Source organism: Streptomyces sp. NPDC088745, from assembly GCF_044751045.1.
Classification (GTDB): Bacteria; Actinomycetota; Actinomycetes; order Streptomycetales; family Streptomycetaceae; genus Streptomyces; species Streptomyces cremeus.
Window position 1 is genome coordinate 221385 of record NZ_JBIVLB010000003.1, and the last position, 54106, is coordinate 275490.

Sequence of the window (54106 nt, forward strand, 5' to 3'; positions counted from 1 at the left end):
TCCAGCGCCGATGTCCCGCTCAAGGGGCTCGTGCACCTCGTCGAAGCGCTCGCCAAGCTGCGCTCCGAGCGGCCCGACGCCCATCTCGTCGTCGTCGGCAGACGCGCCGAGGACGGACCCGTCGCCCAGGCCATCGAGCGGCACGGACTCGGCCGCGCCATCGAGTTCGTCAAGGGGATCAGCGACGCGGAGCTGGTCGATCTCGTGCGGGGCGCACAGGTGGCCTGCGTGCCCTCGCTGTACGAAGGGTTCTCGCTGCCGGCGGCCGAGGCGATGGCCACCGGCACCCCGCTCGTCGCGACGACGGGCGGCGCGATCCCGGAGGTCGCCGGGCCCGACGGGGCGACCTGCCTCGCCGTGCCGCCCGGGGACCCGGACGCCCTCGCCGGGCAGCTCTCGCGGCTGCTGGGCGACGACGGCCTCCGCGCCAGGATCGGGGCCGCCGGCCGCGCCCGCGTGCTGGAGAAGTTCACCTGGCGCCGGGCCGCCATCGGCACCGCCGAACGCTACCGGGCGGCCATCGCCGCCCAGGCCCGCGCACCCAGGCCGTAGGCCCCGACGCGGCTGCCCCGACACGTGGGCGCCGCAAGCCGCTCGACGTACGCAAGACCGTTTCACCCGCCGCCGGACGAAAGCTGAGCACCCGTGCTGACCGTGGACTTCTCCCGCTTCCCGCTCGCCCCGGGCGACCGCGTCCTCGACCTGGGCTGCGGCGCCGGGCGGCACGCCTTCGAGTGCTACCGGCGCGGCGCCCGGGTGGTGGCCCTCGACCGGAACGCCGAGGAGATCCGCGAGGTCGCGAAGTGGTTCGCCGCCATGAAGGAGGCGGGGGAGGCGCCGGAGGGCGCGACGGCCACCGCCATGGAGGGCGACGCGCTCAACCTGCCCTTCCCCGACGCCTCCTTCGACGTCGTGATCATCAGCGAGGTCATGGAGCACATCCCCGACGACAAGGGCGTGCTGGCGGAGATGGTGCGGGTGCTCAAGCCGGGCGGCCGCATCGCCGTCACCGTGCCGCGCTACGGGCCCGAGAAGGTCTGCTGGGCGCTCTCCGACGCGTACCACGAGGTCGAGGGCGGGCACATCCGCATCTACAAGGCGGACGAGCTGCTCGGCAGGATGCGGGAGGCGGGGCTCCGGCCGTACGGGCAGCACCACGCGCACGCCCTGCACTCGCCGTACTGGTGGCTCAAGTGCGCCTTCGGCGTCGACAACGACAAGGCGCTGCCGGTGAAGGCGTACCACAAGCTGCTGGTCTGGGACATCATGAAGAAGCCGCTGCTCACCAAGGTCGCCGAGCAGGCCCTCAACCCCGTCATCGGCAAGAGCTTCGTCGCGTACGCCACCAAGCCGCACCTCCCCGCCGCCGCGACCGGTACGGACGCCAAGTGACGAGCCCCGGATACACCGAACACCTCGTCCTGGACGGTGTCCTGACGGCCTCTCAGGTCGCCGAGACGGTCGCCGGGATACTCGCCGTGCAGCGCCCGGACGGCGCTATTCCGTGGTTCAGGGGCCACCACCTCGACCCGTGGGACCACACCGAGGCCGCCATGGCGCTGGACGCGGCCGGCGAGCACGAGGCGGCGGCCCGGGCGTACGCGTGGCTGGCCAGGCACCAGAACGCGGACGGCTCCTGGTACGCCGCCTACCACGACGGCGACCACGCCCGCCCCACCGACCGCGCCCGCGAGACCAACTTCTGCGCGTACCTCGCGGTGGGCGTCTGGCACCACTACCTCGCCACCGGCGACGACGCCTTCGCCGACCGGATGTGGCCCGCGGTGTACGCGGCGGTGGAGTTCGTGCTCGCCCTCCAGCAGCCCGGCGGCGAGATCGGCTGGAAGCGCGAGGAGGACGGCACCCCCGTCAACGACGCGCTGCTGACCGGGAGTTCGTCCATCCACCAGGCCCTGCGGTGCGCGCTGGCACTCGCCGAGCAGCGCGAGGAGCCGCAGCCCGACTGGGAGCTGGCCCTCGGCGCGCTCCGGCACGCGATCGAGAAGCACCCCGAGCGCTTCCTCGACAAGAACCGCTACTCGATGGACTGGTACTACCCGGTGCTGGCCGGCGCGCTCACCGGGCCCGCCGCCAAGGAGCGCATCGAGGCCCAGTGGGACGACTTCGTCGTGCCGGGCCTCGGCGTGCGCTGCGTGCTGCCCAACCCCTGGGTCACCGGCGGCGAGAGCTGCGAACTGGCCCTGGCGCTGTGGGCGACGGGGGAGTCGGACCGGGCGCTGGAGATCCTCCAGGACGTCCAGCACCTGCGCGCCGACGACGGCAGCGGGCTGTACTGGACGGGGTACGTCTTCGACGACCAGGCGATCTGGCCCCGCGAGCTCACCACCTGGACGGCGGGCTCCCTGCTGCTCGCCGTGGCCGCGCTCGGCGGCCACGAGCCCACCTGCGCGGTGTTCGGCGGCGAACGGCTGCCGCGGGGTCTGGACCCGGACTGCTGCTGAGGCCGCGCGAGGGGGGCGGGGCGGGTCAGCGGCGGCGTACCGCGCCCGCGACGGCGTGGCCGACGAACAGGTAGACCACGGCGGGCAGACCGTAACCGGCCACCACGCGCGCCCACTCCTCGTCGAAGGTGAACAGGTCGTAGGACCAGCCCGCCAGCCAGTGCGCGGCGTCCTTGACGAAGCCGACCAGCGCGTTCCCCTGGTTGGCGTCCAGTAGGTAGAACAGAATCCACAGGCCCAGGATCAGGGCGGCGATGTCCGCGACGACGGCGATCAGCGTCGCGGCGGGATTTCCGGTGCGCGTGCGTGTCGGCATGCCGAACATGTTGCCGATAAAGAACGCGTCAAACCCGGATGGCCCTGCCCTGGTGGTGGGCGGGCGGGGTGCGGGCGACGCTGCGGGAAAGAGCTGTCCTCGCAACCGGCCCCGGGAGGCCCCGCCGTGCCCCGTAACGCCCTCACCGCCACCCCCGCCCGCCGCGCGCTCGTCGCGGTGCCGCTGACCTGCGCGCTGGTGATGCCGCTGGCGGCCTGCGACGACAAGGACAAGAACGCGAGCCCGGCGAACGCGACGGCGTCGGGCAACCCGAGTGCGTCGCCCTCCGGCGAGTTCGAGAAGCAGAAGCTCTCCAAGACCCGGTTCGTGGCGAACGCGTCGCTGGCCGCCGGGGCGGCCTACCAGTGGATCGTGAAGCCCTACCGGGCGGGCACGTTCAAGAGCGGCGCGGACGGCCGGAAGTTCGCCCTGGTCAAGGCGGGCCTCGCGGGAGCCTTCACGTACAACAGGCTGAAGGCGGCGGTGAACAACGCGAAGGGCGACCCGCTGCTGTCGAAGGCCGTGGCCCCCCTCTCCGAGGGCATCGAGTCCCTCAAGGGCCTCAGCTCCAAGCTGGCGGCGGGCACTGCCGGAGCGGGCGAGGTCGGGCTCTTCGAGAAGGTCATCGGCAATGTGAAGGACGCGGGCAAGGGGGCCGGCGCGGAGGTCACCGACAAGGTGCCGTCGGCCGGCGAGCTGGCCAAGGGCGGCGCGCCGGCGCAGCTTCCCGGCCGGCCGGGCCCCCAGCTCGACGGGCGGACCGCGGTCGCCCGGTAGCGCTCAGGCGTTCAGCTCCGCCAGCACCCTCAGCGTGTGCAGGTCCGGCGAGGTGACCAGCAGGTCCGTCACCGGGCCCGCGCGCCACAGCTCCAGGCGCTCCGCGATCCGGGCGCGCGGGCCGACCAGGGAGATCTCGTCGGCGAAGGCGTCCGGGACGGCCAGCACCGCCTCCTGCCTGCGCCCGGCGAGGAAGAGGTCCTGGATGCGGCGGGCCTCCTCCGCGTAGCCCATGCGCGCCATCAGGTCGGCGTGGAAGTTCCTCGCGGCGTGGCCCATGCCGCCGATGTAGAAGCCGAGCATCGCCTTCACCGGGAGCAGGCCCTCGGCGACGTCGTCGCAGACCTGGGCGCGGGCCAGCGGCGCGACCACGAAGCCGCGCGGCAGGGCGGGCAGCCGGTAGACGTCGGGGCGCGCCGGCGACCAGTACAGCGGCAGCCAGCCGTCCGCGATGCGGGTCGTCTGCTCGATGTTCCGGGGGCCCTCCGCCCCGAGCAGGACCGGCAGGCCGGCCCGCAGGGGGTGCACGATCGGCTTCAGCGGCTTGCCGGTCCCGGTGGCGTCCTCGCCCCGGTAGGGGAGCGTGTGGAAACGCCCGGCCAGCTCCACCGGGGCCTCGCGGCGCAGCACCTGGCGGACCACGTCGACGTACTCCCGCGTGGCGGTCAGCGGGCTGCGCGGGAAGGGGCGGCCGTACCAGCCCTCCACCACCTGCGGTCCGGAGAGTCCGAGGCCGAGCATCATCCGGCCGCTGGACAGGTGGTCCAGGGTGAGGGCGTGCATGGCCGTCGCGGTCGGGGAGCGGGCCGCCATCTGCGCGATCGCGGTGCCCAGCCTGATGCGGGAGGTGTGGGCCGCGTACCAGGTCAGCGGGGTGAAGGCGTCCGAGCCCCAGGCCTCGGAGGTCCACACCGAGTCGTAACCCAGCCGTTCCGCCTCCTGCACCAGGGCGAGGTGGCCGGGGTCGGGGCCGCGCCCCCAGTAGCCGAGCGCAAGCCCGAGTCGCATGCCGGGACCTCCCGTCGCCACAACTGACGAAGCGTCAGATGTGGGTGACTGTACGGTTCCCGGCCGGGCCCGGACAAGACGGCGGCCCCCGCCCGGTGTCCGGGACGGGGGCCGCCGGAGGCGGGCGCGTGCGTCAGCCGCGCTGGATGCCCGTGGTGTCCTGGAGCAGGCCGCGGCGGCCGTCCTGGGTCTGCGCGACCAGGCCCGAACCGCGCTGGTCCACCGCCAAGTACCAGGTGCCGGGGGCCAGTTCGGCGATCGGCGTCGGCGCGCCGTCCTCCGGGTACAGCGGACGCGCCACCGGCACCGCGAACCAGAACGGCGCGAAGCCCGACGCGTCGGTGGCGGCCGGAGCCTGCCCGCCCTGCGCGGCCTGCGGCTGCGCGGCCGTGGCCTGCGGGTCCTGGGCGCCGGCCGGGTAGCCGTAACCGCCGGTGGCGGGCTGGCCGCCGTACGACTGCTGCTGGCCGCCCGGGTAGCCGTAGCCGGCGCCCGGCTGCGCGCCGTAGGGCTGGCCGGGGACGGCCGGCTTCGGGGCGTTCATCAGCGGCGCCTTGAGCGCGGGGACCAGCGGGGCGGCGACCGCGCCCGCCGCCAGCACCAGGGCGCCGATCAGACCGATGATCATGCCCGCGCCGTTGCGGCCGCCGTCGACGATCGTCCAGAACGCCGTCCACGCCGCGAAGATCGCCAGTGCGACCCCGAACTGGCCGAGCTCGATCCCGGCGACCTTGCGCTGCCCCGGCAGGGCGCGGGCGACGACGATCAGCGCCGCGGCGATGATGCCCGCGACGTAGATGCTCATCAGCGTGGCGAGGAGTTCCCAGGCGTTGACGCTGACGCCCGGCGAGCAGTAGTTGCCGACGCAGCGCGCGTCGACGGAGTACTGGTTGAGGAACGAGGCGACGAACAGCACCACCGCTGCTGCGATCACCACCCCATCGCCTCGTGTGAGAGAGCGGATGTTCACGTGAAGTCCTTTGTCAGTCGTCTTCTTCGGGGCTTATCGGGGCGGTTGTCGCGGCGCCGGCGCAACGCGGTTCACGCGTGGGCCCGGTGCGAAGCTCGGGGGCGGCTGCCCATCGTACGGATGAATGTATCGTCCGGCCGATGGCACCGTCCTCTTCGTTGCCGGTCGGTAACCTGCGCCGGCCGGCGTGCGAAGCCCGTGTGCGAACCGCGTGTTCCCGTGTGGTTCGAGCGCGCTGCCGAGCCCTACCCCTTCAGGAAGGCGGCGATGCCCTCGGCCATGCCCCGGGCGGCCTTCTGCCGCCAGGCGGGGTCGGTCAGCAGGGCGATGTCCTCGCGGTCGCGCATGTTCCCGCACTCGATGAAGACCTTCGGGACGGTCGACAGATTGAGCCCGCCGAGGTCCCGGCGGACCACCAGTCCGTTCGGTGCGCCCAGGTAGTTGGCGGGTGCGTCGCCGGTCTCCCGGACGAAGTTGCCGACGACGGCCTCGCCCAGCACGCGCGAGGGGCCCACGATCGCGGAGGTGTCCGCGGCCCCGGACTTCACCCGCGCGGGCAGGATCACGTGGAAGCCGCGGTGGCCGGCCGCGGAGCCGTCCGCGTGGATGGACAGGACGGCGTCGGCCTTCGCCTCGTTGCCGATACGGGCGCGCTCGTCGATGCAGGGACCGAAAGGACGGTCGCCGTTCTGGGTGAATTTGACGGTTGCGCCCTGCTTTTCGAGAAGCGTTTTCAGTCGGCGCGAAACATCGAGGGTGAATTCCGCCTCGGTGTAACCGGCATTGCTCGCCGTACCGGTGGTGTCGCATTCCTTGCTGTTCGTTCCGATGTTCACCTGGCGATTGATTTCGCGGATGTGCCGGAAATTCCCGGGGTTGTGGCCGGGGTCCACGACGACGGTGCGGCCGGTGAGGGGGCCGCCGCCGGGCTTGGGGTCGGGGTCCGGCGCCGCGGAGCTCCGCGCCGGGCCGGCGGGGGTCGAGGGGGCCGTGGCGGAGGGCGGCGCGGGGCTGCCCTGCGCCGAGGCCGCCGCGCTGTGGCTCGGCAGCGGGAGCACCTGTGCGGGCGTTCCGTCCTCCGGGCTGCTCATGGCCTGCCAGACGAGCCATCCCGCCAGGGCGGTGGGCACGAGGGCGGCGGCCACGACGAGCGCGGTGCCGCGCCCTCGGCGCGGGGGCTCCCGGAACTCGGGCTCGGGCGGGTCTGCGTGGGGGAACTGACCGTCGTACGACACAGGGCGATGCTATGCCGGACGTTCACAGACCCGGGCCGGTACGCCGCAGGACGCGCAGCGAGTCGGTCACCGAGACCTCGGTGAAGGCGCCGGACGCCAGGGCCCGCTGATGCACGCGGTACGGGGCCTGGCCGCCGTCGGCCGGGTCGGGGAAGACGTCGTGGATGACCAGGAGCCCCTCGGGCGCGACGTGCGGGGCCCACCCCTCGTAGTCGCCGGTCGCGTGCTCGTCGGTGTGGCCGCCGTCGATGAAGACGAGGGCGAGCGGGGTGCCCCAGAGGCGGGCGGCCCGGGGGGACCTCCCGACGATCGCGACGACGTGCTCCTCAAGGCCCGCCCTGCGCAGCGTGCGGCGGAAGGTGGGCAGGGTGTCCATGACGCCGACCTCCGGGTCGACGACCGTCGGGTCGTGGTACTCCCAGCCCGGCTGCTGCTCCTCGCTGCCGCGGTGGTGGTCAACGGTGACGGCCGTGACACCGGCCGCGCGGGCGGCGTCGGCGAGGAGGAGGGTGGAGCGCCCGCAGTACGTCCCCACCTCCAGGACCGGGAGCCGCAGCCGCTGCGCCGCCTCGGCCGCCGCCGCGTACAGGGCGAGCCCTTCGCCGACCGGCATGAACCCCTTGGCGGCCTCGAAGGCGGCGAGGGTGTCGGGCGTGGGGGCGGCGGCGGTCATGGCTCTCCTGCGGGGCGGCGGCTGGGCGGGTCGGACTGGGGTCATGGTGCCGTACGCGACCGGAGGCGCGGGGCGCGGCCCCCGGCTACGGCGCGTACGGCCAGTGGGGGTCCTCCCATCGGGCGGGGAAACCGCGCCCGGAGTTTTCGGGTGCGGGATTCAACGGGGGAGCCGGGGGCACCGGGAAGGTCACGGCGGCCGGGAGGGGGAACTCGTGCGGGTGGCGATGGGGTGGGTCTTCGCGGTGCTGGGGGCGGGGTTCGTGCTGTTCGCGCCGCGCCTCGTACGAGCGGAGGTCAGGATGGCCCGCTCCTGGCGCAACGAGGAGACCAGCCGCTTCACACAGCGCTTCTACCTGGCGCTTCTCATCGGCAGCGGAGCGCTCCTGTGCGCAGCCGGAATCTGGATCGCGCTCACGTCGGCGGGACAGAGGTGAGCGGGGTGAGTGCGATGACGGTCATGGCCGCCGGCGGGGGCGGCATGGACAGTTTGGCGGCAGAGATCACGGTGGGAGTGGTCTTCTTCCTGGGGATGGCCGCGATCTGGTGGTTCAAGGTCGGGAAACGGCGCTGACGGTGCGCCGCGGAAGGGGCGTGGGCGGGATGCGCGTAACGGAATGGGCGGCTCCGGGAGGTGGGCCGGACGGGCCGCCGTGGCTCGGGACGGTCTTCGCGGTGGTGGTGGCGGCCGGGCTCGTGTTCTTCGCGATCAGCTACGTGCGGGGCCGGGGCGAGTGAGAAGCGGAGCGCCTGACGGCGGGGAGCTGCTCGGCGACGCGGACCGGTCGGCGGAGGTCTGGGTCCAGGTGGGCCTCTGGGGCGGTCTGCTGTCCGGTGCGGCCCTCGTTCTCATCGGCGTCCTCACGATGATCGCGGGCTTCGTCGGGCCCGGGGTGTGGATTTCGGCCGTCGGAGCCCTGACGGTTCTCGGGTTCGTGCTGATGCGGCGCTTTCGGGCGCGTTGAGAGGGAGGGCCGGAGATGATGATCCATCTGCTCGCGGTGGAGGGCGGCAGGGGGAGTTGGTGGCCCGAGGGGACGGCCGGGAAGGTTGCCGCCGTGATCCTCTTCGTCGCTCTCGTCGTCCTGTTCGGATGGGGGGCGTGGCGCCAGAGGCGGCGGAGGAAGTGAGCCGGTGACGGCCCGGCGGACCGCGTCCGGTCCTCGGCCGCCTGCTTCGGACGGCCCCGCGTTTCCCCGTACGGCAGGGGGCGCGGGGCCTCGTCACCTCCCGGCTGGGGGCCTCGCCGCCTCCCGGCCCGTGTCCGGCCCCGGCTCCCGAACGGCCCCGACGCGCGTCCGGCCCGGCTCACATCCGACCTCCACCTGACCTTCCGTCAGAATGGAACGTGTTCTACTCTGCACCGCCATGGGCATCGGAATCACGCGCGAGCACCGCGAGTTGGCCGAAGCGGTACGCGGCTGGGTCGGACGGGCGGCGCCTCCGCAGGGCATACGGAAGATCCTCGACGGGGAGGAAGGGGACGGCGGGCGGCCGGCGTACTGGGACGGTGCCGCCGCCATGGGGCTCCTCGACGTGCATCTGCCGCAGGGCGGCGGGAGCCTCCTCGACCTCGCCGTCGTGCTGGAGGAAACCGGGCGGGCCGCCCTCCCCGGCCCCTTCCTGCCGAGCGTGCTCGCGGCGGACCTGCTGGTCAGGGGCGGGAGGGGCGAGCTCGCCGCCGGGCATCCCGTGGCCGCCGCGGCGACCGGCCCCGGCACCCTGACGGCCGTCTCCGCGGACGGCGGCTTCGTCCTCGACGGCACCGCCCCGCCCGTCCTCGGGGCCGGACCCGGAACCGAACTCGTCCTGCTCGCCGCCGAGTCCGCCCACGGCGTGGTGTGGCTCGCCGTCGACGCGGACGGGCTGGAGATGCGTACCCACACCAGCGCCGACCCGACCCGGCCCACCGGTGAAGTCGTCGTCCGCGGCGCCTTCGTGCCCGCGGAGCGGCAACTCGACCTGACGGCCGCCCTGGTGGGCGACCTCACCGCCGTGCTGTACGCGGCCGACGCCTGCGGCACCGCCGGATGGGCCCTGGACACCGCCACCGCGTACGCGAAGGTGCGCGAGCAGTTCGGGCGGCCCATCGGGCAGTTCCAGGCGGTCAAGCACCTGTGCGCCGACATGCTGGTACGGGTCGAACAGGCGCGGGCGCTGGTGTGGGACGCGGCGAACGCCGTCAACGAGGCGGCGGACGTGCGGGGGCTCACCGCCGCCCTCGCCGCCGCGACCGCGCTCGACGCCGCCTTCTCCTGCGCCAAGGACTGCGTCCAGATCCTGGGCGGGATCGGGTTCACCTGGGAGCACGACGCACATCTGTACCTGCGCCGGGCCCTGGTGGCCCGGCAGTTGGCCGGGACGGGCGACGGCCACCGGCTGCGGGCCGTGCGGCTGGCCGCCGCCGGGGCCCGGCGCGAGCTGCGCATGGACCTGCCGGACGAGGCCGACACGTACCGGGAACGGGCGAGGGAAGTGATCGAGGGGGTGCGCGGGCTCGATCCGGGCGCGGTCCGCCGGGCGCTCGCGCCGACCGGGTACGCGGCCCCGCACCTGCCCGCCCCGTACGGGCTCGGCGCGGGACCGCTCCAACAGCTCGCCGTGCAGCGCGAGTTGGCGGACGCCGGGGTCACCCTCAGCGGGCTCGGGATCTCGACCTGGGTGGTGCCCTCACTCATCGCGTACGGAACCCAGGAGCAGAAGGAGCGTTACGTCCCGCCCACCCTGCGCGGCGAGCTGCTGTGGTGCCAGCTCTTCTCCGAGCCGGAGGCCGGGTCCGACCTCGCCTCGCTGCGCACCCGTGCCGAGCGCACCGAGGACGGCACGGGCTGGCGGATCAACGGGCAGAAGGTGTGGACGTCCGCCGCCCAGTGGGCGGACCACGGAATCCTGCTCGCCCGGACCGCCCCGGACGCCCCGAGCAAGCACCAGGGGCTCGGCTACTTCCTGGTCGACATGAAGAACACCCCCGGCATCGACGTCCGCCCGCTGAAGGAGATCACCGGGGACTCCCTCTTCAACGAGGTGTACTTCGACGACGTGGTCCTGCCCGTGGACGCGCTGGTGGGGGAGGAGACCGGCGGCTGGCAGGTCGCCCGCAACACCCTCGGCAACGAGCGCGTCCACATGGCCGACCAGGTCGCCTTCGACACCGGGCTCGAAGCGCTCATCACCCGCGCCGCCGACCTCGACGGCGCGACGCGGGCCCGCGTCGGGGCCCTCGCCGCCGAGGCGCACGCCCTCGCCTGCATCGGGCTGCGGACCACCCTCCAGCAGGTCGACGGGCTGGAGGCGGGCGCGGGGGCGAGCGTGCGCAAGCTCGTGCAGACCCCGCACCAGCAGAAGATCGCCGAACTCGCGCTCGAACTCCTCGGCCCGCGAGGGGCGCTGCGGGAGGGGCCGGGGGAGCGGGCCGTGCACGGGTTCCTGATGTCGCGGTGCCTGACTATCGCGGGCGGCACCACCCAGGTCCAGCTCAACGTCGTCGCCGAGCGCATCCTCGGCCTGCCGCGCGACCACCAGGGGGAGTCAGCATGAAGGCGTACGTCGTCGGCGTCGGAATGACGAAGTTCGAGAAGCCCGAGTCACGGGACTGGCAGTACTGGGACATGGCCAGGGAGGCGGGCCAGGCGGCGCTCGACGACGCCGGGATCGCGTACGAGCAGGTCCAGCAGGTGCCCGTCGGACACTGCTTCCAGGCGTCCACGGCCGGTCAACGGGCCGCGTACGAACTGGGGTTGACCGGTGTCCCCGTCTACAACGTCAACAACAACTGCGCCACCGGCTCGACCGCCCTGATGATGGCGCGGCAGTTCGTCCGGGGCGGCCTCGCGGACTGCGTGCTCGCGCTCGGCTTCGAGAAGATGAAGCGCGGCGCGCTCGGCGGCGGAAGCGACGGCGGGGACTTCACGACCTCGCCCGTGGCCCGCCACTACGGCGTCATGGCCGCCCGGCACGGCTTCGAGAGGACGCCGCCCACCGCCCAGATCTTCGGCAACGCCGCCCGCGAGCACATGGAGCGGTACGGCACGACCGAGGCCCAGCTCGCGGCGGTCGGCGCGAAGAACCACCGGCACTCGGTGAACAACCCGTACGCCCAGTTCCGGGACCCGTACACGGTGGACGAGGTCCTCGCGGCGAGGACCGTCCACCGGCCGCTGACCAAGCTCCAGTGCTCGCCGACCTCGGACGGCGCGGCGGCGGCCGTCGTCGTCTCCGAACGCTTCGTCGTGCGGCACGGCCTGCTGGAGAAGGCCGTGGAGATCGCCGGGCAGGCCATGGCCACCGACACCGAGGAGTCCTTCGCCGCCGGCTTCTGCATCGACGTCGTCGGCAGGCCCATGTCGCGGGCCGCCGCCCACCGGGCGTACGAGAGCGCCGGGCTCGGCATCGAGGACGTCGACGTGATCGAACTGCACGACTGCTTCTCCGTGAACGAGCTGCTGACCTACGAGGCGCTGGGCATGTGCCCCGACGGAGCCTCCGGCAAGCTCGTCGAGTCCGGCGCGACGACGTACGGGGGGCGCTGGGTGGTCAATCCGTCCGGCGGGCTGATCTCCAAGGGCCACCCGCTGGGCGCCACCGGCCTCGCCCAGGCCGCCGAGCTGACCTGGCAGCTTCGCGGACAGGCGGGGGCGCGGCAGGTGGCGGGCGCACGGGTGGGGCTCGCGCACAACATCGGGCTCGGCGGAGCGGCGGTGGTGACCCTCCTCCGCAAGCCCTAGGCCCGGCGGCCGGGCGGTGTGCTCCGTATCACGGATGTACGGGGCACGCACTACCTGCGACCATGACAGGCATGGTCCACCGTTCCCCCGGCGCGTCCGCCGACCCCGCAGCTCCCCGCACAGCCACGACCCCGCCGCGACCCGTCCGCACGTGGGCGGTGGTGCTGGCGGCCTGCGCCGGACAGTTCCTCGTCGTCCTCGACGTGTCCGTCGTGAACGTGGCGCTGCCCTCCATGCGGGCCGACCTCGGCATGACCGCCCAGGGACTCCAGTGGGTGGTCAACGCCTACTCGATCGCCTTCGCGGGGTTCATGCTGCTCGGCGGGCGGGCGGCGGACATCTTCGGGCGGAAGCTGACGTTCCTCATCGGGCTCGGGGTGTTCACGGCCGCCTCGCTGGCGGGCGGGCTCGCCCAGGAGGGCTGGCAACTGCTGGCCGCGCGGGCGGTGCAGGGACTGGGCGCCGCGGTGCTGGCCCCGGCCACGCTGACCATCCTCACCTCCGCGGTGCCGGAGGGCGCGGCCCGCACCCGGGCGATCGGCACCTGGTCGGCGGTGGGCGCGGGCGGCGGCGCGGCGGGCGGCTTCGTCGGCGGACTGCTGACCGACTCCCTCTCCTGGCGCTGGGTGCTCCTGATCAACGTGCCGATCGGCGCGCTGGTCCTGGTGGGGGCCTTCTGCTGGCTCACCGAGAGCCACTCGCGGGCGGGCCGCCGGCTCGACCTGCCGGGAGCGGTGCTGGCCACGGCGGGGCTGGCCACCCTCGCGTACGGCATCGTGCAGACGGAGGCGGAGGGCTGGACGGCCGCCGCCACCCTGGTCCCGCTCACCGGCGGGCTGCTGCTGATCGGCCTCTTCCTCCTGGTGGAGGCCCGGGCGAAGGCGCCCCTGATGCCGCTGAAGCTGTTCCGGGTGCGGTCGGTGTCGGCGGCGAACGCGGCGATGTTCGTCAACGGCTCCGCGATGTTCTGCATGTGGTTCTTCATGACGCTCTACGCCCAGAACGTGCTGGGGTACACACCGCTCGGAGCGGGGCTCGCCCTGGTCCCCAGCTCCCTGGCCATCGTCACCGGCTCCAAGCTGGCCCCGCGCCTGATGCCGCGCGTGGGCGCGCGGAACCTGGCGGCGCTCGGCACGCTGGTCGCCGCCGCCGGATTCGGCTGGCAGTCGACGATGGGGGCGCACGGCTCGTACGCGACGGCCATCCTGGGCCCGGGCATCCTGATGATGCTGGGCGCGGGCCTGGCCTCCACGCCGCTGGCCTCGCTGGCCACCTCCGGCGCCGCGCCCGGCGACGCGGGCCTGGTCTCCGGCCTGATCAACACCTCCCGCACGATGGGCGGGGCGCTGGGCCTCGCGGTCCTGTCCACGGTCGCGGCCTCGCGTACCGGCGGCGCGACGAGCCCGGAGGCGCTGACCGCCGGGTACGCGCTGGCGTTCCGGACGGGGACGGGGGTGCTGCTGCTGGGGGTGGTGCTGATCCTGGTGTGGCTGCCGAGGGGGCCGAAGAGGGCGGCCGGGGAGCGGGTGGTGTCCCCGGCGCCCGAGGAGGCGGCGGCCGGCGCGGCGAAGTCGGGCTGAGGAGGGGCCCGGGGCCCGGGAGGTTCGAGCGGGCCCGGGGCGGCTCGGACGCCCGCGCGGGCCCGCTTCCCGGAAACGGCAAGAAAGGTTGCCGGAACGGGGACGGCGCGGTGCAATGGCCCGCATGGAGCACTCGCCCGCCATCAGCCAGGCCCTCGCCGACGTGGGCCCCCGCCTCCAGCGGCTGCGCACCGCCCGCGGCATGACCCTCGCCGCGCTCTCCGAGGCGACGGGCATCTCCACCAGCACCCTCTCCCGGCTGGAGTCCGGCGGGCGCCGCCCCAGCCTGGAACTCCTGCTGCCCATCTCGCAGGCCCACCAGGTCCCGCTGGACGACCTCGTCGGCGCCCCCGAGGTGGGCGACCCCCGGGTCCGCATCAAGCCCCGCCAGGTCCACGGCTCGACCGTGCTCCCGCTCACCCACGGCGCCGGACCCATCCAGGCGTACAAGATGATCCTGCCGGTCACCCGCAGCACCCCCGAGACCCGCACCCACGAGGGCTACGAATGGCTGTACGTCCTCACCGGGCGGCTCCGGCTCGTGCTGGGCGACCGAGACCTGGTGCTCGGACCCGGCGAGGCCGCCGAGTTCGACACCCGGCTGCCGCACTGGTTCGGCAGCACCGGAAAGGCCCCCGTCGAGGTGCTCAGCCTCTTCGGCCGCCAGGGCGAGCGCATGCACGTACGCGCGAAGCCCCGCACCGCCTGAACTGACGGGTCGTCACCTGACGGGTTCACAAGTGGCGTGCCCTGCGCTATACATGGGGGCCATCGGCCTAGAACGCGTTCTAGAAGTGGAGCGCGTCACCGGCCGACCCCGTACGGCCCCGGCGTGTCCGACGGTGCGGACGGCCACGTCGGGGCCTCTCTCCGGAGAGCCAGGAACCCCGAGAGCGTTAGGAGCTCTGCCTCCCATGCCGATCGACGTTGCGAAGGCCCTCGCCGCCGGCCCCCGGACCGGAAGGGCCGTCTGGGGCCACAAGGACGTCCAGCTCTACCACCTGGGCCTCGGCGCGGGCGTCCCCGCCACCGATCCCGCCGAACTGCGCTACACCCTGGAGAGCAGGCTGCACGTCCTGCCGAGCTTCGCCACCGTCGCGGGTGCGGGCATGGCGATGATGGGCGGCCTCGCGGCCCCGGGCATCGAGGTGGACCTCGCCGCCGTCCTGCACGGCGGGCAGACCGTCACGCTGCACCGCCCGATCCCCGTCGAGGGCGACGCGACCCTGACCTCCACCGTCGAGGCCGTGTACGACAAGGGCAAGGCGGCGGTGATCGTGCTGCGCTCCGAGGCCGCCGACGCCGAGGGGCCGCTCTGGACGAACGACTCCGCCGTCTTCGTCCGCGGCGAGGGCGGCTTCGGCGGCGACCGCGGGCCCTCCGTCCGCCTCGACGTACCGGACCGGCGGCCCGAGTTCACCGTGGAACGCCCCGTCCGTGAGGACCAGGCCCTCCTCTACCGCCTGTCCGGCGACTGGAACCCCCTGCACGCCGACCCCGACTTCGCGAAGCTGGCGGGCTTCGAGCGGCCGATCCTGCACGGCCTGTGCACGTACGGCATGACCCTCAAGGCCGTCGTGGACACGGTGCTCGGCGGCGACGTGACCCGGGTGACCTCGTACACCACCCGCTTCGCCGGGGTGGTGCTCCCCGGCGAGACCCTGCGCGTCCGGATGTGGACCGGCGACGGCCGCACCCAGGTGACGGTGACGGCGGTGGAGCGCGACGACGCGCCCGTGCTGGCCGACACGCTCGTCGAACACGCGTGAACCCGTGACGCCCCGAAGCCTCGAAGCCCCGGAGCCGTGAACCGGCGCATCCGGAACCGACCGCCCACAGAGGGGAGTTCGTGCCATGCGCGCAGCCGTACTGCACGAGACAGGCCAGGACAAGCTCGAAGTGCTCGACGACGTCGAGGCGGTGGGCTTCGGCCCCGGCAGGGTCAGGATCCGGGTGCGGGCCACCGGCCTGTGCCACTCCGATGTCTCCGCCATGAACGGCGTCCTGCCGCAGCCCGCGCCCTTCGTCCCCGGCCACGAGGGCGCGGGCGAGATCGTGGACGTGGGCGACGGCGTCGAGGGCCTGGCCGCGGGCGACCGGGTCCTGGTCTGCTGGCTCCCGGCCTGCGGCGCCTGCCCGTCCTGCAAACGCGGGCAGACCCACCTGTGCCTCGCGGGGTTCATGAACGCGGGCACCCCCAACTTCAGGCGCCCCGGCGGCGACGTCTTCGGCTTCGCCGGAACCGGCACCTTCACCGAGGAGGTCGTGGTCGCCGCCGGCTGCGCGGTCCCGATCCCCGACGACGTGCCCTTCGAGATCGCCGCGCTGATCGGCTGCGGCGTCACGACGGGCCTCGGCGCGGCCATCAACACCGCCCAGGTGCAGGCGGGTTCGTCGGTCGCGGTGATCGGCTGCGGCGGTGTGGGCATCTCCGCGATCCAGGGCGCCCGGGTGCAGGGCGCGGCGCAGATCGTCGCCGTCGACCCGGTCGCCTCCCGCCGCGAGGCCGCCCTCCGGTTCGGCGCGACCGAGGCCGTGTCCCCGGACGGACTCGACGACGCGAAGCAGCGCGTCACCTCCGGCGAGGGCTTCGACTACGTCTTCGAGGTCGTCGGCAAGTCCGCCACCGCCCGCACCGCCTACGGGGCGACCCGGCGCGGCGGCACGCTCTGCGTCGTCGGCGCGGGCGCGCTGGACGACCACTTCCAGGTCAACATGTTCGAGCTGTTCTTCGACGAGAAGCGGATCCTGCCGTCGATGTACGGAGGCGGGGACGTGCTGCGCTCGTACGAGCGGGCCGTCGCGCTGTGGCGGGCCGGCCGCATCGACCTGGAGAACATGATCACGCACCGGGTGCGGCTCACCGAGATCAACGAGGCGCTGGAACAGATGCGGACGGGCGTGGCCCTCCGTACCTCCATCTCACTGTGAAACCGAGCGTCGAGCCAAGGGAGCTGGGGATGTCACTGCCCCTCGAAGGGCTGTCCGCGATCGTCACCGGTGCGGGCCGGGGCCTCGGCCGGGCCGAGGCCGTCGAGCTCGCCCGGCTGGGCGCGGGCGTCGTCGTCAACGACTTCGGGCAGCCGGGCAGGGACGGCTCGGGCGCCGCCTCCGCCGGTCCGGCGCAGGAGGTCGCGGCGGAGATCCGGGCGGCGGGCGGCCGGGCCGTCGCGCACCTCGGGGACGTCGCGGACCACGAACAGGCGCGCGAGCTGGTGGAGTTGGCGGTCCGGGAGTTCGGGAAGCTGGACGTCCTGGTCAACAACGCGGGCATCCTCCGGGACCGGATGGTCTTCTCGATGAGCGAGGAGGAGTGGGACTCGGTGATCCGCGTCCACCTCAAGGGCCACTTCAACACCACGCACTTCGCGTCCGTCCACTGGCGGGAGCGGTCGAAGGCGGCGGGCGGCCCGGTGTACGGGCGGATCGTCAACACGTCCTCGGAGGCCTTCCTCGCCGGTTCGGCGGGCCAGCCGAACTACGCGGCGGCGAAGGGAGGCGTGGTCGGGCTGACCACGTCGACGGCGCTGGCGCTGCGGAAGTACGGGGTGACGGCCAACGCGATCTGCCCGCGGGCGCGGACCCGGATGACGGAGGACGTGTTCGCGGGCTTCGGGGAGGCGGCGGCGCCCGGGGAACTCGACTCCCTCGCACCGGAGCACGTGGCACCGCTGGTGGGCTACCTGGCGTCGCCCGCGGCGGGGCGGGTGAACGGGCAGGTGCTCGTGGTGCACGGGGGGATGGTGGCGGTGGTGGAGCGGCCGAGGGTGGCGGCGAAGTTCGACACGGCGAAGGGGGTGTTCTCGTACGAGGAACTGGACGAGGCGCTGTCGGGGTACTTCGCGGGGAGGCCGGAGGGGGAGACGTTCGGGGCGGCGGAGGTGCTGGGGCTGAAGCGGGGGTGAGGGGGTGGCCCCGAGGCGCCCCGGGGCCGCCGGTCGGCTGTTGCCGCGCGGCACCGGCGGGGTGTGGGCGCCCGGGGCCGGGGTGCGTTTTCGCCCTGCCCGTCCTTGGAAGGGGTGCGGGGGACCGCACGGGCGGCCCGCCACGAGCCGCGCGGCCGAGCGCTTCAGGTGAAGGGCGGGGCCTTCACCTGAAGGGGCGGGGCCGGGGCGCCGCCGCAGGCGACCGAGGTGCCGGGTGCGGCACGGAACAGACGTCCGTCGCAGCCCCCGGCACCGGGCGCGTCGCCGGCGGGCCCGCCGGACCCCGTCAGCCCTGCTGCCCCGCCGGGTCGCGCCGGTGGCGGCCCCGCGCCGCGACGGACGGGTCCTCGTACCGCGCCGGCCCGCCCCGGTGCCTGCCGGCCCCCTGCGCGGGCGCCGTGGTCGTCTCGGTCTGGGCTTCAGCCATGGTCATGGGCATTATGGGAAGTCACCCCGTCACTACGTCGCTGACACGTACACAGAGCCAGCGCCTGCCCCGGGCCCGCGACTCTAATCCTTCCCCGGCGCCCCGCCCAGGGGGCTGACCGGCCCTCCGCCCGGCACCGAGATCAGCGGTGCCGCCACCGCCACCGGCACCCGTACCGGCGTCGCCGTCCGCACCATCGCGGGCGCCGCCGCGTGCACGGACGCCGGCACCGCCGTCCGCGCGGCCGGCGGATGGACCGCCTCGGCCCCCGGGGCCGCGCCGGGCGCGCCCAGGGGACGCACCACCCGCGTGATCGGCCCCAGCACCGACGGCACGGCGTCCTCGACGGCAGCCGGCTCCGCCACGGCCTCCGCCGCCACCCCGCCCGCCGGAGCCTCCCGCTTCTCCCGCACCCCCACCCGGTGCATCCGCCCGGCCAGCGAAGCCTGCTGCAACGGCACCGGTCTCCAGGACGCCGCGCCCTCCGCCCCGGCACCCCCCTCCGCCGCGCCCCGCGCCACCGGCTCCGCCGCCGGTTCCTCCACCGGCACCACGACCCCCGCCACCCCGCACGGCACCGCCCCCGTGGTGAACGGCAGCCGCAGCACCCCCTCCCGGGTCCACAGCCCGGCCCCGGCCAGCCACCCGGCGGGCGGGGCGAGTTGATGGAGTCTGCGGCCCGCGGGCCGCCACACCCCCACCCAGCTCCCCGGCGCCGGCCCCGCCGGTCCCGGCGCGCGGTCGATCCGTACCGCCACCGCGCACGCCTCCGGCATCAGCACCTGCCCCGGCTGCGCGGCGAACGGCGTCAGCACGCAGCCGTCCAGCCGCAGGCACTCCGGGAAGCGCACCGGCCGGGTGCTCCCCAGCACCCCCCACCCCAGCCGGTCCTCGCCCGGCGCGTCGGAGCGGACGACGATCAGCCCGCTGTCGGCGTCGGCCAGCAGCACCCGGTCATTGCTGTGCTCGGCGATCTGCAGGAGGGGGGTGGCCTCGCCGCCCCGCTCCAGGTCCACCGCGACCGCCTTCACCACCCCGCCCGGCGACTCCCGGTCCAGGGCGAGCATCCGTCCGGTGCCGTCCAGCCACACCCCGCCCGAGCACCGCCCCGGCACCTCGGCCACGTGCTCGGGCCCGAAGGCCCCGCCCGCCACCAGCCAGAGGGCCGTCGACTGCGGCCCGACCGCCAGCGCGTACGCGCGAGCACCGCCGGGGGCGGGCGGCAGCAGCCGCAGCGGGCCCCCGCACTCCACCGCCCCCAGGGCCAACTCACCGGTCCGCGGGCCCGTCGGGTACAGCAGGGAGAAGACGTGCCGCCCGGCCGCCTCCCGGTGGATGAGCACCCGCCCGTCCGCCAGCGGCAGCACCTCCGTGCCCGGCTCCTCCGGCTGGTCGGCGGGCAGCGGCACCGCGTACGGCTCGGGGCCGTCCAGCGTCCAGCGCTCCGGGAACCAGGCGTCCCCGCCCCCGGCCAGCCGCGCGGCGTACGAACCGTCCGCGGCGATCACGAACCCGCCGCGGTGCGCCGCGCCGCCCCGGGCGGCGGTCTCGATGGCCAACGCTGTCATGGGCTCCGTCTCCTCCGTCCCCGCCGCGGTCTTCGGCGGGCTCCGTCGGCGACGCTAGTTTTCGGATTTCCCACCGGACAACACGAGTCACCTCTCTTCACACATACGGGTGGCCGTCCGGTCGTTCGACCGGTATCCCCCGGAGCGGTGTGCTCCCGGCGGGGGAGAACCGGACGCCCGGCGGACGGGGCACGTACGGCAGGTAGCCTTGTGGCGTGCCCCGTCTGTCTGAAGTCATCGCCGCGCTCGACGCCCTCTGGCCCCCCGAGCGGGCCGAGAGCTGGGACGCCGTCGGCACGGTCTGTGGCGATCCCGACACCGAGGTGAACCGGGTCCTGTTCGCCGTCGACCCCGTCCAGGAGATCGCCGACGAGGCCCTGCGCATCGGCGCGGACCTGGTCGTCACCCACCACCCGCTCTATCTGCGCGGTACGACGACGGTCGCCGCCGGCCACTTCAAGGGCCGCGTGGTGCACACGCTCATCAGGAACGACATCGCCCTGCACGTCGCGCACACCAACGCCGACACCGCCGACCCCGGCGTGTCGGACGCCCTCGCCGCCGCCCTCGACCTGCGGGTCACCGGCCCCCTCGTACCGGACCGGGACGATCCGCACGGGCGCCGCGGCCTGGGCCGGCTCTGCGAACTGGACCGCCCGATGACCGTGCGCGAGTTCGCCGCGCACGCCGCGAAGTCGCTGCCCGCCACCGCGCAGGGCATCCGCTGCGCGGGCGACCCGGACGCCACGGTCCGCACGGTCGCCGTTTCCGGCGGTTCGGGCGACAGCCTCTTCGCGCAGGTCAGGGCGGCGGGCGTGGACGCGTTCCTGACCGCCGACCTGCGCCACCACCCCGTCTCCGAAGCACGCGGGACGGCCGCGACCCCCGCGCTGTTCGACGCCGCGCACTGGGCCACCGAGTGGCCCTGGTGCGAGCAGGCCGCCGCACAGCTCGAAGCGATCTCCGACCGTGCGGGATGGCACCTGCGGGTGCACGTCTCCACGACGGTCACCGACCCCTGGACATCCCACTTCTCTTCTCCTGGAGCCCCCAACTGAACGCCGCGCCCGCCGACCAGATCCGACTTCTCGACGTCCAGGCCCTCGACGTACGGCTGTCGCAGCTCGCCCACAAGCGCAAGTCGCTGCCCGAGCACGCCGAGATCGAGTCCCTCACCAAGGACCTCACCCAGCTCCGCGACCTGCTGGTGGCCGCCACCACCGAGGAGAGCGACACCGCCCGCGAGCAGACCAAGGCCGAGCAGGACGTCGACCAGGTCCGTCAGCGCGCCACCCGCAACCAGGAGCGCCTGGACTCCGGTGCGGTCTCCTCGCCCAAGGACCTGGAGAACCTCCAGAAGGAGATCGTCTCGCTGGCCAAGCGCCAGGGCGACCTGGAGGACGTCGTCCTGGAGGTCATGGAGCGCCGGGAGTCCGCGCAGGAGCGCGCCGCCGAGCTGACCGAGCGCGTGGGCGCCGTGCAGGGCAAGGTCGACGACGCCACCGCGCGCCGCGAGGCCGCCTTCACCGAGATCGACGGCGAGGTCGCCAAGGTCGCCAAGGAGCGCGAGGTCGTCGTCGCGTCCATCCCCGCCGACCTGGTCAAGCTGTACGAGAAGCTGCGCACCCAGTCCGGCGGCGTCGGCGCGGCCCGCCTCTACCAGCGGCGCTGCGAGGGCTGCCAGTTGGAGCTGAACATCACCGAGGTCATGGAGGTCCGCGCCGCGGCCCCCGACGCGGTGCTGCGCTGCGAGAACTGCCGCCGCATCCTGGTCCGTACGCCGGACTCGGGGATCTAGGGCCGATGGCGCGCACTGTCGTCGTCGAGGCCGACGGGGGCTCCCGGGGCAATCCGGGGCCCGCCGGGTACGGCGCGGTCGTCCTCGACCCGCAGACCGGCGAGACGCTGGCCGAGGCCGCCGAGTACATCGGCGTCGCCACCAACAACGTCGCCGAGTACAAGGGCCTGATCGCGGGGCTCAAGGCCGCCCGGGACCTCTTCCCGGACGTCCGGGTGCACGTCCGCATGGACTCCAAGCTCGTCGTCGAGCAGATGTCGGGCCGCTGGAAGATCAAGCACCCGGACATGAAGCCGCTGGCCGCCGAGGCCGCGGCGATCCTGCCGCGCTCGCAGGTCCGGTACGAGTGGATCCCGCGCGAGAAGAACAAGCACGCGGACCGGCTGGCCAACGAGGCCATGGACGCGGGCAAGAAGGGCAAGCAGTGGGAGCCGTCGGCCTCCACCGCCGCCCTGGACGCGCCCGCCGGGCCGCGCGTGGCCGGCGACGCCGCCGCCGGTGCGGCGAAGGCGCGGGCGGCCCTCGCGGGCGCCCGCAGGCCCGCCTCCGACGGCCCGTCCGACGGCCTGTTCGAGCTGCCGGGCGAGGTCCCCGAGGAAGCCGTGGAGGCGCAGGCCCCCGCCGTCGGCTGGGGCCCCTCCGCCGACCTCGGCGAGCCCGCGACCCTCGTCCTGCTCCGCCACGGCGAGACGCTGCTCACCCCCGAGAAGCGCTTCTCCGGCAGCGGCGGCTCCGACCCCGAGCTGTCGGCGGTCGGCCGCAGGCAGGCGGAGGCGGTCGCCGCCTCGCTGGCCGCGCACGGCCGGATCCAGGCGGTCGTCAGCTCCCCGCTGTCCCGCTGCCGCGAGACGGCGGAGGCGGTGGCCGTCCGGCTGGGCCTTCCCGTACGCGTCGAGAAGGACCTGCGCGAGACGGACTTCGGCGCCTGGGAGGGCCTGACGTTCGCCGAGGTCAGGCAGCGGTACGCGGAGGACCTGGACGACTGGCTGGCGTCCCCGGACGCCGCGCCGACCGGCGGCGGCGAGAGCTTCACGGCCGTGGCCGAGCGGGTCGGGGCGGCCCGCGACCGGCTGGTCAAGGAGTACGCGGGCCGCACGGTCCTCGTGGTCACCCACGTCACCCCGGTCAAGACCCTGGTCCGCCTGGCGCTGGGCGCGCCCCCGGAGTCCCTCTTCAGGATGGAGCTCTCGGCGGCCTCGCTGTCGGCGGTGGCGTACTACGCGGACGGCAACGCGTCCGTGCGGCTGCTGAACGACACCTCGCACCTGCGCTGATCCGTACGCACGGAGGGGCCCCCGGCGCGGTGAGCGCCGGGGGCCCCTCCGTGCTCAGCGGAGGGCGGCCGCCTCGCGGGCGAGGGCCTCGACCCGGCCCCAGTCCCCGTCCCGGAGCGCGTCGGCCGGAAGCATCCACGTCCCGCCCACGCAGCCGACGTTGGGCAGGGCGAGGTAGGCGGGGGCGGAGGCCGGGGAGATCCCGCCGGTCGGGCAGAACCGGGCCCGGGGGAGGGGCGCGGAGAGCGACTTCAGGTACGGGACGCCGCCGGCGGCCTCGGCCGGGAAGAACTTCATCTCGGTGACGCCGCGTTCGAGGAGGGCCACGACCTCGGAGGTGGTGGAGACACCGGGAAGGAACGGCAGCCCGGCCCCCCGCATGGCCTCCAGGAGCGTGTCCGTCCACCCCGGGCTGACCAGGAACCGGGCCCCGGCCGCGACGGAATCGGCCACGTGGGCGGGGCTCAGCACGGTCCCGGCCCCGACCACGGCGTCCGGCACCCCGTCGGCGATCGCCCGTATCGCGTCGAGCGCGGCGGGCGTGCGCAGGGTGACCTCGATGGCGGGCAGCCCCCCGGCGACGAGGGCACGGGCGAGCGGAACGGCGTCGGACGCGTCGTCCAGGACGACGACGGGAACGACGGGGGCGAGATCGAGCACGGAGGAGGCCATGGGGGCATCCTGCCGGGGGTGGGGTGAAGTGTGCAACGGTCGTTGCGGAGGGTGCAATGCCGGTACGTCGCCGCGCGCTAGGCGGCGATGAGCAGGGCCTCCGCGCCCACCGGGCGGTAGCCCGCCGCCTGGAAGGCGCGCACGCTGCGGGCGTTGCCCGGCGCCTGCTGGGACCAGACGACCTCGCCCAGCGGGATCATGTGCCGCGCCGACTCCGCCAGCGCCCGGCCCAGGCCCCGGTGCCGGGACTCCTCGTCCACCTCGATCGCCGTCTCCCAGCGCCCGGCCAGGCCCCGGCCGAGCACCAGGATGCCGCCGCCGTCGGCGGACCAGACCCGCACGTCGTCGCGGTAGGCGCGGGCGCGGGCGACGCGGGGGTGGTCCGGGTCCTCGATCTCCGTCAGCTCCAGCGGGGGCGGGCCCGGCAGGGCGGGGGCCAGCGTCAGCGAGCCCACCGTGTCCATCCGGCGGCCCGTCCGCGCCATCAGCGCGGCCAGGAACGCCGGGTGCAGGGACGCCGAGAAGGGGTCGGGGCAGGACTGCTCCAGGGTCTCGCGTATCCACTCCGGGTCCTGGTCCGAGAAGATCACCGAGTGCGCGGTGAAGGCGAGCACGCCCGCGTCGCGGGGGCTCGGCTGGGGGACCACGACGGTCCGGCCGTCGGGAGCCGGGTACTGCCCCTGCGAAACGGAGGTCAGGATGTCGCGCAAAGAGCTGGGCACGGGGTTCTCCGGAAGGGGGTCGGATGTTTCTGGCGTATTGCAACCTGTCTACTCTACGCGCATCGACCCTGTGCTCCGAAGGGTCCGACCCCCCTTTGGCCTTGCCTTCAGTGGATCTGGCGGACCACCACGTCCAGGGCCCACGGCTTCCCGGCCTTCGCGGGGGCCGTCGCCTCGACCACGTGGCCGAGGTCACGCAGGGCCGTCACCAGTTCGGCGGGGTCCGCGGGGGCGGCGCCCGCCACGAGCAGGTCCCGCACGATCCGGCCCTTCGTGGCCTTGTTGAAGTGGCTGACGACGGAGCGCTTCTCGACGCCGTCGACCACCTGCGCGTGCAGGACGCGCACGGTCGCGGTGCGGCCCGCCACCTCGCCCTGCGGCTTCCACGCGGCGGCGTACGCGGACGAGCGCAGGTCCAGGACCAGGCCGCTGCCCGCCGCCTCCGGCATCACCTCGGCCATCGCGGGCCGCCAGTACGCGCCCAGCGCCCCGAGGGCGGGGAGCCTGACCCCCATGGAGCAGCGGTAGGAGGGGATGCGGTCGCCGACGCCGACCGCGCCCCACAGCCCCGAGAACACCAGCAGCCACTGCCGGGCCCGCTCGCGGGCGGCGGCGTCCAGGGTGGCCAGCCCGAGGGCGTCGTACAGCACGCCGGTGTAGATCTCCCCGGCCGGGCGGGCGCCGGCGGTGGGCAGCCCGGCGTTCTTGGCGACCTCGCCGCGCAGGCCCTCGCTGAGGCCGAGGACCTCGCGGGCCTTCTCCTCGTCGCCCCGGCACAGCTCGACGAGCTCCTCCAGCACAGTGGCCCTGGCGGGGGCCAGGCCGGGAAGCGACAGCGTGCCGGGCCGGAGCGGGGCACCGCGCCCCGAGGCGGCTTTGCCTTCGGAGGGCGGGAGGAGGACGAGCACGGGGTCTCCTTCGGAGGGGGTGTCGGGTGATGCGGCGCGAGCCCGTCAACGGTAGTGGGTCCGGACCCACGGCCCGGCCGGGCGGGGGGCGGTGCGGTACGAAGGCGACGTCCGCGCCCCGTCAGGGGCGCGGGGCCGTGTCGGTGTACGGCTCCGCCGCGCGGGCGCGATCAGTCACGACGCACCCGCGCGATCCCCCTCCCAGCCCCGCGGGGTCACGGGAAGGGGCGGGCGGGGGAAAATCCCACCCCGGCACCGGCCGCCGACGAACCGCCCCGCGCCCCAGCGCCCCGCGCCCGGCACCGGCCGCCGACACCTATCCGCCCCGCGGCCCGCACCGGCTCCCGACGGACCACCCCGCACCCCGCCCCGCGGCCCGCACCGGCCCCCGACGGGCCACCCCGCACCCCGCCCCGCGACCAGCACCGGGCACCGACACCTACCCGCACCGCGCCCAGCGGCCCGTGCCCGGCACCGGCCGCCGTCCTCCACCCCGCACCGCGCCCCAGCGGCCCGCGGCCCGTCGCCCGTCCAGGTGCCGTCCCTCCGCCCCCGCCCTACCCTCGATCCATGCCCCGCCGCCAACTGCACGTGCCCGGCACCGCCGAAGCCGCCCCCCTCCGTGCCGCCTTCCGCGAGGTGAGGGCGGGTCTGGGCGTACCCCTGGACCCGGCGGAATTCCCCGCCGACGTCCTCGCCGAGGCCGAGCGGGCCGCCCGCGCGCCCGCCCTGCCCCCGGACCCGTACGACGCCACCGACCTGCCCCTGTTCACCATCGACCCGGCCGCCTCCACCGACCTCGACCAGGCCATGCACCTGGCCAGGAGGGACGGCGGCGGGTTCCGCGTGCACTACGCGATCGCGGACGTGGCCGCGTTCGTCGCGCCCGGCGGCGCGCTCGACGCCGAGGCCCACCGCCGGGTGACCACCCTCTACTTCCCCGACGAGAAGGTTCCGCTGCACCCGCGGGTCCTCTCCGAGGGGGCCGCCAGCCTCCTGCCCGACCAGACCTGCCCCGCCCTGCTGTGGCGGATCGACCTCGACGCCGACGGCGCGACGGTCGCCGCCGACGTGCGCCGCGCCCTCGTCCGCAGCCGCGCCAAGCTGGACTACGCACACGTCCAGCGGCGGATCGACAGCGGCACGGCGGAGGAGGCACTCGCCCTCCTCCGCGACATCGGGCGGCTCCGGGAGGAACAGGAGCGGGTTCGAGGCGGCATCTCCCTCAACGTCCCCGAGCAGGAGATCGACCTCGTCGACGGCGCGTACCGGCTCGCCTACCGCACCCCGCTGCCCGCCGACGGCTGGAACGCCCAGATCTCCCTGCTCACCGGCATGGCCGCCGCCGAGCTGATGCTGGCGGCGGGCAACGGCGTCCTGCGCACCCTCCCCGCCGCCCCCGACGGCGCCGTCGCCCGCCTGAGGCGCACCGCGCTCGCCCTGCGCGTCGACTGGCCGCACCACACCCCGTACGCCGACGTGGTCCGCGGTCTCGACCCGGCCGACCCCGCCCACGCCGCCTTCCTCCAGGAGTGCACGACCCTGCTGCGGGGGGCCGGGTACACCGTGTTCACCGGCGGCCGGCGGCCCGAGCGGGCCACGCACGCCGCCGTGGCCGCTCTGTACACCCACTGCACCGCGCCGCTGCGCCGTCTCGTGGACCGGTACGCGGGCGAGCTGTGCCTGGCCGCCGTGCGGGGGGCCGAGCCTCCCGAGTGGGTGCGGGCCGCCCTGCCCGAGCTGCCCCAGGAGATGGCGGAGGGGACCCGGCGGCAGAACACCGTCGAGCGGGAGAGCGTCGACATCGTGGAGGCCGCGCTGCTCAAGGACCGCGTCGGGGAGCTCTTCGACGCGCACGTCGTGGACGTGAAGGAGAACGAACCGGGCGTCGGCACCGTCCAGTTGGACGGCGGCGGCCTCGCCGTCGTCGCCCGGGTCGAGGGCGGCGCCGGCCTGCCGCTCGGCGGGCGCATCCGGGTCAGGCTGACGCAGGCAGACCCGGGCTCGGCGAAGGTGCTGTTCCAGCCCGCCTGACGGCGGCCACCGCCGCCACCAGGGCCCGCGCGTCGTCGGCGTGGAAGCGCACCGTCGTCACCGGCCGCCGCCTGCCGAGCAGCGACACCGCCTCCACCGGCGCGTTCAGCGCCACCGTCACCGAGGTCTGCGACGCGACGGCCAGCTCCAGCACGTCCTGCCCGGCCTGTCCCGGGTTCAGCTGCAGGTCGTACCGTACGGAGTCGATCCGCCCGGCCGGAATCGCCAGGTCCACGTGCGCACCGGACCGTACGCGCAGCGACCCGTCGGAGCCCACGACGTGCGGGCGGGTGACGGCGGCGGCGTGCAGACCGAGCACCAGGACGACCGTGTAGACGTCCAGCACCAGGAAGACCGCCTGCACCACCGGCACCCCGGCCAGCAGGACGTGCAGCCCCACCGTCTCCACCACGCACACGAAGGTGAACCCGTAGAGCAGAGCAGCCTGCGCCTTCGCGTGGCCGAAGGCGAGCTCCCCCGGCCCCACCCCGTGCCGCCGCCGCGCCGCCCACCGGCCGAGCGACACCCACAGCCGCAGCTCGTGCCCCACGAGCCGCCGCACCGGCTCCGGCACCAGCTCCGCCACCGCCTCGCGCGCCGACAGACCCCGCCTGCGCAGCCGTACGAAGAGGAAGACCTCCGCCAGGACCACGGCCGCCACCACCAGCTCGGCCGCGAGCAGCACGTACGGGGACACCCGCACCCCTGCCAGCAGACAGACCAGCAGCGCCAGCTCCCCGGGAAGCGCCGCGTACGCGACCCCTCTGGCCAGCTTCTTCACGACGATCCCTCCCGCTCTCCGACAATCCGCACGGCCCGCAGCACGGCCTGCGCCTGCGCCGGGGCGAAGTCCGCGAAGAAGGTCTGGAGGAGGGCGGCGTTCTCGCCCGGCACCTCCCCCGGCTCCCACAGCCCGTCCGGAATGCACGCGGCCAGCGCCTCGGCGGCCGCCGCCACCCGGGGGTCGTCGACCGCCGCGTCCACCAGTTCGTCCAGCAGCGCGTACACCTCCCGCACCCGCTCCGCCGCCCCCGGCGTCGCCACGAACGCGTCCCGCATCGCGCCCAGCAACGGCCCCCGGGCCTCGTCGGGCGCGACGGTCTCCAGGAGCGTGAGGATCTCGCGGTCCCTGGCCGCCATGCCGCCCGGGATGACCGGCAGCTCCTTCAGCAGCTCGCCCAGCTCCCGCGACACCGGCTCCTCCGCCGCCAGCTCCCCGGCCTCCGCCTGCGCGAGCAGCGCCCCGATCCGCTCCCGCCGGGCCCTGACCTGCGCCTCCTGACGGGCCAGGTCGGCGTCCAGCTCGCCCAGCACCTCGGCCAGTTCGCGCCCCGCGTCGTCCCGCACCACGTCCCGTACCTCGTCCAGTCCCAGCCCCAGCTCGGTGAGGCGCCTGATCCGGGCCAGCACGACGGCGTCCCGCAGGGCGTACTCGCGGTAGCCGTTCGGACGCCGTACGGGTTCGGGCAGCAGCCCGACGTGGTGGTAGTGCCGTACCGCGCGCGGCGTGAGCCCGACCAGCGAGGCGACCTCGCCGATCCGCATGCCCCTGCCGCCGCCACCGCTCCCGTTGCTCATGGCACCAGTAGAAACCTTGACGCTGCGGCAAGGTCAAGGGCGATCCGGCCGCCGGGTAGCATGGTCGGCACGGCAGACGAGTCGGCCGGACGGCCGCGTGGGGCCCCTCCGGGGACCTCCCGAGGAACGTCCGGGCTCCACAGAGCAGGGTGGTGGCTAACGGCCACCCGGGGTGACCCGCGGGACAGTGCCACAGAAAGCAGACCGCCTGGGGCCGCGAGGCCCTCGGTAAGGGTGAAACGGTGGTGTAAGAGACCACCAGCGCCTGAGGTGACTCAGGCGGCTAGGTAAACCCCACCCGGAGCAAGGTCAAGAGGGACCGTCGACGACGGTCCTGCGCGGACGTTCGAGGGCTGCTCGCCCGATGTCCGCGGGTAGACCGCACGAGGCCGGCGGCAACGCCGGTCCTAGATGGATGGCCGTCTCCCCGGCCGCCGCGAGGCGACCGGGCGACAGAACCCGGCGTACAGGCCGGCTCGTCTGCCGTTGTGGCCCCGGCCAGGGGATTTCCCCTGGCCGGGGCCATTTTTCTGGTCCGGTGGTCGGTCGGGGTCGGTGCCGGGTCCCGTGGGGGCGATGAGTTTCCGGGTCCGGCGTGGTCCTAGGTGCTGAAGACCAACGGAAGCGGAGGCACGGGATGAGCGGGACCAGTCGCATCACACAGGTGGCCACGGTCGGGGTGCGCGTCACCGACCAGCAGAGGGCCCTGGATTTCTACGTCGGCGAACTCGGCTTCGAGGTGCGCCGGGACGTGCCGTTCGGCGACGGGCGGTGGGTCGAGGTGGCGCCGCCCGGGGCGTCGACCACGATCGCGCTCGTGGCCGGCGGGGCCCCGGCCGGCATCCGGCTGGCGACCGGGGACGCCGACGCCGACCACGCGGACCTGCGGGCGCGGGGGGTCGACACGGATGCGGAGGTGCTGCGGATGGGGCCGGGGGTGCCGCCGATGTTCGCGGTGCGCGACCCGGACGGCAACAGCCTGCTGCTCGTCGAGAGCGTCTGAGCGGGCGACGACCGTGCCGGGGGACCGGACACGGTAGCGCCGGGGAGGGGGCGCGGGCACCGGGGGAGGCGCCCGCGGCCCCGGCACGCGTCAGCCGCGGCCCACGTACGGCATGTTCGTCGCCATCACCGTGGCGAAGGGGATGTTGGCGGCCGGCGGGAGGTCCGCCATGTGACGGACCGTGCGGGCGACGTCCCGCACGTCCATCACCGGCTCCACGGCCAGCTCTCCGTTGGCCTGGAGGATGCCGGTGCGCATGCGTGCCGTCATGTCGGTGGCCGCGTTGCCGATGTCGATCTGGCCCACCGCGATGCCGTACGGACGGCCGTCCAGGGAGAGGGACTTGGTCAGGCCGGTCATCGCGTGCTTGGTGGTCGTGTACGCGATCGAGTGCGGGCGGGGGGCGTGGGCGGAGATCGAACCGTTGTTGATGATGCGGCCGCCCTGCGGGGTCTGGGACTTCATCCTGCGGTAGGCCGCCTGGGCGCAGAGGAACGCGCCGGTGATGTTCACGTTCACCACCGACTGCCAGTCGGCGTGCGTCAGCTCCTCGGTCGGGGTGCCGCCCGGGCCGAACGTGCCCGCGTTGTTGAAGAGCAGGTCCAGGCGGCCGTAGTGGTCCTGCACCGCGGCGAAGAGGGCGGTGACGGAGGCGGGGTCGGACACGTCCGTCGGGACGGGGAGCGTGTCGCCGCCCGCCAGCTCCGCCGCCTCCGCGAGGGGCTGCGCGCGGCGGCCCGCGAGGGCCACCGACCAGCCGGACGCCGCCAGCTCCACCGCCACCGCCCGCCCGATGCCGGAACCCGCTCCTGTCACCACCGCGATCTTCTGAGTGCTCATGGGCAGGGAGGGTAGCCAGCCCCGCCGCCCGTCGGCTCAGTTGTCCGTCATGTGGTGGGCGGGGCGGGGCGGGAGCCGGGCCGGGCCTCGCCCGGGTAGCGGACGCCGATCCGGTCCCGTACCGCGTCGAGCGTCCGCATCACCGCCAGGCTTCCGTCCAGCGGGACCAGCGGGGACTCCTTCGCGCCCGCGCGCAGGCAGCGCATCACCTCCGCCGCCTCGTGGCGCAGGCTGTCGTGCGGGGCGTCGGGGGAGGCGGCGAACTCCTCGGGGTCCTTGCCGTACCGGTGCAGGACGAAGCGCTCCGGGGAGAAGAAGCCGTGCGGCACGTCGATGCGGCCCTCGGTGCCGGTGACGGACGCGGCCACCGCGGTGCCCGCCGTCACCGAGCAGGTCAGGGTGGCGAGCGCACCCCGGTCGGGCCAGCCGAGCAGGATGCCGGTGTTCAGGTCGACGCCCTCGGGGGACAGGAGCGCCTGCGCCTGTACGGTGCCGGGCTCGCCCAGCAGCAGGTGGGCGAAGGACACCGGGTAGACGCCCAGGTCGAGCAGGGCGCCGCCGCCCTGCGCGGGGTCCAGCAGGCGGTGGCCGGGGGCGAACGGGCCGGGGAGGCCGAAGTCCGCCTGCACCGTGCGGACCTCGCCGATCGCGCCGTCGCGGACGAGGTCCGCCAGCCGCCGGACCAGGGGATTGCAGTACATCCACATCGCCTCCATCAGGAAGCGGTCGTGGGTGCGGGCGAGGGCGACCAGCTCGGCCGCCTCGGCGGCGTTGAGGGTGAAGGCCTTCTCGCACAGGACGGCGCGGCCCGCCGCCAGGCACATCCCGGCCGCCGCCCGGTGCGCGGCGTGCGGGGCGGCCACGTAGACGACGTCGACCGCGTCGTCGGCGGCGAGCTCGGCCCAGCTTCCGTACGCCCTGGGGATGTCGAAGCGGTCGGCGAAGGTCTTCGCGCGGTCCGTGGTGCGCGAGGCCACCGCGGCGACCTCCGCGTCCGGCATCGCCGCCAGTTCCGCCGCGAACGCCGAGGCGATGCCCCCGGTGGCGAGGATTCCCCAGCGGACGGGTGCGTCCGTCGTCTGCATTGCTGCCGCCCCTCGTTCCGTCGCGGGCTTCTCCCCGGCGACGAGAGCTTGTTCCGAACAGTTCGGACGAGCTGAGAGGATAGGTCGCGATTCAACGAAATGGGAGTGATGATGCCGGACAACGGCGCCAGGGCTGCGGGAGCAGCGGGAGCGGACCACATACCCTCGGCGGGCGCGGAGGTGCGCGCGGCGGTCGAGTCGGCCACCGCGGCCACCGCGGGAGCAGGGGTTCCTGGTTCCGCCGGCGTCTCCGTGCCCGCGGCGACCGAGTCCGAGTCCGCCTCCGAGTCCGCCTCCCCCTCCGCGTCTGTCTCGGCGTCCAGGGCCGGGTCCGGGTCCGCCGGTGTCCGGCGGACCAGCCTGCTCGTCACGCTCGTGCTCGGCGGGCTCACCGCGCTGCCGCCGCTGTCCATGGACATGTACCTCCCCGCCCTGCCGGAGGTCACCGACGCCCTGAAGTCGCCGGCGGCGACCGTGCAGCTCACGCTCACCGCGTGCCTCGCGGGCATGGCGCTCGGGCAGCTCGTCGTCGGACCGCTCAGCGACAAGCTGGGCCGGCGCCGTCCGCTGCTCATCGGCATGCTCGTGTACGTCCTCGCCACCGCCATGTGCGCGGTCGCGCCGAACGTGGAGATGCTGGTCGCCTTCCGGCTGCTCCAGGGGCTGGCCGGCGCGGCGGGCATCGTCATCGCCCGAGCCGTCGTCCGGGACCTGTACGACGGCGTCGAGATGGCGAGGTTCTTCGCCACGCTGATGCTGATCTCCGGAGTGGCCCCGGTGATCGCGCCCGTGATCGGCGGACAGGTGCTCCGGATCACCGACTGGCGGGGCGTCTTCTACGTCCTGACCGGTGTCGGCGTGGCGCTGACCCTGGTGGTCTGGAAGTGGCTGCACGAGACGCTGCCGCCGGAGCGCAGGCACACCGGCGGCGTCGGCGCGGCGCTGCGGACCATGAAGGGGCTGCTCGCGGACCGGATCTTCACCGGGTACATGCTGACCGGCGGCCTCGCCTTCGCGGTGCTGTTCGCCTACATCTCCGCCTCCCCCTTCGTGGTGCAGGAGATCTACGGGGCGTCCCCGCAGACGTTCAGCCTGCTCTTCGGCGTGAACTCCGTGGGCCTGATCGTCGTGGGCCAGATCAACGGGAAGCTGCTGGTCGGACGGGTCCGGCTGGACAAGGTGCTCGCGGCGGGGCTGGCCGTCGTCCTGGTGGCGTCGGTGGCGTTGCTGCTCATGACGTCCGGGGTGTTCGGAAAGGTCGGGCTGTGGCCGGTCGCGGCCGGGCTCTTCGTGCTGATGTCGGCGATGGGGCTCATCATGCCGAGCACCAACACCCAGGCCCTGATGCGCACCCCGCACGCGGCGGGGTCGGCCTCGGCGCTGCTCGGTACGACGTCCTTCCTCATCGGCGCCGTGGCGTCGCCGCTCGTGGGCATCGCGGGCGAGGACACGGCGGTGCCGATGGCCGTCGTGCAGGTCGCGTGCGCGGTGCTGGCGGCGGTGCTCTTCCTCGGCCTGTGCCGGCCGTGGCGGCGTTCGGCGGACGTCTAGCGGACGTCGGGCATTCGCCCGTACGGCGCCGGGGTCCCGCCTGCTGCGGGCCCCCGGCGCCTTTCGCCTTCCCGGGGGCGCCCCGCCGCCTAGGAGTCCCCCCGCAGCATGCGCAGCAGCTCGACGGCCTGGGGGCTGGCGGGGTCGAAGGGGTAGACGCCCTCCTGCTTGTGGGGGACCGAGGGACCCCAGACACGGGCCGCGTGGCAGTCGTAGGAGAAGGCGATCTCGAAGAGGACGCCCTTGGGGCCGTGGGCCCGCAGGCCCCAGCCGGGCAGGAAGGTCTGGCCGGGCCGGCCGGCCGGGAGGGCGGCGATCAGGGCGAAGGCGGACTGCGCCTCTGGAGCCTCCCAGAGGGCGGTCTCCTCGCCGGCCATCGTCTTGGGGAGCGGGTCGTTCGCGTCCGGGGTGATGCGGACGACTTCGACCAGCTCGGTCTGCTCGTGTGCGCGGGGCAGCAACATCCGTTCAGAGTGGAGGAGTTGCGCGGCGGACGCCAGGGTTCGCGCAGGTGTTCCGCCCGTACGGGGTCAGCGGCGGGGGTGGCCGAAGAGCTGGGGGCGGTCCTGGCGGTCGGTGGTGCGGAACAGGGCGATGTTCGCCACCTCCGCCAGCGGGAGCAGCGTGGTGTCCGGGAGGGCGGCGGGCGTCGCCGTGGCGAGCGGGAGCTGGACCGGGGTGCCGCCCGCGGCGGACGCCCCGGTGGTTCCGTAGGCCGTGCCGTCGTCGGTGACCGAGACGAGGGTGACCGGCTTGACGCCCTCGCGCTCCTGGAGGCAGTGCCCCGTCCTGGCGCCCTTCGGGGCCGGTTGGCGCAGGTCGAAGGCGAGGTTGCCGGCGACCAGGTAGTCGCCGGACGGCGAGGTCACCGCCTGCGGGTGGGCGCCCGGTTCGATGGCGGGTCTGCGGCAGTCGGCCGTGGCGAGGACCTTGCCGGTCGCCGCGTCGTGCACCGCCCAGCGCTCCCAGCCGTCCCGCTCCTTCTTCTGCCACTTGGCCAGCACCTGGCCGGAGGCGGTGAGGGAGGTCGGGACGCCCGAGGCGGGGGCCGTGTCCCGGGGGGCGACCTTCGCGCTGTACCAGCCGCCCCGGACCCAGAACTCCGTGCTGCCGCTGACCAGCAGGCCCTTCGCGGTGAGGCCGCGCACCTCCGTCTTCGACCGGCAGTTCCTGCAGCCCTTCGGCGGCGCGAGGTCCCCGGGGGTCAGCGCCGAGGCGCGGCCGGTCCTCGGGTCGACCGTGGTGGCGGTGGCCGCGCCGTCCGTGACCAGGACGTCCGGGCCGGTGGCCGAGACCACCGGGACGCCCTGCCAGGGCAGGTCGACGTGGCGCTGGGCGCCGTCCCTGGCGTCGTACACGTCCAGGGCGACCACCGAGTCCCCGGTCGACAGCGCGTCGGGGCCGCTGACCTTGCCGTACGACCAGGTGACGAAGAAGCGGTCGTCGCCGTCCTGGAGGGAGAGCAGCCGGGGGAAGTGCGCGGAGCCGGACAGCGGCCGCCACGGTCTGCCCGCCCAGGCCTGCCGGCCGGTGCGGGCGTCGTAGGCGCGGACGAGGAAGTTCTCCGCACCCGAGCGTTCGACGTGCGCGACCAGCGCCGGTTCCTGCGCGATCGCGTACTGGTCCGAGCCCCCGGTGATCCGCCAGCCGCGCCCGGTGTCGTACGCGGCCGGCACGGCGAGGCGCGGCGGGGCCGCCGGCGCCGTGCCCCGGGGGCCGGCGGACGCCGTGCCCCCGGTCTTCCGCGCGTTGTCGCCCCCGGCCCCCTCCCCGTCCCTCCCCTTGCCCTGGCCGCCGCACATGGCCAGCAGCAGGAGCAGGGCCAGCACCGCCGCTCCCGCGACGAGGGCCGCCCGTACGACTCCGATGCGCTGCCCCATCACCCGTAACCCCCCGTGCATCCGTGCGCGCCGGGCGACGGCGGGCGCGGGCGCTCACGCCCGTACGCACGAACCGGCACACGGCTCTGAAGAACCCCAGAAACGGCCAACGGCTGTCAGCGTATGCAACTGCCCCTGGATGCGCAGCAGTTCCCTCACGTCCCGCCGCGTCCCTTTTTGGCCCCTACACTTTTCCGGTGAACGACACCCTCTCCCTCCCGGAAGTCCTCCGGTCCGCGCTGGCCGGGCTGCTCGACGGGCTGCCGCCCCGGCAGGCGACCCAGGCGGTGGACCGCCTGATCGCGAACTACCGGGGGACCACCCCGACCGACGCGCCCGTGCTGCGGGACCGCTCCGACGTGGCCGCCTACGCGGCGTACCGGATGCCCGCCACGTTCGAGGCCGTGCGGTCCGCGCTCGGCGCGCTGCGGGCGGCCGCCCCGGGGTGGACGCCGGGCACGCACCTGGACGTGGGCGGCGGGACGGGCGCGGCGAGCTGGGCGGTCAGCGAGGCGTGGGGGACGCAGTCGAGCACCGTGCTCGACTGGGCGGAGCCCGCGCTGGCGCTGGGCCGGGAACTGGCGGAGGCCTCGGGGGTGCCCGCGCTGAAGGCCACGCGGTGGCAGCGCTCTCGTATCGGAGCGGCGCTCACCGTCGAGAGCACTGATCTCATCACGGTGTCGTACGTGCTGAAGGAGCTGACCGGGGCCGACCGGGACACCCTCGTCGACCAGGCGGCGCGGGCCGCGCGGGGAGCCGTCGTGCTGGTGGAGCCCGGCACGCCGGACGGCTACCGGCGCGTCCTCGCCGCCCGGGAGCGGCTGGTCGCGGCGGGGCTGCGGATCGCCGCGCCCTGCCCGGACAGCGGCCGCTGCCCGGTCGCGGACGACGCGTCGAACTGGTGCCACTTCTCCGCCCGGGTCAGCCGCTCCTCGCTGCACCGGAAGGTGAAGGGCGGCACCCTGGCGTACGAGGACGAGAAGTTCGCGTACGTGGCGGCCGTGCGGCCGGAAGCGGTGGACGCGGCCGCGGCGGAGGCCCGGATCGTGCGCAGGCCGCAGATCCGCAAGGGGCTCGTGATGCTGGAGCTGTGCCGGGGCGAGGAGGAGTCCGGGCGGCTCGGGCTGGTGCGGGAGAACGTGTCGAAGAAGCGCCACGGGGAGCTGTACCGGGCGGCGCGGGACGCCGACTGGGGCGACGCGTGGCCGCCCCGGCCGGACTCGGACTAGGTCCGCGGTCGCAGCTCCTGGGTGCAGCACTTCACGCTGCCGCCGCCCTTGAGGAGTTCGCCGAGGTCCATGCCGACGGGGTCGAAGCCGCGGGCGCGCAGCGGTTCGAACAGGCCCTGTGCCGCCTGGGGCAGCAGGACGTGCCGGCCGTCGCTGACCGCGTTGAGGCCGAGGGCCGCCGCGTCCGGTTCCCGCGCGATCAGCGCGTCGGGGAAGAGGCGGGCCAGAACGGCCCGGCTGCCGGGGGAGAAGGCGCCGGGGTAGTACATGACCTCGTCCGTGCGGTCGTCCAGGACGGCCAGGGCGGTGTCGAGGTGGTAGTAGCGGGGGTCGACCAGGTCCAGGCCGACGACGGGACGGCCGAAGAACTCCTGCGCCTCGTCGTGGGCGGCGGAGGTGGAGCGGAAGCCGCGCCCGGCGAGGATCCAGGAGGACGTGACGGCGAAGTCGCCCTCGCCCTCGTTGACGTGTTCCGGCTCGTGGATCTCGGGGAAGCCGTGGGCGGCGAACCACTCCCGGTGCGCCTCGGCCTCCGGGGTGCGCTCGGCGTAGGCGAACCGGGCGCCCAGCACGCGGCCGTCGACCACGGTCGCGCCGTTGGCGGCGAAGACCATGTCGGGCAGGCCGGGGCGCGGGTCGAGCAGCTCGACGGTGTGGCCGAGCGCGAGGTAGCGGTCGCGGAGGTCCTCCCACTGGGCCACGGCCAGGGGGAGTTCGACGGGCTTGGCGGGGTCCATCCAGGGGTTGATGGAGTACGTGACCCTGAAGTGCTCCGGAGGGCACATCAGGTAGCGGCGGGGCGCCGCGTCACGGGCGTGTGGGGTCAATGAGGGCTCCTTCGCGGGGATTGCGGGGCCGGTGGGTGCTTCCGCTGCCCATGGTGCGGCCTGGCGGGCCGCTCGCGCTGTGCATCGAAAGGGTGGTTCGCGGGGGGTGGAGAGGGGGCATTGCGGCGCCCGCCGGACGGTGCGGCGCGGGCGGGGAGGCGGGCGCGATGGTGCGGCTGTGCCCGCGGGTGAGCGGCGGTGCGGGTGGGGTCGCGCGTGTGCTCACGGCCGCTGGAGACGGTGCGTATCGTCTCGGGCGGGATAGGTTGGGGGCATGGCAGACAACAAGAGCCCCGACGCGTCGCGGCGCAGCGAGCGGTCCCGGCGGGCGATCTTCGAGGCGGCCCTCGCGCTCGTGGGCGAGGTCGGGTACCAGAAGACCACCATCGAGGGCATCGCCGCCCGGGCCGGCGTCGGCAAGCAGACCATCTACCGGTGGTGGCCGTCCAGGGCGGCCGTCCTGCTCGACGCCTACTCCGACCTCGCCGACCAGGCCGCCGCCGCCGTCGGCGAGGTCGGGGCCGCCATCCCCGACACCGGCGACCTCGCCGCCGACCTCCGTCTCGTCCTGCGCGCGACCGTGGACGAACTCGTCGACCCCACGTACGACGTCCCCACCCGCGCCCTCACCGCGGAGGGGGTGGTGGACGCCGAGCTGTGCGCGCAGTACGTGGAGCGGCTGCTGCGGCCCTCGCTGAAGCTGTACGCGGACCGGCTCGCCGCCTCCCGCGAGCGCGGCGAAGTGCGGGCCGACCTGGACCTGGAGACCGCCGTGGAGATGTTCACCGGACCCCTGTCGGGGCGGTGGCTGATGCGGACGGGACCCCTGACGCACGCGTACGCCGACCGGCTCGTCGACTACGCCCTGAACGGCCTGGCGCCCCGCTGAGGTCCCGCCGGAGCCCCGCCGGAAGCCCGCCCGGCCGCCGCCCCGGCGACCCCGGATGCGGACACCCGCCCCCCGGGGCGCAGGATGGTGCGAGCATGGTGGGGTCCCCGGAGGCCGAGGCGTGAGGGTGAGGAGCCAGATGGGCGCGGAGTTCAACAGCGGTGCCGACGGCGGTCGAGGCGGCGGCGCCGGAGCCAGGGCCGGAGCGGGCGGCCGGATCGCCCAGTGGCTGCGCCGCCGCGCCCAGGGCAGGTCGGGCGGGGTCCCGGACGCCGCCGCCGAGCGCGTCGAGCTGCTGCGCGCCGCCGCGGGGGCCGGACTGCCGCTCGCCCCGGCCGCGTATCCGAACGGGTACCGGTGCTCCTGCGAGCGGGTCGGCTGTCCGACGCCCGCCCGCCACCCCGTCTCCTTCGCCTGGCAGACGCAGTCGACCACCGACCGCGCCCAGGTCGAGCGCTGGGCCGCCGCCCAGCCGCAGGCCAACTTCATCACCGCGACCGGCATGGTCCACGACGTCCTGGACGTGCCGCTGGACGCGGGGGCCCAGGCCCTGGAGCGCCTGGTCGAAGCGGGGATCGAGGTCGGCCCGGTCGCCGTCTTCGGCGAGGGCGGCAGCGGCGCCGACGCGCGCATGCTGTTCTTCACCGCGACCCGGGGCACCCCCGAGGACGAGGACGAGTGGTGGCCCTGCGAGCTGGACTGCCACCCCGAGACCATGGACGAGCATCCGGGCCTGCGCTGGCACTGCCGGGGCAGCTACGTCCTCGTGCCGCCTGCGAAGCTGCCCGGTGGGCTGGACGTGCACTGGGTGCGCGGCCCGGAGCACGGCCTGCCCGACCCGCTGACCCTGCTGGAGACCCTCACCGACGCCTGCGCCCGGTACGCCGCGGCGGCCGGCGAGGCGGGCGCGGACACCGACCCGCACGCGGTGGCCTGGCCGATCGGCCGCTGAGCCCCGGCGGACCGGCGCCCGCGCGGCGGGGAGGCCCCGCCGGGCCCGGCCGGCGTCACGACCCCGTCGCCACCACGAGGCCCTGCACCCGGGCCGCCACCCGCACCGTTCCCGCGCCCTTCTTCGGCACCAGCGCGACCTGGCTGGAGACCCGCTCCTTCACCAGGGAGGTCTTCGGCGTGCCGGTCATCAGCGCCCGTACGTCGGGATTGATGTCCAGCAGCGGCACGCCCGGCGCCGCCGTCTGCTTCTCGAAGTGCCGCGAGGCGAAGAACACGAACGCGCCGCCGTCCTTCGTCACCAGCCCCACCGGCGCGAACGCGTCCCCCGTCAGCTCCTGGTCGAGGTACTGCATCGTCCGCCCCACCCGCTGCGCGGCCCGGGTGCGCTGCGCCAGCCACTGCGTGGTGTCCGGCCCGGGGGCGAACACCGGGGGCCTGCCCCTGTTCTGGAGGTACGAGGCGTAGTCGGCGCTCAGTCTGCGCGGCGCCACCGCGAGCGAGGAGCCGCCGTCGGCGGCGGGCCGCACGAACCCCTCCCCGTCGACGGCGAAATCGGGAACGTCCGCCTTGCGGAGCGTCAACAGGTGGGACGCCTCCCAGAGTTGGTCGGCCCCGCCGCGCACGAACACCAGCAGCCAGCGCGAGTCGGCCGCGCCGCCGTCGTCGGCGTCCCGGTTGCTGTCGGCGTCGACCGCGAACCAGCGCGGCCAGCCCGCCTTCTTCGGAATCAGGAAGCGCGCATCCCGCAACTCCAGCGGTGTGTGGCGGGAGTTGCCGCCGGGGCTCTGCTTCTGACGGGCCCTCAGGCCGCCCTGGTTGATCGCGGCCAGCGCGCCCGTCATCCGGCCCGCGACGAGAGCCGGGTCGTACGCCTTGTCCGCCTTGTTGTAGGCGTCCGTGAAGTCCCGCAGCGCGCGGCCCGCCTCGGTCTTCGTCGCGGCCGGTACGACCTCCAGCTCGCCGTGCACCGTCACGCACCCGCTCGCCGTCAGCGCCAGGGCGGCCGCCGTCGCCAGCATCGCCGTGCGGCGTCGCAGCCCGCGCGTGTGCGTCCTCATCCGTTGCCCCCCGCGACACCCGCGCCGCCGTCGATCCCGTTGACGAGCGGAACCCTATCGGGGCGACGGACGGCGCGGTCGCCGGGACCGGCCACGGCGGCGGGGGCGCGGCCCCGGGCGGCTCAACCGCCGTGCGGCGACGGCCTCTTGGGAACCACCAGCGGAGCGCCCGTGCGCGGGTGCGGCAGCACCTCGACCGGCTGCCGGTAGACCCGGGAGAGCAGCTCCTCGCCGAACACCTCGACGGGCGGACCGCAGGCGGCGATCCGGCCGCCGTGCAGCACGGCCGCCCGGTCCGCGTACGCCGCCGCGAGCCCCAGGTCGTGCAGGACGACGACGACCGCGTCCCCGGCCGCCGCCCGCTCCCGGCAGATCCGCAGCACCAGCTCCTGGTGGCGCAGGTCCAGGGCGGCCGTCGGCTCGTCGAGCAGGAGCACGGGCGCCCGCTGGGCCAGCACCCGGGCCAGCGCCACCCGGGCCCGCTCGCCGCCGGACAGCGCGCCGAAGGGGCGCGGCCCGAACGCGGCGACCTCGGTGGCGGCCATCGCCTCGGCCACCGCGCGTTCGTCCTCGTCCTCGTGCGGGGTGCCGGCCCAGGGCGCGCGGCCCATCCGTACGACGTCCTCGACGGGGAAGGGGAAGGACAGCGCGGCGGACTGCGGGAGCACCGAGCGGCGCAGGGCCAGTTCGGCGGCGGTCCACTCGCCCACGGGGCGGCCGTCGACGCGCACCGTCCCCCGCGTCGCGGCCAGGTCGGCGGCGACGGCGGCCAGCAGGGTCGACTTGCCCGCCCCGTTCGGGCCGACGAGGGCGAGCACCTCACCGGCCCGGACGGTCAGGTCGATGCCGGACAGCACCTCGTGCCGCCCGAGCCGGACGTGCAGGCCGCGGACCTCGACGGCGGCGGCCCCGGGGGCGAGGGGGGCGGGGAGCGCGCGGGTGCGGCGCGGGGAGAACAGCGTGGCGAGGGCGCTCATGCCCAACCACCTTGCTTGCGACGGGTCCGGCGCAGCAGCCAGAAGAAGAACGGGCTGCCGAGCAGGGCGGTGAGGACGCCGAGCGGGAGTTCGGCGGGGTCGGCGACGGTACGGGCCGCGAGGTCGCCCGCGAGCAGGACGATCGCGCCGCCCAGCGCGCTGCCGGGGACCAGGAAGCGGTGGCCCGGACCGTTGGCCATCCGCAGCAGGTGCGGAACGAGGAGGCCGACGAAGGTGATGATGCCCGCGACGGCCACCGCTGCGGCCGTCAGCAGGGCCACGACCAGCACCAGGGCCATCCGCATCCTCTCGACGTCCACACCGAGGTGGCGGGCCGGGCGCTCGCCCAGAGCGAGGAGGTCCAGCCTGCGGGCGTAGCAGGGGGCGACGAGCAGGCCGAGCAGCGCGCACGGCAGGACCGCGAGGACCTTCGGCCAGGTCGCCCCGGCGAGGGAGCCGAGCTGCCAGAAGGTGATCTGGGTGATCTGCGCGTTGTCCGCGAAGAAGATCGCCAGGCCGATCAGCGCTCCCGCGAAGGCGTTCACCGCGATGCCGGTGAGGATCAGCGTGACCACTTCGGTGCGGCCGCCGGAACGGGACAGGACGTACACGAGCAGCACGGTGACCAGGCCGGCGACGAACGCGCAGAACGTCACCGTCCAGTTGCCGAGGAAGCTCAGCCCCAGCGCGATGGACGCCACCGCGCCGACCGCCGCACCGGCGGAGATCCCGATGACGCCGGGCTCGGCGAGGGGGTTGCCGAACACGCCCTGCATGAGCGCGCCCGCGCAGCCGAGCGAGCCGCCGACCAGGAGGGCGAGGGCGACCCGGGGCAGCCGGATGTTCCACAGCACGCTCTCGCCGACCCGGTCCAGCGGCGCGCCGCCGAGCCCGATCCGGTGCTGCACGGAGGCCAGCACGTCGCCGGGCGAGATGTGGTACGTCCCGAGCCCGGCCGAGACCAGGGCCAGCACGAGCAGGGTGGCGGCCAGGCCGAGGGCGAGCGTGGCGGTGGTGCCGCGGCGGCCGCGCGCGGGGGGAGGTGCGGGGGTCGGCGCGGGGGCCTCCGACTCCTGTGGTGCGGGGGTGGGTTGAGGGGCTGAAGGGGTCTGGGGGGTTACGGAGGTCTCGGGTGCTTCGGGTGCTTCGGGTGCTTCGGGTGCCTCGGGGGTCGCGGTCACCGGGTCACTTGTCCTTGGGGTGGAGCTGGGCGATCAGGGAGGCCAGGACCTGGTCCGTGCGGGGGCCGTAGTTGAGCAGCACGCCGTCCGGGACCGAGACGACGCGGCGGTCCAGGCCCGCCGGGGTCTCGGCGACGCCCGGGACCTTGAGCAGGCCGTCGACGCCGTTGACCGATTCGAGGCCCTTGGCCATGACCAGGATGGCGTCGGGTGCCGCCTTGACCAGCGCCTCGCTGGTGATCGCGGTGAAGTCCTTGGCCAGCCCGGAGTCCTTGCCCGCGTCGACCGCGCCCGCCGCCTCCAGTAGCGAACTCGCCCCGGAGTCCCGGCCGCCCAGCAGATAGACCGAGGCCGAGCCGCGCAGGTAGAGGAAGCTCACCCGGGGCTTCCGGCCGCCCGGGGGCGCGGGGATGTCCTTCTGGACGGCCGCGATCCGCGCCTGGGTGCGCTGCTTCAGCTCCTCGCCCGCGGGCCGCACGCCCAGGGCCGAGGCCACCGCGTCGATGCGCCTGCCGACGTCGGCGAGTTGCTTGGCCGGGGCCACGACGACCAGCGGGATGCCCGCGTCGCGGATCTGGTCGACGGCCTCGACCGGTCCCGTGGTGGTGTCGGCGAGGACGACGGTCGGCCGGAGGGACAGCACGCTCTCCGCCGACACGTCGTGGGCGCGTGTCACCACCGGGAGGCCCTTCGCCTGCTCGAAGGTGGCCGTGATGTCGCGGGCGACGACCTTCCCGCCGAGCCCGAGGGTGAAGACGATCTCACTGAGGCCGCCGGTGAGCGGGACGATGCGGTCGGTCGACGTGACCTCCACCTCCTTGCCGTCGGCCGAGGGCACGGACACCGGAAGGACCGGCTTCGGCGTGGCGGCCAACGGCTCGACGCGGTCGGGGGCGTGCTGGGCCTCGGTCCGCGCGGTGCTCCCGGAGGGCGTCGCACCGGTCGGCGTACCGCCGCAGCCCGTAGCGGCGACGGCGAGGACGAGCACGGAGACCAGCGTGCCCGCCAGTCGGGAGGGGCGCGCGGGCCGGGACGGGCGCGGGGACCGTGAGGGGTGCTGGGGCACGGCTGGCGTTCGCACGGAGCGCACCGTCCTGTTCGTTTCCGGGCGGCCGTAGTGGCCGGTGTGGCGGGGGAGTTCTGCGTGTCCGGTCCTGGCGCGAGGGGCCGAAGGGTTCCGGACGGGTCAGGCGTAGCTTAGGTTAGCCTTACCTTGCTTGCCAGACCTCGGAGGGACTCCCATGCTGCCGTCCAGACCGGCCCGCGCGTCTGCCGTCGCGCTCATCGCGGCAGTGCTGGGAGCCCTGCTCCCGGCCTCGGCCGCCCAGGCGGCACCGCGCACCGTCCAGGGCGGCAGGCTCGACTGGGGGATCAAGTCCTCCTTCCAGAGTTACGTCACCGGGCCCATCGCCAAGGGCGGCTTCACCCTCCTGGGCGGCGCCGCGACCGTCGGCGGCAGCCAGTTCCGCTTCCACTCGGCCAACGGCTCGTACGACCCGCAGAGCGGAGCCCTCAACTCCGCCTTCTCGGGCGGGGTCCGCTTCACCGGCCACCGGAAGCCGGACGGTTCGTTCGAGCTGGACCTCGTGATCAGCCGGCCCACCGTCCGTGTCTCCGGCGGTACGGGGACCCTGTTCGCCGACGTGACGAGCAGGTCCAAGGGCACCGGCAGGGTGACCCGCGCCGCTCAGATCCCGCTGGCCTCACTGGCCGTCGGCGGCATCGACATGAAGGGCGGCGGCAGTCCGGTCGCCCTCAGCAACGTGCCCGCGACGCTGACTTCGCAGGGCGCGTCCGCCTTCGCCGGGTACTACACGGCGGGCACCCGGCTCGACCCGGTCAGCCTGTCGGCGGACGTGGCGGCGGGCGTCCCGGCGGGCGCGAAGGCACCGGAGAAGCAGCCGGACGCGCGGAAGTCCGAGGCGCCCGGCGGCGAGGAGCCCGCGCAGCAGGACCAGGACGCCGGGAAGCCGGCCGGCGGCATCGAGGACGCGGCCGTCGACTGGGGCGTGCGGCGCACCTTCCGCGAGTACGTCACCGGCCCGGTCTCCCGGGGGAAGTGGGAGCTCGCGGGCGGCGCGCTGGACGGCGGGGCGCTGTTCCGCTTCCCGCGGGGCAAGGGCGCGTACGACAGCGGCAGGAAGTCATTGGACGCGCACTTCGCCGGCAGCGTCCGCTTCGCGGGCGCGCACCTGGACCTGACCCTGTCGAACGTGGGCGTGAAGGTCGCCGACGGCAAGGGCACCCTGGTCGCGGACGTCACGAGCAGGGACCCCGCGACGAAGAAGGACGTACGGACGGCCGCCGTGCCGCTGGTCACCTTCGAGGCCGGGTCGCTGGACGCCGAGGACGGTTTGGTCAGCCTCGCCGAGGCCCCGGCCACCCTGACCGAGGACGGCGCGAAGGCGTTCGGCTCGATGTACCGGGCGGGCACCGGCATGGACCCGGTCTCCCTCGCCGTCGCCGTCGACGACAGGGCGAAGCTGCCCGCGCTGCCCGACCTCGGCTCCGACACCACGACCCCCGCGACCCCCACGCCCGCACCGGCCGTGGGCAGGAAGACCGCCGCGGAGCCGGGGACGGCGAAGACCGCCGCGGCCTCCGACTCCTCCGCCGGCACCGTGACGTACCTGGCCGCGGGCGCGGTGCTCGTGGTGCTCGCCGGGGCCGCGGCGTTCGTGGTCCGCAGGCGGGGAAGCGGCGGCGCGAAGAGCTGACGCCGGCACCCCGACTGCCGCTTCCGACACGTCCGTGCCGCTGCCCGCGAGGGAGGGGCGGCGCGGGACCGCCCCTCTCCCTCGCACGTGTCACCCCCCTTTTTTGTTCGCCGTACTTCCGACAGGAGTTCCCCGACCATGGCAGCAACCCGCCGCCGTATCACCCTGGCCGCAGCCGTCGCGACGGCCGCCGCCGTCGGCGCCACCGCCTTCACCCTCCCGGCCGTCGCGGCCGACGCCCCCGCGGACGGCGGGGCAGTGGGCCCGATCGTGGGCGCGACCCTGGACTGGGGCGTGTTCACCAAGTTCCGTACGTACGTCACCGGGCCCATCGCACAGGGCAAGGTCGAACTGTCCGGCGGCGTCAAGCAGGCCGCGGGCAACGGGGCGTTCACCTTCGGGGGCGGCAGGACGGCGTACGACACCGTCACGCACGCCAGCACCACCGCGCTCGACGGCGCGGTCCGCTTCACCGGGCACGGCGGCAAGCTGGACCTGACGCTGTCCGACCTCAAGGTCAGGACGACCCGCACCGGCGGCACGATCTCCGCCGACGTGAAGTCGGCCGGTCCGGACGGCAAGCCGGTCCTGAGCGACGACGTCGAGCTGGTCACGCTGACGATGGTCAAGCCCGGCGCCGGCAAGGACGCAATGGTCTTCAAGGACATGCCGACCGCGCTGACGGAGGCGGGCAGCGCGGCCTTCAACAAGATGTACGACCCGAAGCTGGCCTTCGACGCGGCGACGCTGACGGTGCCGACGGGGGAGCCGAAGCCGGACCCCAAGCCGGACCCCGACCCGAAGCCCAACCCCGACCCGAAGCCGAATCCCGACCCGAAGCCCAACCCCGACCCGAAGCCGGACCCCGGCCCCAAGCCCGACCCCGGCCCCAAGCCCGACCCCGGCCCCAAGCCCAACCCCGACCCGAAGCCGGACCCCGAGCCCGATCCGAAGCCGCCGGTCGAGGACGCCAAGGGCGCCATCGTGGACGGCAACCTCGACTGGGGCGTCCACGACCGCTTCCTGAAGTACGTCACCGGGCCCATCGCGCACGGCAGGGCCGAACTGTCCGGCGGCGCGGCCAAGGCCGGCAGCGGCTTCCGCTTCCCGAAGGGCAGGGGAGCCTTCGACGCCGAGAAGCAGAACCTCTCCGCCGCCTTCGACGGCAGGATCCGCTTCCTGGGCCACGAGAAGAACGGCGTCCACGCCCTCGACCTCAGCTTCTCCGCGTTCAGGGTCGAGATGAAGGGCGGCAGGGCGGGGCTGGTCGCCGATGTCGCGACCAAGGAGCGCGCCGCCGGCGACAAGCCCGGCAAGGCCGTCGAGTACAAGGCCCTGGCCATCGCCGAGCTGACGCCGAAGGGCGGGCTCGACGTCGTCGACGGCGTCGTCAAGCTCACCGGAGTCCCGGCCAGGCTGACGGCGGACGGCTCCAAGGCGTTCGGCGGGATGTACCCGGCGGGCGAGCAGTTGGCTCCGCTGACGGTCGCCGTCTCGGTCGACAAGGGCGCGCAACTGCCCGGGCCGGGCACGACGACGGGGGGCGGCACGGGCACGGCGGGCGGTGCCGGCACCACCGGCACCTCCGGTGGTGACGCCGCGACGGCCGGCGGCGCCGGGACCGTGGGCGGCGGTGGCACCGTGGGCGGTGCGGGCACCGCGGAGGGTGTGACGGGCGGCTCGGTCGGCGGCGGTACGGACCCGGCCGCGGCGGGCAACCTGGCCGCGACCGGCGCGTCGACGCCGACGGCGGCGCTGCTCGGGGCGGCGGGGGCGTTGGCGGTGGCCGGGGGCGGGGTCGTCTACGCGGCCCGCCGCCGGGCCGGCCGCCGGGCCTGACCGGAGCCCCGGCGGGCGTCCCCGGCCCCGTCGTGCGCCGCACCCGGCGCGGGGGACGCCCGCGGCGCTGCCCCGGTCCCGCCCCTCCACCTGAAGCGCTCGGCCGCGCGGCTCGTGACGGGTTGCTCGCGCAGTTCCCCGCGCCCCTTTCCGGGGCGCGGGGCCGTGTCGGGGTGCGGCTCCGCCGCGCGGGCGCGACCAGCCGCAACGCACCCGCACGCAACCGCCCGCCAAGCCCCGCAGGGTCACGGGAAGGGGCGGGCGGGGGAGAGGCCCGCCCCGGGGCCGGGCGCCGGCGCCCGGCCCCGCACCGCGCCCCCGGCGGTCCGCCCTCCCCCCGGCAAAATACCCCCGTGAACACCCTCGACCTCCTCCACGTCTTCTGCAGCCCCACCGGCGCCCACGGCAACGCCCTCGGCGTCGTCCGGGACGCCCCCCGCAGCCACCCCGACCCCGCGTCCCGCCAGGCCCTCGCCCGTGAACTCGGCCTCAGCGAGACCGTGTTCGTCGACGACCCCGAGCGCGGCGTCCTCGACATCCGCACGCCCTCCAGCCGCCTCCCGTTCGCCGGGCACCCCCTCGTCGGGGTCGCCTGGCTGCTCGACATCGAGGTGCTGGAGCTGCCGGTCGGCGACGTCTTCGCGCGCCAGGACGGCGAGTTCACCTGGATCACCGCCCGCGCCGAGTGGGCCCCGCCCCGCGCTCTTCAGCAGTACGCGAGCGCGGCCGAGGTCGACGCCCTGCCCGCGCCGCCGCCCGGCGAGGGCTGGCTCTACGCCTGGGCCTGGGAGGACGAGGCCGCCGGGCGGGTGCGGGCCCGGGGCTTCCCGCGCCGGGGCGACGGCATCGACGAGGACGAGGCGACCGGGGCCGCCGCCCTCCAGCTCACCGCCGCGCTCGGCCGCGCCCTCAACATCACGCAGGGCAGGGGCTCGCAGCTCCTCACCGCCCCCGGTCCCGACGGCCTGATCGAGCTCGGCGGACGCGTCCGCTTCGCCGCCCGCGCGTAGCGGCGGCGCGAGAAGGGCCCGCACCGTCCCCGGTGCGGGCCCTTCTCACTGACGTACCGTCACGGCCTATGCGCTGAGCGGGAATTCGCCGCCCAGCTCGCGGAAGACCGACCCGTTGAAGTCGAACGCCCTCTTGCACTCCTCGATGATGCGCTTCTTCTCCAGCTCGTCCGCCGGGACCGCGTCCAGCAGCTCCCGGTAGTTCCGCTTGAACGCGGCCGGGTTGGCGACGCCCTCGAAGACGTAGAAGCGCACGCCGTCGCCCTTGCGGGCGAAGCCCCAGGTCTTCTCCGCCCTGTCGCGGATGATCTGGCCGCCCGAGAGGTCGCCGAGGTAACGGGTGTAGTGGTGGGCGACGTATCCGCCCGGCCACGTCGCCGCGCACTCGGTGACACGTGCCGCGTACGCCGCCGTCGACGGGAGGGCGACGAGGCCGTCCCGCCAGTCCGCACCGCGCAGGTGCGCCAGGTCGCGCTCCAGCTCCGCGACGCGCATCAGCTCGGGCTGTATGAACGGGCCCGCGACCGGGTCGTCGCCGAGCGGACCGGCGGCGTCCTCCAGGGCCTTGTAGACGAACCAGAGCTGCTCGGTGTAGCGCGTGTACGCGGCCACGCCGAGCCTGCCGCCGAGGAGGTCGCTCATGAACGTCGAGGTCTCCGCCTCCGTGTGCTGCTCGTGCGAGGCGACACGGATCTGGGTGGAGAAGGGGGTGTCCAAAGCGGACCTCCGGGGACAGAGGGGACGGGAGGAAGGAGCGGTGGTGGCAGCAGGGGCGCCCGCCACCACCGATCTTCGCTGCTTAGGGTTACCTAAGTCAACCGCTTCCCGACAACCTGTCGGTAAAAAACCGCCGCGCTCCGGCTACGGCAGCGTGAGGATGTCCGCCCCGGTCTCCGTCACCACCAGCGTGTGCTCGAACTGGGCAGTGCGCTTGCGGTCCTTGGTGACGACCGTCCAGCCGTCCTCCCACATGTCGTACTCGTGGGTGCCGAGCGTGAGCATCGGCTCGATCGTGAACGTCATGCCGGGCCGCATGACCGTCGTCGCGTGCGGACTGTCGTAGTGCGGCACGATCAGGCCGGAGTGGAAGGACGTCGAGATGCCGTGCCCGGTGAAGTCCCGTACGACGCCGTAGTTGAAGCGCTTGGCGTACGACTCGATGACCCGGCCGATGACATTGATCTGACGGCCCGGCTTGACCGCCTTGATGGCCCGGTTCAGGGACTCGCGGGTGCGCTCCACCAGCAGCCTCGACTCCTCGTCGACGTCGCCGCAGAAGTAGGTGGCGTTGTTGTCGCCGTGCACGCCGTTGAGGTAGGCGGTCACGTCGAGGTTCACGATGTCGCCGTCGTTGAGGACGGTCGAGTCGGGGATGCCGTGGCAGATGACCTCGTTGACCGAGCTGCACAGCGACTTGGGGAAGCCCCGGTAGCCGAGGGTCGAGGGGTACGCCCCGTGGTCCAGCATGAACTCGTGCGCGACCCGGTCGAGCTCGTCGGTGGTCACGCCGGGCGCGATGTGCTTGGCGGCCTCCTCCATCGCGCGGGCGGCGATGCGGCCCGCGACACGCATGCGCTCGATGGTGTCGGAGTCCTGGACCTCGGGCCCGGTGTACGGGGCCGGGGCGGGTTTCCCGACGTACTCGGGACGCCGGATGTTGCCGGGGACGGAACGGACGGGAGAGAGCTCGCCTGGTACGAGCAGCGACTGGCCAGACATGCCGACGAGTGTAGTTCGGGGTACGGGGGCACTATGGCGGCAGAGCGAACGCGCGAACGACGCGTGACGACGCGAGAAGCACAAGGAGCGCAAGGCCATGGCCCTGTTCAAACGCCGTACGACCGGCAAGCCCGGCGAGTGGTTCTACTGCCTGGAGCACAAGACCGTCGAGGAGGGCCCCCAGTGCCCCTCCAAGGACCGCTTCGGGCCCTACGCCTCCCGTGCGGAGGCCCAGCACGCCATGGAGACCGCCCGCGAACGGAACCTGGAGTGGGAGAACGACCCCAAGTGGCACGACAAGGGCGGCTCCGCGGGCACGCCGCAGAGCTGAGCCGCGACGCCGCCGCCCGCCCCCGGCACGGCGGAGCCGCACCCCGCCGTCCTAGGCCGCTGCGGGCGCGCCCTCGGCCCCCTCGGCGGCCTCCGCCTCGCGCTGGGCGCGCCGCAGCATCGCGTCCTCGTCGGTCTGCGCGTCGTACGACATGAGCTTGGGCAGTACGGCGGCCAGCAGCCCCACCGCGACCACGCACGCCGCGCCGCCGCTCCACACCGCGCCCCGCACGCCGGTCCAGCTCGCGACCGCGCCCGCGCGGACCTGGCCGAGCTGGGGGCCGCAGCTGTACGAGAGGATCTCGATGCCGGCGAGCCGGCCGCGCAGCTCCTCCGGGATGGTCTGGTTCCAGATGGTGGAGCGGCCCAGGCCGCTGATCATGTCGCCGCCGCCCGCGACCGCGATGCACAGCAGGACCAGCCAGATGTTGCTGGTCAGGCCCGCCGCGCCCATCGCCAGGCCCCAGCCCATGGCGCCCAGCACGACCATCCGCCCGTGCCGCCGCACCTTGGAGGCCCAGCCGCTGGTCAGGCCGACGACGCAGGCGCCGAGCGGCATGGCCGCGTACATCAGGCCCAGCGCCCACTCGGCGTCCAGGTCCTTCGCGAGGAAGGGGAAGATCGCGGTCGGGAAGGCGAGGAACATCGCCGCCAGGTCTATCCCGTACGTGCCCAGCAGCACCGGCTTGCTCCAGGCGTAGCGCGCGCCCTCCGCGATGCCGCGCAGGGACGGCTTCTGGGCGTCCTTGGTGGCCGGCGCGGGCGACAGCCGCAGGCACATCAGCACCGAGGCGGCGAACCCGACGACGGTGACGGAGTACGCGGTCGGGGTGCCCGCGTACGCGACGACGACGCCCGCGAGCGCCGGGCCCGCGATGGCCCCGACCTGCCAGCGCAGCGCGTTGAGCGCGGCGGCGGCGGTGAGCTGGTCGTGCGGGACGATACGGGCCATCAGGGAGTCGAGGGCGGGCCGCTGGAGCCCGGACAGGGCGGCGACACCCGCCGCGACCACGTACAGCGGCCAGAGCATGGGCCGCGGCAGCAACGCGTTCACCAGGAGCACCACCGCCAGCACCCCGAGCCCGATCTCGGTCAGCAGGATGATCCGCTTGCGGTCGACGGCGTCGGCCAGCGCCCCTCCGTACAGGCCGAAGACGATCAGCGGCACCAGTTCGACGGCCCCGATCGCGCCGACGGCCAGCGGCGAGTCGGTGAGGTGGGCGATCTGGAGCGGCATGGCGACCAGGGCCATGGAACTGCCGAAGAAGGCGACGATCCCCTGCACCCACAGCAGCCGGAAATCGGCCGACGAGCGCCAGGGGGAGAGATCGGGGAGGAGGGAGGAGAGCTTTCGGGACACGAGGTGCCATACTCCGTGTCCGGAATGCGCGAGGCAACTCCATTTCGCTTCCCCGGGCCCCCGCCGGGCCCCGCCCGGGGCGCGCGGAGCCGCCCGACCGGCCCCCTCGCCCACCCGCACGCAAACCGTCCACAGCCTTCCCCCGCCGGGAACCCCCGTGCCGGGTCCGGGCGTTCCACCTCGTGCGCGGGTACGGTCGACGCCCGCCCCGCACCGCCCGCCGCACCCCAGGAGCCGCCCCCATGACCACCGCCATCAGTCGCAGGGACCGCCGGATCAGTCCGGTCTTCCTCGGCATCGTCGCCGTCATGGCGGTCGCCGGCTGGGCCGTCTGGACGGGCTTCGCGGCCTCCACCGGCTTCGCCGTGTTCCTCTTCGTGACGGCGGCCTGGATCGTCTCCCTCTGCCTCCACGAGTACGCGCACGCCCGCACCGCCCTGCACAGCGGTGACATCACCATCGGCGCGAAGGGCTACCTCACCCTCAACCCGCTGAAGTACACGCACGTCCTGCTGAGCATCGTGCTGCCGCTGGTCTTCGTGATCATGGGCGGCATCGGCCTGCCCGGCGGCGCGGTCTTCATCGAACGGGGCCGCATCCAGGGCCGCTGGAAGCACAGCCTGATCTCGGCGGCGGGCCCGCTCACCAACGTCCTCTTCGCGGTCGTGTGCACCGCGCCGTTCTGGCTGGGCGCGCTGGACGGCGTCCCGACGCCCTTCCGGTACGCGCTGGCGTTCCTCGCGCTGCTCCAGGTCTCGGCGGCGCTGCTGAACTCCCTGCCGGTGCCCGGTCTCGACGGGTACGGCGTGCTGGAGCCCTGGCTCTCGTACCGGATGCGGCGGCAGATCGAGCCGTACGCGCCCTTCGGGCTGCTCCTCGTCTTCGCCCTGCTGTGGGTGCCGGAGGTCAACCGGGTCTTCTTCGACGTGATCTACGGCATCACGGGCGGCCTCGGGGTGGGCGAGGCCGAGGCCTACTGCGGCCGCGACCTGTTCCAGTTCTGGCAGGCGGACGTCCCGTTCTGCGCGGCGCCCTAGGCGGAGGCGGCTTCCTTCTCGGCCCTGGCCCGGCGCAGGTAGTACCAGGCCATGTTCGAGGAGACGCCCGCCAGCAGGATCCACACGATCCCGAGCAGGCTGCCCTCGACGAAGGAGACCACGGCGGCGACGACCGAGAGGACGCAGACGACCAGGGCGTACAGAGCGAGGCGGGGCATGGGGGACGACTCCTGTCGGAACGGACGGCGTACGGCTCGCGGGACGCACACCGTCGGACGCCCTGCGGATCGCGGGGCGCGCGCCGTCCCGTCGGACGGCGCGCGCACGCACACGACCCGTCCAGTGTCCCCCATGCCCGGATCGCCTTATACGTCGGTCACGCGCAGACCGGCGTGCGCCTTGTAGCGGCGGTTCACCGAGATCAGGTTGGCCACCAGCGACTCGACCTGGTGGGCGTTGCGCAGCCGGCCCGCGAAGACGCCGCGCATGCCCGGGATGCGGGCGGCCAGCGCCTGCACGAGGTCGGTGTCGGCGCGCGCCTCGCCGAGCACCATCACGTCGGTGTCGATCTCCTCGACCGCGGTGTCCTGGAGCAGGACGGCCGAGAGGTGGTGGAAGGCAGCCGTGACGCGCGAGTCCGGCAGCAGGGCGGCGGCCTGCTCGGCGGCACTGCCCTCCGCGGGCTTCAGCGCGTACGCGCCCTTCTTGTCGAAGCCGAGCGGGTTCACGCAGTCGACGACCAGCTTCCCGGCCAGCTCCTCCCGCAGCGACTCCAGCGTCTTGGCGTGCCCGTCCCACGGCACGGCCACGATCACGACGTCGCTGCGGCGCGCACACTCGGCGTTGTCCGCGCCCTCGACGCCGAGCCCGAGCTCGCCGGCCGCCGCCTCGGCCCGCTCGGCCGCCCGCGAACCGATGATCACCTTCTGGCCGGCCCGCGCGAGCCGGTACGCGAGGCCGCGCCCCTGGTCGCCGGTGCCGCCGAGGACGCCGACGACGAGCCCGGAGACGTCGGGCAGGTCCCACGGGTCCTTGAGGGGCTTCTTCGGGGCCTCGGGCTGGGGGGTCTGTGAAGTGGAAGTCATGGCCCGACCCTACGTGCAGCCGGTCCGCTCTTCCGGGTGAGTCCTCGCCCTCCGGCGTACGCGGCCCGCTCCGCGCGGCGAGGATCGCGGGCATGGATGCCGTGAGGGTCGCACTGCTGCGGGAAGTCCTGGCCGGTACGCAATGGCTGGACACGACGAGACGCTTCGCCGGGGTGCTGCGCGCCTCGGTCTCACCGCCGTCCGCCGGGGGCCTGCTCCTGGTCGGCACCCGGACCTACGAACCCTGGCACTTGGCCGCCCACCTGATGGACGAGGCCGCCTGGTCGGGGCTGCCGACCCTGGCCCCCACGCTCGTACGGCACCAGGTCGGCCCGCACGACCCCGCGCACCTCTCGGTGGGCCTGGGCCGGCTGGCGGCGGCGGGCCGGGGCGAGACGCTGCTGGTGGTGTCGGGGCCGACGGGCCCGGACGCGGACCTGCTGGAACGCGTCCACGACGTACGCCGGGCGGGCTCGACGGTCCTGGCCCTGACGGGCTCGGCCGCGGACACCGAACTCCCCTCCCTCGCCCACGAACTGCTCGCCGTCCCCCCGGACGGGGAGGTGGACCTGGACACGGCCCAGCACCTGGTGAGCGCGGCGGCGGGCGAGAACCCACCCCGCACGGGCCGCGGCCGGGGCCGCCTCTGGCGCGTCATCGAGGGCCTGACGGCCCCGGCCCCGGACCGCTGGTGAGCCGCGGGTGACCTCCGGCGGGGGGCGGGGCCGTGCCGCACCTGCGGCTCCGCCGCGCGGGCGCGACCAGCCACCCGCCCACCCGCACGGAACCGTGCACCGCGGTCGAGTCGTACGCGCCGCCACCGGAGCGGAACCGTGCACCGCGGCCGAGCCGCACGCGCCGCCACCGGAGCGGAACCGTGCACCGCGGCCGAGCCGCACGCACCACCACCGGAGCGGAACCGC

56 protein-coding genes, 1 other RNA gene and 1 pseudogene (1 of these 58 running past the window's edge) are annotated in these 54106 nt (G+C 74.5%); 32 read left to right on the top strand and 26 right to left on the bottom strand.

Annotated features, from left to right (window positions below; genetic code table 11):
- The 3 genes from ACIP93_RS10270 to ACIP93_RS10280 form a co-directional block, all read left to right on the top strand.
- Positions 1-552: the 3' portion of a glycosyltransferase family 4 protein gene (locus tag ACIP93_RS10270; protein ID WP_401757320.1), read on the top strand. Its footprint begins 774 nt before the window's first position; 552 of the gene's 1326 nt are visible here — the last part of the coding sequence; the start codon falls outside the window, past its left edge; it ends in the stop codon at positions 550-552.
- A gap of 93 nt (positions 553-645) precedes the next feature.
- Positions 646-1392 (top strand): class I SAM-dependent methyltransferase, encoded by a 747-nt coding sequence (locus ACIP93_RS10275; protein WP_345223375.1) that lies wholly within the window; start codon positions 646-648, stop codon positions 1390-1392.
- Positions 1389-2462, top strand: a complete 1074-nt coding sequence (locus ACIP93_RS10280) for a prenyltransferase (RefSeq protein ID WP_345223376.1) — start codon at positions 1389-1391, stop codon at positions 2460-2462. Before ACIP93_RS10275 ends, ACIP93_RS10280 begins: the two co-directional genes overlap by 4 nt.
- A 25-nt stretch (positions 2463-2487) precedes the next feature.
- Here the strand turns inward: ACIP93_RS10280 and ACIP93_RS10285 are convergent, their stop codons facing one another.
- Positions 2488-2778: a hypothetical protein gene (locus ACIP93_RS10285; protein ID WP_345223377.1), complete on the bottom strand. Its 291-nt coding sequence runs from the start codon at positions 2776-2778 to the stop codon at positions 2488-2490.
- Positions 2779-2979: 201 nt separating this feature from the next.
- Between ACIP93_RS10285 and ACIP93_RS10290 the strand changes: the two genes are divergently transcribed.
- Complete coding sequence (locus ACIP93_RS10290; RefSeq protein ID WP_401757929.1) at positions 2980-3555, top strand: hypothetical protein; 576 nt, start codon at positions 2980-2982, stop codon at positions 3553-3555.
- Between the two features lie 3 nt (positions 3556-3558).
- On the opposite strand, the gene ACIP93_RS10295 is transcribed toward ACIP93_RS10290, so the two are convergent.
- The 4 genes from ACIP93_RS10295 to ACIP93_RS10310 form a co-directional block, all read right to left on the bottom strand.
- A complete protein-coding gene (locus tag ACIP93_RS10295) occupies positions 3559-4563 on the bottom strand; it encodes an LLM class F420-dependent oxidoreductase (RefSeq protein WP_401757323.1) in 1005 nt (334 codons plus the stop codon).
- 133 nt (positions 4564-4696) lie between these two features.
- Positions 4697-5533, bottom strand: a complete 837-nt coding sequence (locus ACIP93_RS10300; RefSeq protein ID WP_345223382.1) for a hypothetical protein — start codon at positions 5531-5533, stop codon at positions 4697-4699.
- A 245-nt stretch (positions 5534-5778) separates the two neighbouring features.
- On the bottom strand, positions 5779-6768 hold the full coding sequence (locus ACIP93_RS10305) for an N-acetylmuramoyl-L-alanine amidase (RefSeq protein ID WP_401757325.1): 990 nt from the start codon (positions 6766-6768) through the stop codon (positions 5779-5781).
- Between the two features lie 22 nt (positions 6769-6790).
- Complete coding sequence (locus tag ACIP93_RS10310; RefSeq protein WP_345223385.1) at positions 6791-7441, bottom strand: class I SAM-dependent methyltransferase; 651 nt, start codon at positions 7439-7441, stop codon at positions 6791-6793.
- A 214-nt stretch (positions 7442-7655) separates the two neighbouring features.
- Here ACIP93_RS10310 and ACIP93_RS10315 point away from each other — a divergent pair, with 214 nt between their 5' ends.
- The 12 genes from ACIP93_RS10315 (at position 7656) to ACIP93_RS10370 (ending at position 17649) form a co-directional block, all read left to right on the top strand.
- Entirely contained in the window at positions 7656-7877 is a 222-nt protein-coding gene (locus ACIP93_RS10315; RefSeq protein ID WP_401757327.1) for a hypothetical protein, read from the top strand.
- Between the two features lie 5 nt (positions 7878-7882).
- Entirely contained in the window at positions 7883-8014 is a 132-nt protein-coding gene (locus ACIP93_RS10320; protein ID WP_401757329.1) for a hypothetical protein, read from the top strand.
- Between the two features lie 29 nt (positions 8015-8043).
- Complete coding sequence (locus ACIP93_RS10325; RefSeq protein ID WP_401757331.1) at positions 8044-8178, top strand: hypothetical protein; 135 nt, start codon at positions 8044-8046, stop codon at positions 8176-8178.
- Positions 8175-8405 (top strand): hypothetical protein, encoded by a 231-nt coding sequence (locus tag ACIP93_RS10330; RefSeq protein WP_401757333.1) that lies wholly within the window; start codon positions 8175-8177, stop codon positions 8403-8405. Before ACIP93_RS10325 ends, ACIP93_RS10330 begins: the two co-directional genes overlap by 4 nt.
- Positions 8406-8420: 15 nt before the next feature.
- Positions 8421-8570, top strand: coding sequence for a hypothetical protein (locus ACIP93_RS10335; protein WP_345223395.1), 150 nt, complete (start codon positions 8421-8423; stop codon positions 8568-8570).
- Between the two features lie 238 nt (positions 8571-8808).
- Positions 8809-10977, top strand: a complete 2169-nt coding sequence (locus tag ACIP93_RS10340) for an acyl-CoA dehydrogenase (protein ID WP_401757335.1) — start codon at positions 8809-8811, stop codon at positions 10975-10977.
- Positions 10974-12164, top strand: coding sequence for a lipid-transfer protein (locus tag ACIP93_RS10345; RefSeq protein ID WP_401757337.1), 1191 nt, complete (start codon positions 10974-10976; stop codon positions 12162-12164). The genes ACIP93_RS10340 and ACIP93_RS10345 overlap by 4 nt, the downstream gene beginning before the upstream one ends.
- A gap of 62 nt (positions 12165-12226) precedes the next feature.
- The gene (locus ACIP93_RS10350) at positions 12227-13744 is read left to right on the top strand and encodes an MFS transporter (RefSeq protein ID WP_401757339.1); all 1518 of its coding nucleotides are present in this window, start codon (positions 12227-12229) and stop codon (positions 13742-13744) included.
- 124 nt (positions 13745-13868) lie between these two features.
- Positions 13869-14453, top strand: coding sequence for an XRE family transcriptional regulator (locus ACIP93_RS10355; protein WP_345223404.1), 585 nt, complete (start codon positions 13869-13871; stop codon positions 14451-14453).
- 205 nt (positions 14454-14658) lie between these two features.
- The gene (locus tag ACIP93_RS10360) at positions 14659-15513 is read left to right on the top strand and encodes a MaoC/PaaZ C-terminal domain-containing protein (protein ID WP_345223405.1); all 855 of its coding nucleotides are present in this window, start codon (positions 14659-14661) and stop codon (positions 15511-15513) included.
- 85 nt (positions 15514-15598) lie between these two features.
- Complete coding sequence (locus ACIP93_RS10365) at positions 15599-16675, top strand: Zn-dependent alcohol dehydrogenase (protein ID WP_345223408.1); 1077 nt, start codon at positions 15599-15601, stop codon at positions 16673-16675.
- A gap of 29 nt (positions 16676-16704) precedes the next feature.
- On the top strand, positions 16705-17649 hold the full coding sequence (locus tag ACIP93_RS10370) for a 3-oxoacyl-ACP reductase (protein ID WP_401757342.1): 945 nt from the start codon (positions 16705-16707) through the stop codon (positions 17647-17649).
- A 307-nt stretch (positions 17650-17956) separates the two neighbouring features.
- Here ACIP93_RS10370 and ACIP93_RS10375 read toward each other — a convergent pair whose 3' ends face one another.
- Together ACIP93_RS10375 and ACIP93_RS10380 are read right to left on the bottom strand one after the other, a co-directional pair.
- Positions 17957-18097, bottom strand: coding sequence for a hypothetical protein (locus ACIP93_RS10375; RefSeq protein ID WP_401757344.1), 141 nt, complete (start codon positions 18095-18097; stop codon positions 17957-17959).
- A 425-nt stretch (positions 18098-18522) separates the two neighbouring features.
- Positions 18523-19665 (bottom strand): annotated as a pseudogene (locus ACIP93_RS10380) (hypothetical protein); the annotation flags it as partial.
- Positions 19666-19880: 215 nt separating this feature from the next.
- Here ACIP93_RS10380 and ACIP93_RS10385 point away from each other — a divergent pair.
- The 3 genes from ACIP93_RS10385 to ACIP93_RS10395 are packed head-to-tail and all read left to right on the top strand — an operon-like array spanning position 19881 to position 22737.
- Positions 19881-20723, top strand: a complete 843-nt coding sequence (locus tag ACIP93_RS10385) for a Nif3-like dinuclear metal center hexameric protein (protein ID WP_401757346.1) — start codon at positions 19881-19883, stop codon at positions 20721-20723.
- Positions 20720-21463: a C4-type zinc ribbon domain-containing protein gene (locus tag ACIP93_RS10390; protein ID WP_345226503.1), complete on the top strand. Its 744-nt coding sequence runs from the start codon at positions 20720-20722 to the stop codon at positions 21461-21463. Before ACIP93_RS10385 ends, ACIP93_RS10390 begins: the two co-directional genes overlap by 4 nt.
- A 5-nt stretch (positions 21464-21468) precedes the next feature.
- Positions 21469-22737 (top strand): bifunctional RNase H/acid phosphatase, encoded by a 1269-nt coding sequence (locus tag ACIP93_RS10395; RefSeq protein ID WP_401757348.1) that lies wholly within the window; start codon positions 21469-21471, stop codon positions 22735-22737.
- A gap of 54 nt (positions 22738-22791) precedes the next feature.
- On the opposite strand, the gene eda is transcribed toward ACIP93_RS10395, so the two are convergent.
- The 3 genes from eda to yaaA form a co-directional block, all read right to left on the bottom strand.
- Positions 22792-23409 carry a bifunctional 4-hydroxy-2-oxoglutarate aldolase/2-dehydro-3-deoxy-phosphogluconate aldolase gene (eda, locus tag ACIP93_RS10400; protein ID WP_401757350.1) on the bottom strand — a complete coding sequence of 206 codons (618 nt, stop codon included), beginning with the start codon at positions 23407-23409 and terminating at the stop codon, positions 22792-22794.
- A 77-nt stretch (positions 23410-23486) separates the two neighbouring features.
- Entirely contained in the window at positions 23487-24131 is a 645-nt protein-coding gene (locus ACIP93_RS10405; RefSeq protein WP_345223423.1) for a GNAT family N-acetyltransferase, read from the bottom strand.
- A 107-nt stretch (positions 24132-24238) separates the two neighbouring features.
- Positions 24239-25039 (bottom strand): peroxide stress protein YaaA, encoded by an 801-nt coding sequence (yaaA, locus tag ACIP93_RS10410; protein ID WP_401757352.1) that lies wholly within the window; start codon positions 25037-25039, stop codon positions 24239-24241.
- Positions 25040-25609: 570 nt separating this feature from the next.
- On the opposite strand from yaaA, the gene ACIP93_RS10415 reads away from it, so the two are divergent.
- Complete coding sequence (locus tag ACIP93_RS10415) at positions 25610-27073, top strand: RNB domain-containing ribonuclease (protein ID WP_401757354.1); 1464 nt, start codon at positions 25610-25612, stop codon at positions 27071-27073.
- Here ACIP93_RS10415 and ACIP93_RS10420 read toward each other — a convergent pair.
- Together ACIP93_RS10420 and ACIP93_RS10425 are read right to left on the bottom strand one after the other, a co-directional pair.
- Positions 27018-27854: a hypothetical protein gene (locus ACIP93_RS10420; protein WP_401757356.1), complete on the bottom strand. Its 837-nt coding sequence runs from the start codon at positions 27852-27854 to the stop codon at positions 27018-27020. The two genes, ACIP93_RS10415 and ACIP93_RS10420, sit on opposite strands and share 56 nt — an antisense overlap.
- Entirely contained in the window at positions 27851-28618 is a 768-nt protein-coding gene (locus ACIP93_RS10425; protein WP_401757932.1) for a MerR family transcriptional regulator, read from the bottom strand. The genes ACIP93_RS10420 and ACIP93_RS10425 overlap by 4 nt, the downstream gene beginning before the upstream one ends.
- 110 nt (positions 28619-28728) lie before the next feature.
- Between ACIP93_RS10425 and rnpB the strand changes: the two genes are divergently transcribed.
- An RNA gene (rnpB, locus tag ACIP93_RS10430) (RNase P RNA component class A) lies at positions 28729-29134 on the top strand.
- 154 nt (positions 29135-29288) lie between these two features.
- A complete protein-coding gene (locus tag ACIP93_RS10435; protein WP_345223431.1) occupies positions 29289-29654 on the top strand; it encodes a VOC family protein in 366 nt (121 codons plus the stop codon).
- Between the two features lie 90 nt (positions 29655-29744).
- Here the strand turns inward: ACIP93_RS10435 and ACIP93_RS10440 are convergent, their stop codons facing one another.
- Both ACIP93_RS10440 and ACIP93_RS10445 read right to left on the bottom strand, forming a co-directional pair.
- Positions 29745-30494, bottom strand: a complete 750-nt coding sequence (locus ACIP93_RS10440; RefSeq protein ID WP_401757358.1) for an SDR family oxidoreductase — start codon at positions 30492-30494, stop codon at positions 29745-29747.
- Positions 30495-30541: 47 nt separating this feature from the next.
- The gene (locus ACIP93_RS10445) at positions 30542-31579 is read right to left on the bottom strand and encodes a Gfo/Idh/MocA family protein (RefSeq protein ID WP_401757360.1); all 1038 of its coding nucleotides are present in this window, start codon (positions 31577-31579) and stop codon (positions 30542-30544) included.
- 111 nt (positions 31580-31690) lie between these two features.
- Here ACIP93_RS10445 and ACIP93_RS10450 point away from each other — a divergent pair, with 111 nt between their 5' ends.
- Entirely contained in the window at positions 31691-33130 is a 1440-nt protein-coding gene (locus ACIP93_RS10450) for a Bcr/CflA family multidrug efflux MFS transporter (RefSeq protein WP_401757362.1), read from the top strand.
- An 89-nt stretch (positions 33131-33219) separates the two neighbouring features.
- On the opposite strand, the gene ACIP93_RS10455 is transcribed toward ACIP93_RS10450, so the two are convergent.
- Together ACIP93_RS10455 and ACIP93_RS10460 are read right to left on the bottom strand one after the other, a co-directional pair.
- A complete protein-coding gene (locus ACIP93_RS10455) occupies positions 33220-33594 on the bottom strand; it encodes a hypothetical protein (protein ID WP_345223439.1) in 375 nt (124 codons plus the stop codon).
- 66 nt (positions 33595-33660) lie between these two features.
- Positions 33661-35010, bottom strand: coding sequence for a hypothetical protein (locus ACIP93_RS10460; protein ID WP_401757364.1), 1350 nt, complete (start codon positions 35008-35010; stop codon positions 33661-33663).
- A 197-nt stretch (positions 35011-35207) separates the two neighbouring features.
- On the opposite strand from ACIP93_RS10460, the gene ACIP93_RS10465 reads away from it, so the two are divergent.
- On the top strand, positions 35208-36239 hold the full coding sequence (locus ACIP93_RS10465) for a small ribosomal subunit Rsm22 family protein (protein WP_401757366.1): 1032 nt from the start codon (positions 35208-35210) through the stop codon (positions 36237-36239).
- On the opposite strand, the gene ddaH is transcribed toward ACIP93_RS10465, so the two are convergent.
- Positions 36236-37066, bottom strand: a complete 831-nt coding sequence (ddaH, locus tag ACIP93_RS10470; protein WP_345223444.1) for a dimethylargininase — start codon at positions 37064-37066, stop codon at positions 36236-36238. The genes ACIP93_RS10465 and ddaH overlap by 4 nt on opposite strands.
- A 274-nt stretch (positions 37067-37340) precedes the next feature.
- Here ddaH and ACIP93_RS10475 point away from each other — a divergent pair, with 274 nt between their 5' ends.
- Together ACIP93_RS10475 and ACIP93_RS10480 are read left to right on the top strand one after the other, a co-directional pair.
- The gene (locus tag ACIP93_RS10475; RefSeq protein ID WP_345223446.1) at positions 37341-37955 is read left to right on the top strand and encodes a TetR/AcrR family transcriptional regulator; all 615 of its coding nucleotides are present in this window, start codon (positions 37341-37343) and stop codon (positions 37953-37955) included.
- A gap of 139 nt (positions 37956-38094) precedes the next feature.
- Positions 38095-38907: a bifunctional DNA primase/polymerase gene (locus tag ACIP93_RS10480; protein WP_380837082.1), complete on the top strand. Its 813-nt coding sequence runs from the start codon at positions 38095-38097 to the stop codon at positions 38905-38907.
- 55 nt (positions 38908-38962) lie between these two features.
- Here ACIP93_RS10480 and ACIP93_RS10485 read toward each other — a convergent pair whose 3' ends face one another.
- From ACIP93_RS10485 to ACIP93_RS10500, 4 genes are all read right to left on the bottom strand, one after another.
- Positions 38963-39967 carry a hypothetical protein gene (locus ACIP93_RS10485; protein WP_401757368.1) on the bottom strand — a complete coding sequence of 335 codons (1005 nt, stop codon included), beginning with the start codon at positions 39965-39967 and terminating at the stop codon, positions 38963-38965.
- 122 nt (positions 39968-40089) lie between these two features.
- Complete coding sequence (locus tag ACIP93_RS10490) at positions 40090-40944, bottom strand: heme ABC transporter ATP-binding protein (RefSeq protein ID WP_401757370.1); 855 nt, start codon at positions 40942-40944, stop codon at positions 40090-40092.
- Positions 40941-42125, bottom strand: a complete 1185-nt coding sequence (locus ACIP93_RS10495) for a FecCD family ABC transporter permease (RefSeq protein WP_401757372.1) — start codon at positions 42123-42125, stop codon at positions 40941-40943. Before ACIP93_RS10495 ends, ACIP93_RS10490 begins: the two co-directional genes overlap by 4 nt.
- 4 nt (positions 42126-42129) lie before the next feature.
- Positions 42130-43215, bottom strand: a complete 1086-nt coding sequence (locus ACIP93_RS10500; RefSeq protein WP_401757374.1) for a hemin ABC transporter substrate-binding protein — start codon at positions 43213-43215, stop codon at positions 42130-42132.
- A gap of 151 nt (positions 43216-43366) precedes the next feature.
- Here ACIP93_RS10500 and ACIP93_RS10505 point away from each other — a divergent pair, with 151 nt between their 5' ends.
- From ACIP93_RS10505 to ACIP93_RS10515, 3 genes are all read left to right on the top strand, one after another.
- Complete coding sequence (locus ACIP93_RS10505) at positions 43367-44842, top strand: HtaA domain-containing protein (protein WP_401757376.1); 1476 nt, start codon at positions 43367-43369, stop codon at positions 44840-44842.
- Positions 44843-44980: 138 nt separating this feature from the next.
- A complete protein-coding gene (locus tag ACIP93_RS10510) occupies positions 44981-46681 on the top strand; it encodes an HtaA domain-containing protein (RefSeq protein ID WP_401757378.1) in 1701 nt (566 codons plus the stop codon).
- Positions 46682-47034: 353 nt separating this feature from the next.
- On the top strand, positions 47035-47691 hold the full coding sequence (locus tag ACIP93_RS10515) for a PhzF family phenazine biosynthesis protein (RefSeq protein WP_345223458.1): 657 nt from the start codon (positions 47035-47037) through the stop codon (positions 47689-47691).
- 66 nt (positions 47692-47757) lie between these two features.
- On the opposite strand, the gene ACIP93_RS10520 is transcribed toward ACIP93_RS10515, so the two are convergent.
- Together ACIP93_RS10520 and map are read right to left on the bottom strand one after the other, a co-directional pair.
- Complete coding sequence (locus ACIP93_RS10520) at positions 47758-48408, bottom strand: biliverdin-producing heme oxygenase (protein WP_345223460.1); 651 nt, start codon at positions 48406-48408, stop codon at positions 47758-47760.
- Between the two features lie 144 nt (positions 48409-48552).
- Positions 48553-49410 carry a type I methionyl aminopeptidase gene (gene map, locus ACIP93_RS10525; protein WP_345223462.1) on the bottom strand — a complete coding sequence of 286 codons (858 nt, stop codon included), beginning with the start codon at positions 49408-49410 and terminating at the stop codon, positions 48553-48555.
- A 97-nt stretch (positions 49411-49507) separates the two neighbouring features.
- Between map and ACIP93_RS10530 the strand changes: the two genes are divergently transcribed.
- The gene (locus ACIP93_RS10530; protein ID WP_345223464.1) at positions 49508-49741 is read left to right on the top strand and encodes a hypothetical protein; all 234 of its coding nucleotides are present in this window, start codon (positions 49508-49510) and stop codon (positions 49739-49741) included.
- A 51-nt stretch (positions 49742-49792) separates the two neighbouring features.
- On the opposite strand, the gene ACIP93_RS10535 is transcribed toward ACIP93_RS10530, so the two are convergent.
- Positions 49793-51100, bottom strand: coding sequence for an MFS transporter (locus ACIP93_RS10535; protein WP_401757382.1), 1308 nt, complete (start codon positions 51098-51100; stop codon positions 49793-49795).
- A 242-nt stretch (positions 51101-51342) separates the two neighbouring features.
- On the opposite strand from ACIP93_RS10535, the gene ACIP93_RS10540 reads away from it, so the two are divergent.
- A complete protein-coding gene (locus ACIP93_RS10540) occupies positions 51343-52137 on the top strand; it encodes a site-2 protease family protein (RefSeq protein ID WP_345223467.1) in 795 nt (264 codons plus the stop codon).
- Here the strand turns inward: ACIP93_RS10540 and ACIP93_RS10545 are convergent.
- Positions 52134-52316 carry a hypothetical protein gene (locus ACIP93_RS10545; RefSeq protein WP_345223469.1) on the bottom strand — a complete coding sequence of 61 codons (183 nt, stop codon included), beginning with the start codon at positions 52314-52316 and terminating at the stop codon, positions 52134-52136. The genes ACIP93_RS10540 and ACIP93_RS10545 overlap by 4 nt on opposite strands.
- A 147-nt stretch (positions 52317-52463) precedes the next feature.
- Positions 52464-53183 (bottom strand): NADPH-dependent F420 reductase, encoded by a 720-nt coding sequence (npdG, locus tag ACIP93_RS10550; protein WP_345223470.1) that lies wholly within the window; start codon positions 53181-53183, stop codon positions 52464-52466.
- 92 nt (positions 53184-53275) lie between these two features.
- On the opposite strand from npdG, the gene ACIP93_RS10555 reads away from it, so the two are divergent.
- Positions 53276-53878 carry a hypothetical protein gene (locus ACIP93_RS10555; protein ID WP_345223472.1) on the top strand — a complete coding sequence of 201 codons (603 nt, stop codon included), beginning with the start codon at positions 53276-53278 and terminating at the stop codon, positions 53876-53878.
- Positions 53879-54106: the final 228 nt, after the last annotated feature.

What these genes read in the sequence shown, in the direction of transcription:
- ACIP93_RS10540 (WP_345223467.1), top strand. Translation starts at nt 51,343, where the DNA reads ATGACCACCGCCATCAGTCGCAGGGACCGCCGGATCAGTCCGGTCTTC.
- ACIP93_RS10530 (WP_345223464.1), top strand. Translation starts at nt 49,508, where the DNA reads ATGGCCCTGTTCAAACGCCGTACGACCGGCAAGCCCGGCGAGTGGTTC.
- ACIP93_RS10335 (WP_345223395.1), top strand. Translation starts at nt 8,421, where the DNA reads ATGATGATCCATCTGCTCGCGGTGGAGGGCGGCAGGGGGAGTTGGTGG.
- ACIP93_RS10295 (WP_401757323.1), bottom strand. Translation starts at nt 4,563, where the DNA reads ATGCGACTCGGGCTTGCGCTCGGCTACTGGGGGCGCGGCCCCGACCCC.
- ACIP93_RS10285 (WP_345223377.1), bottom strand. Translation starts at nt 2,778, where the DNA reads ATGCCGACACGCACGCGCACCGGAAATCCCGCCGCGACGCTGATCGCC.
- ACIP93_RS10490 (WP_401757370.1), bottom strand. Translation starts at nt 40,944, where the DNA reads ATGAGCGCCCTCGCCACGCTGTTCTCCCCGCGCCGCACCCGCGCGCTC.
- ACIP93_RS10455 (WP_345223439.1), bottom strand. Translation starts at nt 33,594, where the DNA reads ATGTTGCTGCCCCGCGCACACGAGCAGACCGAGCTGGTCGAAGTCGTC.
- npdG (WP_345223470.1), bottom strand. Translation starts at nt 53,183, where the DNA reads ATGACTTCCACTTCACAGACCCCCCAGCCCGAGGCCCCGAAGAAGCCC.
- ACIP93_RS10440 (WP_401757358.1), bottom strand. Translation starts at nt 30,494, where the DNA reads ATGAGCACTCAGAAGATCGCGGTGGTGACAGGAGCGGGTTCCGGCATC.
- ACIP93_RS10450 (WP_401757362.1), top strand. Translation starts at nt 31,691, where the DNA reads ATGCCGGACAACGGCGCCAGGGCTGCGGGAGCAGCGGGAGCGGACCAC.
- eda (WP_401757350.1), bottom strand. Translation starts at nt 23,409, where the DNA reads ATGGCCTCCTCCGTGCTCGATCTCGCCCCCGTCGTTCCCGTCGTCGTC.
- ACIP93_RS10360 (WP_345223405.1), top strand. Translation starts at nt 14,659, where the DNA reads ATGCCGATCGACGTTGCGAAGGCCCTCGCCGCCGGCCCCCGGACCGGA.
- ACIP93_RS10350 (WP_401757339.1), top strand. Translation starts at nt 12,227, where the DNA reads ATGACAGGCATGGTCCACCGTTCCCCCGGCGCGTCCGCCGACCCCGCA.
- ACIP93_RS10435 (WP_345223431.1), top strand. Translation starts at nt 29,289, where the DNA reads ATGAGCGGGACCAGTCGCATCACACAGGTGGCCACGGTCGGGGTGCGC.
- ACIP93_RS10290 (WP_401757929.1), top strand. Translation starts at nt 2,980, where the DNA reads ATGCCGCTGGCGGCCTGCGACGACAAGGACAAGAACGCGAGCCCGGCG.
- ACIP93_RS10375 (WP_401757344.1), bottom strand. Translation starts at nt 18,097, where the DNA reads ATGGCTGAAGCCCAGACCGAGACGACCACGGCGCCCGCGCAGGGGGCC.
- ACIP93_RS10415 (WP_401757354.1), top strand. Translation starts at nt 25,610, where the DNA reads ATGCCCCGCCGCCAACTGCACGTGCCCGGCACCGCCGAAGCCGCCCCC.
- ACIP93_RS10445 (WP_401757360.1), bottom strand. Translation starts at nt 31,579, where the DNA reads ATGCAGACGACGGACGCACCCGTCCGCTGGGGAATCCTCGCCACCGGG.
- ACIP93_RS10395 (WP_401757348.1), top strand. Translation starts at nt 21,469, where the DNA reads ATGGCGCGCACTGTCGTCGTCGAGGCCGACGGGGGCTCCCGGGGCAAT.
- ACIP93_RS10340 (WP_401757335.1), top strand. Translation starts at nt 8,809, where the DNA reads ATGGGCATCGGAATCACGCGCGAGCACCGCGAGTTGGCCGAAGCGGTA.
- ACIP93_RS10355 (WP_345223404.1), top strand. Translation starts at nt 13,869, where the DNA reads ATGGAGCACTCGCCCGCCATCAGCCAGGCCCTCGCCGACGTGGGCCCC.
- ACIP93_RS10460 (WP_401757364.1), bottom strand. Translation starts at nt 35,010, where the DNA reads ATGGGGCAGCGCATCGGAGTCGTACGGGCGGCCCTCGTCGCGGGAGCG.
- map (WP_345223462.1), bottom strand. Translation starts at nt 49,410, where the DNA reads ATGTCTGGCCAGTCGCTGCTCGTACCAGGCGAGCTCTCTCCCGTCCGT.
- ACIP93_RS10545 (WP_345223469.1), bottom strand. Translation starts at nt 52,316, where the DNA reads ATGCCCCGCCTCGCTCTGTACGCCCTGGTCGTCTGCGTCCTCTCGGTC.
- ACIP93_RS10510 (WP_401757378.1), top strand. Translation starts at nt 44,981, where the DNA reads ATGGCAGCAACCCGCCGCCGTATCACCCTGGCCGCAGCCGTCGCGACG.
- ACIP93_RS10475 (WP_345223446.1), top strand. Translation starts at nt 37,341, where the DNA reads ATGGCAGACAACAAGAGCCCCGACGCGTCGCGGCGCAGCGAGCGGTCC.
- ACIP93_RS10485 (WP_401757368.1), bottom strand. Translation starts at nt 39,967, where the DNA reads ATGAGGACGCACACGCGCGGGCTGCGACGCCGCACGGCGATGCTGGCG.
- ACIP93_RS10325 (WP_401757331.1), top strand. Translation starts at nt 8,044, where the DNA reads ATGCGCGTAACGGAATGGGCGGCTCCGGGAGGTGGGCCGGACGGGCCG.
- ACIP93_RS10505 (WP_401757376.1), top strand. Translation starts at nt 43,367, where the DNA reads ATGCTGCCGTCCAGACCGGCCCGCGCGTCTGCCGTCGCGCTCATCGCG.
- ACIP93_RS10480 (WP_380837082.1), top strand. Translation starts at nt 38,095, where the DNA reads ATGGGCGCGGAGTTCAACAGCGGTGCCGACGGCGGTCGAGGCGGCGGC.
- ACIP93_RS10345 (WP_401757337.1), top strand. Translation starts at nt 10,974, where the DNA reads ATGAAGGCGTACGTCGTCGGCGTCGGAATGACGAAGTTCGAGAAGCCC.
- ACIP93_RS10365 (WP_345223408.1), top strand. Translation starts at nt 15,599, where the DNA reads ATGCGCGCAGCCGTACTGCACGAGACAGGCCAGGACAAGCTCGAAGTG.
- ACIP93_RS10425 (WP_401757932.1), bottom strand. Translation starts at nt 28,618, where the DNA reads ATGCGGATCGGCGAGGTCGCCTCGCTGGTCGGGCTCACGCCGCGCGCG.
- ACIP93_RS10310 (WP_345223385.1), bottom strand. Translation starts at nt 7,441, where the DNA reads ATGACCGCCGCCGCCCCCACGCCCGACACCCTCGCCGCCTTCGAGGCC.
- ACIP93_RS10555 (WP_345223472.1), top strand. Translation starts at nt 53,276, where the DNA reads ATGGATGCCGTGAGGGTCGCACTGCTGCGGGAAGTCCTGGCCGGTACG.
- ACIP93_RS10370 (WP_401757342.1), top strand. Translation starts at nt 16,705, where the DNA reads ATGTCACTGCCCCTCGAAGGGCTGTCCGCGATCGTCACCGGTGCGGGC.